Source organism: Prosthecobacter dejongeii, from assembly GCF_014203045.1.
In the GTDB taxonomy this organism is placed as follows: domain Bacteria; phylum Verrucomicrobiota; class Verrucomicrobiia; order Verrucomicrobiales; family Verrucomicrobiaceae; genus Prosthecobacter; species Prosthecobacter dejongeii.
Genome location: NZ_JACHIF010000013.1, coordinates 115,344 through 173,014, shown reverse-complemented (window position 1 = coordinate 173,014; position 57,671 = coordinate 115,344). Strand labels below are relative to the sequence as shown.

The 57,671-nt window shown below is 57.4% G+C and carries 42 protein-coding genes (2 of these 42 cut by a window edge); 27 read left to right on the top strand and 15 right to left on the bottom strand.

Annotation, left to right across the window (positions count from 1 at the left end; translation table 11 throughout):
• Together HNQ64_RS23030 and HNQ64_RS23025 are read left to right on the top strand one after the other, a co-directional pair.
• Window positions 1-3,609 carry the final stretch of an Ig-like domain-containing protein gene (locus tag HNQ64_RS23030; RefSeq protein WP_184213060.1) on the top strand. 6,000 nt of this gene lie to the left of the window's left edge, so the window shows 3,609 of its 9,609 coding nt (coding positions 6,001-9,609); the start codon falls outside the window, past its left edge; the stop codon is at window positions 3,607-3,609.
• Between the two features lie 85 nt (window positions 3,610-3,694).
• Window positions 3,695-6,964: a PVC-type heme-binding CxxCH protein gene (locus HNQ64_RS23025; RefSeq protein ID WP_184213058.1), complete on the top strand. Its 3,270-nt coding sequence runs from the start codon at window positions 3,695-3,697 to the stop codon at window positions 6,962-6,964.
• A gap of 12 nt (window positions 6,965-6,976) precedes the next feature.
• On the opposite strand, the gene HNQ64_RS23020 is transcribed toward HNQ64_RS23025, so the two are convergent.
• A complete protein-coding gene (locus HNQ64_RS23020; RefSeq protein WP_184213056.1) occupies window positions 6,977-10,057 on the bottom strand; it encodes a DUF1553 domain-containing protein in 3,081 nt (1,026 codons plus the stop codon).
• 384 nt (window positions 10,058-10,441) lie between these two features.
• On the opposite strand from HNQ64_RS23020, the gene HNQ64_RS23015 reads away from it, so the two are divergent.
• From HNQ64_RS23015 to HNQ64_RS22985, 7 genes are all read left to right on the top strand, one after another.
• A complete protein-coding gene (locus HNQ64_RS23015; RefSeq protein WP_184213053.1) occupies window positions 10,442-11,899 on the top strand; it encodes a class I SAM-dependent DNA methyltransferase in 1,458 nt (485 codons plus the stop codon).
• The gene (locus HNQ64_RS23010) at window positions 11,896-13,071 is read left to right on the top strand and encodes a restriction endonuclease subunit S (RefSeq protein WP_184213051.1); all 1,176 of its coding nucleotides are present in this window, start codon (window positions 11,896-11,898) and stop codon (window positions 13,069-13,071) included. The genes HNQ64_RS23015 and HNQ64_RS23010 overlap by 4 nt, the downstream gene beginning before the upstream one ends.
• Before the next feature lie 91 nt (window positions 13,072-13,162).
• Window positions 13,163-13,918 (top strand): four helix bundle suffix domain-containing protein, encoded by a 756-nt coding sequence (locus HNQ64_RS23005; protein ID WP_184213049.1) that lies wholly within the window; start codon window positions 13,163-13,165, stop codon window positions 13,916-13,918.
• Between the two features lie 70 nt (window positions 13,919-13,988).
• Window positions 13,989-16,379 carry an EcoAI/FtnUII family type I restriction enzme subunit R gene (gene hsdR / locus HNQ64_RS23000; RefSeq protein WP_184213047.1) on the top strand — a complete coding sequence of 797 codons (2,391 nt, stop codon included), beginning with the start codon at window positions 13,989-13,991 and terminating at the stop codon, window positions 16,377-16,379.
• 218 nt (window positions 16,380-16,597) lie between these two features.
• Window positions 16,598-18,685 carry a sensor histidine kinase gene (locus tag HNQ64_RS22995; RefSeq protein ID WP_184213044.1) on the top strand — a complete coding sequence of 696 codons (2,088 nt, stop codon included), beginning with the start codon at window positions 16,598-16,600 and terminating at the stop codon, window positions 18,683-18,685.
• Between the two features lie 2 nt (window positions 18,686-18,687).
• Window positions 18,688-19,314, top strand: a complete 627-nt coding sequence (locus tag HNQ64_RS22990) for a response regulator (protein ID WP_246431172.1) — start codon at window positions 18,688-18,690, stop codon at window positions 19,312-19,314.
• Window positions 19,315-19,438: 124 nt separating this feature from the next.
• Window positions 19,439-22,237: a PVC-type heme-binding CxxCH protein gene (locus tag HNQ64_RS22985; RefSeq protein WP_184213040.1), complete on the top strand. Its 2,799-nt coding sequence runs from the start codon at window positions 19,439-19,441 to the stop codon at window positions 22,235-22,237.
• A 440-nt stretch (window positions 22,238-22,677) separates the two neighbouring features.
• On the opposite strand, the gene HNQ64_RS22980 is transcribed toward HNQ64_RS22985, so the two are convergent.
• On the bottom strand, window positions 22,678-23,475 hold the full coding sequence (locus HNQ64_RS22980; RefSeq protein ID WP_184213038.1) for a hypothetical protein: 798 nt from the start codon (window positions 23,473-23,475) through the stop codon (window positions 22,678-22,680).
• Between the two features lie 107 nt (window positions 23,476-23,582).
• Window positions 23,583-23,918 (bottom strand): HesB/IscA family protein, encoded by a 336-nt coding sequence (locus HNQ64_RS22975; protein WP_184213037.1) that lies wholly within the window; start codon window positions 23,916-23,918, stop codon window positions 23,583-23,585.
• A gap of 107 nt (window positions 23,919-24,025) precedes the next feature.
• Between HNQ64_RS22975 and mutL the strand changes: the two genes are divergently transcribed.
• On the top strand, window positions 24,026-25,912 hold the full coding sequence (mutL, locus tag HNQ64_RS22970; RefSeq protein WP_184213035.1) for a DNA mismatch repair endonuclease MutL: 1,887 nt from the start codon (window positions 24,026-24,028) through the stop codon (window positions 25,910-25,912).
• 21 nt (window positions 25,913-25,933) lie between these two features.
• On the opposite strand, the gene HNQ64_RS22965 is transcribed toward mutL, so the two are convergent.
• Window positions 25,934-27,169 (bottom strand): class I SAM-dependent rRNA methyltransferase, encoded by a 1,236-nt coding sequence (locus HNQ64_RS22965; protein ID WP_184213033.1) that lies wholly within the window; start codon window positions 27,167-27,169, stop codon window positions 25,934-25,936.
• 89 nt (window positions 27,170-27,258) lie between these two features.
• On the opposite strand from HNQ64_RS22965, the gene HNQ64_RS22960 reads away from it, so the two are divergent.
• Complete coding sequence (locus HNQ64_RS22960) at window positions 27,259-28,236, top strand: enolase C-terminal domain-like protein (RefSeq protein WP_184213031.1); 978 nt, start codon at window positions 27,259-27,261, stop codon at window positions 28,234-28,236.
• An 11-nt stretch (window positions 28,237-28,247) separates the two neighbouring features.
• The gene (locus HNQ64_RS22955; protein WP_184213029.1) at window positions 28,248-29,459 is read left to right on the top strand and encodes a M20/M25/M40 family metallo-hydrolase; all 1,212 of its coding nucleotides are present in this window, start codon (window positions 28,248-28,250) and stop codon (window positions 29,457-29,459) included.
• Window positions 29,460-29,898: 439 nt separating this feature from the next.
• Here HNQ64_RS22955 and efp read toward each other — a convergent pair whose 3' ends face one another.
• Window positions 29,899-30,465, bottom strand: coding sequence for an elongation factor P (gene efp / locus HNQ64_RS22950; RefSeq protein WP_184213027.1), 567 nt, complete (start codon window positions 30,463-30,465; stop codon window positions 29,899-29,901).
• A 388-nt stretch (window positions 30,466-30,853) separates the two neighbouring features.
• On the opposite strand from efp, the gene HNQ64_RS22945 reads away from it, so the two are divergent.
• On the top strand, window positions 30,854-31,366 hold the full coding sequence (locus HNQ64_RS22945; protein ID WP_184213025.1) for a hypothetical protein: 513 nt from the start codon (window positions 30,854-30,856) through the stop codon (window positions 31,364-31,366).
• Window positions 31,367-31,388: 22 nt separating this feature from the next.
• On the opposite strand, the gene HNQ64_RS22940 is transcribed toward HNQ64_RS22945, so the two are convergent.
• The 4 genes from HNQ64_RS22940 to HNQ64_RS22925 are packed head-to-tail and all read right to left on the bottom strand — an operon-like array spanning window position 31,389 to window position 35,462.
• Window positions 31,389-32,567, bottom strand: coding sequence for an outer membrane protein assembly factor BamB family protein (locus HNQ64_RS22940; protein WP_184213023.1), 1,179 nt, complete (start codon window positions 32,565-32,567; stop codon window positions 31,389-31,391).
• A gap of 21 nt (window positions 32,568-32,588) precedes the next feature.
• Window positions 32,589-33,209: a 3-keto-disaccharide hydrolase gene (locus HNQ64_RS22935; RefSeq protein ID WP_184213021.1), complete on the bottom strand. Its 621-nt coding sequence runs from the start codon at window positions 33,207-33,209 to the stop codon at window positions 32,589-32,591.
• A 51-nt stretch (window positions 33,210-33,260) separates the two neighbouring features.
• A complete protein-coding gene (locus tag HNQ64_RS22930) occupies window positions 33,261-34,367 on the bottom strand; it encodes a hypothetical protein (protein WP_246431171.1) in 1,107 nt (368 codons plus the stop codon).
• A gap of 36 nt (window positions 34,368-34,403) precedes the next feature.
• Window positions 34,404-35,462 (bottom strand): hypothetical protein, encoded by a 1,059-nt coding sequence (locus HNQ64_RS22925; protein ID WP_184213019.1) that lies wholly within the window; start codon window positions 35,460-35,462, stop codon window positions 34,404-34,406.
• A gap of 167 nt (window positions 35,463-35,629) precedes the next feature.
• Between HNQ64_RS22925 and HNQ64_RS22920 the strand changes: the two genes are divergently transcribed.
• From HNQ64_RS22920 to HNQ64_RS22875, 10 genes are all read left to right on the top strand, one after another.
• On the top strand, window positions 35,630-36,625 hold the full coding sequence (locus tag HNQ64_RS22920; protein ID WP_184213017.1) for an alpha-ketoacid dehydrogenase subunit beta: 996 nt from the start codon (window positions 35,630-35,632) through the stop codon (window positions 36,623-36,625).
• Between the two features lie 102 nt (window positions 36,626-36,727).
• Complete coding sequence (locus HNQ64_RS22915) at window positions 36,728-38,023, top strand: pyruvate dehydrogenase complex dihydrolipoamide acetyltransferase (RefSeq protein ID WP_184213015.1); 1,296 nt, start codon at window positions 36,728-36,730, stop codon at window positions 38,021-38,023.
• A gap of 348 nt (window positions 38,024-38,371) precedes the next feature.
• Entirely contained in the window at window positions 38,372-39,010 is a 639-nt protein-coding gene (locus tag HNQ64_RS22910; protein WP_184213013.1) for an AAA family ATPase, read from the top strand.
• Between the two features lie 3 nt (window positions 39,011-39,013).
• On the top strand, window positions 39,014-40,588 hold the full coding sequence (locus tag HNQ64_RS22905; RefSeq protein ID WP_184213011.1) for an MBOAT family O-acyltransferase: 1,575 nt from the start codon (window positions 39,014-39,016) through the stop codon (window positions 40,586-40,588).
• A 2-nt stretch (window positions 40,589-40,590) separates the two neighbouring features.
• Window positions 40,591-41,577, top strand: a complete 987-nt coding sequence (locus HNQ64_RS22900) for an SGNH/GDSL hydrolase family protein (RefSeq protein ID WP_184213009.1) — start codon at window positions 40,591-40,593, stop codon at window positions 41,575-41,577.
• A 393-nt stretch (window positions 41,578-41,970) separates the two neighbouring features.
• On the top strand, window positions 41,971-44,799 hold the full coding sequence (locus tag HNQ64_RS22895) for a class I SAM-dependent DNA methyltransferase (protein ID WP_184213006.1): 2,829 nt from the start codon (window positions 41,971-41,973) through the stop codon (window positions 44,797-44,799).
• A gap of 17 nt (window positions 44,800-44,816) precedes the next feature.
• Entirely contained in the window at window positions 44,817-45,185 is a 369-nt protein-coding gene (locus HNQ64_RS22890; RefSeq protein ID WP_184213004.1) for a hypothetical protein, read from the top strand.
• Window positions 45,186-45,269: 84 nt separating this feature from the next.
• Window positions 45,270-46,445, top strand: a complete 1,176-nt coding sequence (locus HNQ64_RS22885; RefSeq protein ID WP_184213002.1) for a PDDEXK nuclease domain-containing protein — start codon at window positions 45,270-45,272, stop codon at window positions 46,443-46,445.
• Window positions 46,446-46,774: 329 nt separating this feature from the next.
• A complete protein-coding gene (locus HNQ64_RS22880) occupies window positions 46,775-48,856 on the top strand; it encodes a DEAD/DEAH box helicase (protein ID WP_184213000.1) in 2,082 nt (693 codons plus the stop codon).
• Window positions 48,849-50,072 carry a GIY-YIG nuclease family protein gene (locus HNQ64_RS22875; RefSeq protein ID WP_221305541.1) on the top strand — a complete coding sequence of 408 codons (1,224 nt, stop codon included), beginning with the start codon at window positions 48,849-48,851 and terminating at the stop codon, window positions 50,070-50,072. The genes HNQ64_RS22880 and HNQ64_RS22875 overlap by 8 nt, the downstream gene beginning before the upstream one ends.
• A 122-nt stretch (window positions 50,073-50,194) precedes the next feature.
• Here the strand turns inward: HNQ64_RS22875 and HNQ64_RS22870 are convergent, their stop codons facing one another.
• The gene (locus tag HNQ64_RS22870; protein WP_184212996.1) at window positions 50,195-51,256 is read right to left on the bottom strand and encodes a phenylacetate--CoA ligase family protein; all 1,062 of its coding nucleotides are present in this window, start codon (window positions 51,254-51,256) and stop codon (window positions 50,195-50,197) included.
• 162 nt (window positions 51,257-51,418) lie between these two features.
• Between HNQ64_RS22870 and HNQ64_RS22865 the strand changes: the two genes are divergently transcribed.
• The gene (locus HNQ64_RS22865; RefSeq protein ID WP_184212994.1) at window positions 51,419-51,841 is read left to right on the top strand and encodes a hypothetical protein; all 423 of its coding nucleotides are present in this window, start codon (window positions 51,419-51,421) and stop codon (window positions 51,839-51,841) included.
• A 113-nt stretch (window positions 51,842-51,954) separates the two neighbouring features.
• On the opposite strand, the gene HNQ64_RS22860 is transcribed toward HNQ64_RS22865, so the two are convergent.
• Window positions 51,955-52,497 (bottom strand): glutathione peroxidase, encoded by a 543-nt coding sequence (locus HNQ64_RS22860; RefSeq protein ID WP_184212992.1) that lies wholly within the window; start codon window positions 52,495-52,497, stop codon window positions 51,955-51,957.
• A 141-nt stretch (window positions 52,498-52,638) separates the two neighbouring features.
• On the opposite strand from HNQ64_RS22860, the gene HNQ64_RS22855 reads away from it, so the two are divergent.
• From HNQ64_RS22855 to smpB, 3 genes are all read left to right on the top strand, one after another.
• Window positions 52,639-53,604, top strand: a complete 966-nt coding sequence (locus HNQ64_RS22855) for a sugar phosphate isomerase/epimerase family protein (protein ID WP_184212990.1) — start codon at window positions 52,639-52,641, stop codon at window positions 53,602-53,604.
• 104 nt (window positions 53,605-53,708) lie between these two features.
• Window positions 53,709-53,915 carry a DNA-directed RNA polymerase subunit omega gene (locus tag HNQ64_RS22850; protein ID WP_184212988.1) on the top strand — a complete coding sequence of 69 codons (207 nt, stop codon included), beginning with the start codon at window positions 53,709-53,711 and terminating at the stop codon, window positions 53,913-53,915.
• Window positions 53,916-53,957: 42 nt separating this feature from the next.
• Window positions 53,958-54,419: an SsrA-binding protein SmpB gene (smpB, locus tag HNQ64_RS22845; protein ID WP_184212986.1), complete on the top strand. Its 462-nt coding sequence runs from the start codon at window positions 53,958-53,960 to the stop codon at window positions 54,417-54,419.
• 168 nt (window positions 54,420-54,587) lie between these two features.
• Here the strand turns inward: smpB and HNQ64_RS22840 are convergent, their stop codons facing one another.
• The 4 genes from HNQ64_RS22840 to HNQ64_RS22825 all read right to left on the bottom strand — a co-directional run.
• Complete coding sequence (locus HNQ64_RS22840; protein ID WP_184212976.1) at window positions 54,588-55,007, bottom strand: secondary thiamine-phosphate synthase enzyme YjbQ; 420 nt, start codon at window positions 55,005-55,007, stop codon at window positions 54,588-54,590.
• An 80-nt stretch (window positions 55,008-55,087) separates the two neighbouring features.
• A complete protein-coding gene (locus HNQ64_RS22835) occupies window positions 55,088-55,693 on the bottom strand; it encodes a hypothetical protein (protein WP_184212974.1) in 606 nt (201 codons plus the stop codon).
• A gap of 12 nt (window positions 55,694-55,705) precedes the next feature.
• Window positions 55,706-57,334, bottom strand: coding sequence for a BON domain-containing protein (locus tag HNQ64_RS22830; RefSeq protein WP_184212972.1), 1,629 nt, complete (start codon window positions 57,332-57,334; stop codon window positions 55,706-55,708).
• A gap of 67 nt (window positions 57,335-57,401) precedes the next feature.
• Window positions 57,402-57,671, bottom strand: partial view of a pyridoxamine 5'-phosphate oxidase family protein gene (locus tag HNQ64_RS22825; RefSeq protein ID WP_184212970.1) — the 3' portion only. The gene runs 267 nt beyond the window's last position; 270 of the gene's 537 nt are visible here — the last part of the coding sequence; the start codon falls outside the window, past its right edge — the gene reads right to left on this strand; it ends in the stop codon at window positions 57,402-57,404.

Genomic DNA, 57,671 nt, shown 5'->3' with positions numbered 1-57,671 from the left:
CAGTTGATCATCCAATCCAATTCAGAAGGAGGCACGGCTGTTTCTATTCCCCTTACTGCCTCAGGAATTGCGGCCCCGTTGATTCGAGTGAGTCCGCTGAATCTCACTCTTTCGACCCGACCTGGGGTGCCTGTCAGTGCGCCTATCACTTTGGAAAACACAGGCATCGCACCGTTAACGTGGTCTATCTCGAGCAGCCTAACCACAGGGGTGTTGGATGTGAGGTCTGGCACCATCGCTCCAGGGGGAAGTCAGGTCGTTACCTTAACCACTGCCAGTACGGCCATAACGGTTCCCGGTAGTTCGATCCAAGGAATCACGGTCTCTTCCAATGATCCCACCCGGCCTCAAGTGGGACTGCTTTACACACGCATCATTTCGGCAGAACCGGTTTTACAAGTCACGCCAGCCGCCTTGAGTTTCGGAACTCTTTTTTTACCGGGAACGGCCCAACGGCAAATCACGCTCAAAAACGTGGGAAATTCGCAGTTAGTGATATCGGCAGCTTCTTTACCCTCTTCGAATGTTAGCCTTTTAGACACCACATTCCCCATCATTTTGGCAAGAGATGCCGTTCGCAATATTACCGTTCGTTATGCTCCGACAACAGCAGAACAGTTGACCGGAAATCTCACTTTCACGACCAATAACCCGATCACTCCGAGCGTGGTTGTTCCCGTAGCTGGCCAAGCGGGCGTGCCTCCCACACTGTCAGTTTCTTCCACGAGTTTGAATGTGACCTTAGAAGAAGGACAGTCTTTCAACACGGTATTTACGATTCGCAATGACGGCGGCATTCCGTTGACCTGGGCGGCCTCCGTTACCCCTGGCGATTCTGCTCCCTGGTTATCTCTAGGGCAGGTGAGTGGAACAGCGACGGCTGGTGGAGTTTCTTACTTCCCCGTCACGTTGCTGGCAAATGGGCCTGTGCCGAACACCCAGAGCGCTACGGTTACCCTAACCAGCAATGCTCCACTGAATGGCACCGTTCATATTCCGGTGACTCTCCAGACCGTGCCGGGAGAGTTGAGCGTTTCGACAAATTTTCTGGAAAGCGTTACTCTAACGGGTGTCTCTGCACCTTCGTCTTCTTTTGGTCTTCAATGCCGTGATGGGGCTTTTACCGCCTGGACACTTTCTTCAAATGTTCCTTGGATCGTCCCTTCTCGGTTAAGTGGTCGGGGGGATGCAGAGATCACACTGAATTATGCCGCTTCTCTAGCCGAGGGCTTGCATCAGGGGTTGATTACCGTCACCACTGAAAATGCTACGCGAGTGCTGCAGGTTACGCGCCGTGTGTTGAATAAGCAATTTAGCATCTTGCAGACAGATCGCCGGCATGATCGGGTGCTCGGATTGGTGCGCGGGAACGAGGGGCTACCTTCAATTCTCGCGGCGATCAATCCTACCACGTTAGCAATCGACCAAATTTTAGCACTGCCCACCGACGTATGCAGCGTGGACCTAACGACGGATGAGCGCACGCTTTATGCGGTGAGTTTTGCTGGGAAGTCCGTTAGTCGCGTGAACTTGGACGATTTCAAGCTCGTGGCCACGCAAGCCTTGCCTAACCACGTGAACGTAGGAAATGTGTACCATGTGCAGGCTGGACGTGAAGGCATTGTGTATTACACAGATGCGACGGAGAACCCCGGGCTGCACGTCTTTGACTTTGCCGCCGGTGCGGTGCGGGCTACCTTCCGTTTACCTGGATTGGTAGGCATTGGCAGTTTTGTCGTAGCGCCGGATGAGCGCACGCTTTATGCCCGCTCGCAGATGGGCTGGGGGAGTTCGGGCTCTGCCTTTTTAGCGCGGGTGGACTGTACCACGGATGCCTTGGTGCAGTTATCGGCCACCAGTGCTGTTTTGGCTCAGGACGGGCATCATTCGCCGATCCTGCTGGGGGCTAATTTGGATTCGGTAATCACGCAGGGACACTTTTTTACGACCTCGGATTTAGCCGGGGGCCCGCAGGGTAAGTTGACAGGTGACTCGATTTTCAATGCCTCGGCTTATCAAGACATCTGGGTCACTGCCACCCAAATCATCCGTGCTGATGATGGTGAGGTGCATCAGAATTTACCTGCGGCGACTCAGGTCACAGCGTTTTCGCCCAATCAATCGAGATTGATTTATGCGCATCTTTTGACCGGAGAAATAGTCGCGTTAGATACCTCTTACTTGCCGCGTATCGCGGTTTCTCCAGGGGTGGCGAGTGAGGAAGCGCAAAATGTAACTTTCAAGGAACTGTCTTGGTCTGGAGATCCTTCCGTTTCATTCTATGATGTTTATTTGGGAACGGATTCCAGCGCTGTAGCGGCAGCTACCATTCAGACTCCCGGGCTGTTTTATGCTTCGTCTGCCTCCACGACTTTCTCTTTGGGCAGCGGGCAGTTGGTGCAGGGGCAGCGCTACTACTGGCGCATTGATCTCCGTTCCGCTGAGGATCATGTGGTCAGAGGACCTGTGTGGAGCTTTCGGATGGCTCAGGCAGGTGTCACCCCGGGGCAGATCTCCAGTGCCGCTATGCCTGGAGAAACCGCACTTAGTCAGCATTCACTCTCCATCCAAACCGCAGGCGCTACTACCCCTTGGTCATTATCCAGCAGTGTTGCTTGGGTAACCGTCGGACAAACTTCTGGCACCGGACCAGCCACCGTTTTGCTTTCATTGAACCCAAGTTCTTTGTCTGCGGGTGTTTCGGTGGCGGAACTCACGCTGACCTCGGGACACGATGTCATTAAAATTCCAGTCCAGTTCGAAATTCTCGGGGCTCTAAACGTCCTTAAGATGCAGGCAGACCCTAGCTTGCCTGTCGTCTATGCTCTGCATCGTGAAGCGACCGCACCTTACTCTTCCTGGCTCTTGTGGGTAGATCCGGCCACCGCCGCCATCCAGCATGGAGTGAAGGTGGGGAATGCGGCGGTGGATTTCACGGTCCATGTAGCCGATGATCGTCTCTACACACTCGTGGATGACGGACGCCGCGTGCAGATCGCTCATCGGCAGGGCGCGCGGGCTTTGCAGGCGGCCTACACCGTTTCTCCTCCGCAGGTAGCGGTTCACGCAAGCACGTTTGGGCGCCTGGCGACCTTGAGTGCGGCAAACAGCCTTCAATTGAGACAATCCACCAGCGGGGCCACGGTGGGCACTGCTACTCAGGTTTTGGGGAGAAACAGCCTTACTGCCGTTACGGCAGATGGCTCTAGCCTGTATGCAGCCGTGCAACAAAGCGGCACTACACACGGTCTGGTGCGTTATGCCATCACGGGGGTGGGCGTTAGCTTCGTCACGGCTAGTTATTTCGCAGGGACTGTCGAAGAGCCTTTGTTGATTCCCGCCACTGGTCCTTCGCTCATTTATGGAGGCCAAACTTACCTGCTCACGAACTTGAATGCCGTAAGCAACCTAAATCAGAAAATCTTAGCCATATCACGGGATGGATCTCGTTTGCTTTCAGACCGCGCCATTTACGCAAGTGGTAGCCCCCTTGTCCCTCTGGCTTCGTTGCCCTTTACGACTTCGTGGATGGGCATCGCTGCCGATGGCTTGCACGTATTGCTCTATTCACCTGTCACCCGCACTTTCCAGTCGGTTCAGATGCCTTAAACCTGGGAGAGAATTCTCCCATGGTGTTTGCCTCATGGACTTTTTTTGGATATGAAAGGTGACAGTCTTTTTCCCTCACCTGCCCATGCGAGTCCTGTCTTTGCTAGTTCTAGTTTCTTTCTCTGCATCTGCAGCAGAGGTCACCCTGCATCGCTGGTCCGGTGACCTGAACGTGCCAGATCCTGTCGCTTGCACGGTGGATGAAAAAGGCCGTGTCTATGTGTCATCCACTACCCGTCGCAAGGTGGGGGATCTGGACATTCGCGAGCACACGCAATGGATCCCGGATGACGTCAGCTTCACCAGCGTGGAAGAGAAGCGAGAGTTTTATCATCGCGAGCTCGCTCCCGGGAAAATGCGCCGTCCACGTGGCAGCCTGAAGGATCATAATAAGGATGGCTCCATTGACTGGAAAGACCTCACCGTCCACAGCGAGCGCATCTATCAGCTTCGCGATACAGATGGTGATGGAACCGCAGACAAGATGACCGTATTTGCCGAAGGTTTTAATACCGAAGTCACAGGCATCGCCGCCGGCGTGCTTTATCACGATGGCTGGGTGTATGCCACCATCGCCCCGGACCTGTGGCGGCTAAAGGACACGGATGACGATGGTGTGGCAGATGTCCGCGAAGTCATCGCTCATGGTTTTGGCATGCACATCGCTTATGCTGGGCATGACATGCACGGGCCGCGTCTCGGCCCTGACGGTCGCATTTACTGGAGCATTGGGGACAAAGGTGTGAACGTCACCGATAAGGCGGGTAAAAAATGGTACTATCCCCATGAAGGTGCCGTGATGCGGGTGGAGCCTGATGGCACTGGATTTGAAGTTTTCGCCCACGGCCTGCGCAACGTGCAAGAAGTCGCCTTTGATGACTTCGGCAACATGTTCGGTGCAGACAACGACGCCGACATGCCGGGGGAAAGTGAGCGCTTTGTTTACATCACCGAACGCAGCGACACCGGCTGGCGCTGCAACCATCAATACATGAAGGCGGATAGCCGCTGGATGCGTGAAAACATGTGGAAGGCCGGGGCCGAGCAACCGCTGTACATCACGCCCCCTTTGGCCAATTATTCCAACGGACCTGCGGGTTTCCTGCATGAGCCCGGCACCGCCCTTGGCCAGCGCCTGCGCGGCCATTTCATTGTGAATCAGTTCCCCTCCGGCAAGATGGAAGCCTTCACGGTGAAGCCTGTGGGTGCCACCTTTGAGATGAGCCGCGCGCGCCTGATCAACAGTGGCATCATGGGCATCGGCATGAGCTGGGGCCCCGATGGCCGTTTCTACATGGCAGACTGGGTGGGCGGTTATCCCCTGGATGAAAAGGGGGCCGTCTGGGCTGTGGATGAAGAGAAGGGGAGCGATGCAGCTGCCCGCAAGGAAACTCGCGAGCTCCTCACAGCGGGTTTTGCAGAAAAGAGTCTGAATGATTTGCAAATCTTGTTAGGTCATGCCGACCAGCGCGTGCGTGTGGCGGTTCAGCTTGAATTGGCGAAGCGAAACGAGTGGAAGACGCTGGCCAAAGTAGCTGGAGATACCAAGGCCCCGTTGCTGGCCCGCATCCATGCCATCTGGGGTTACGGCATCGGTTTCCGCCGGGGGCAGGTGGATGACTCCCCTCTGCACGCCATGCTGGTGACGGAGACCGACCCAGAAGTCCAGGCCCAGACCGCCAAGGTTCTCAGCGATGGCAAGCCGGGCGAGCCCAGCGAAGAGTTGCTCATTGACCTCCTCGCCTCGGAATCTCCCCGCGTCCGTTTTCATGCGGCCATCGCTTTGGGCAAGCTGGAGGTGCAGGATGAAAGCGCCGTCCAGACCCTGCGACACATGGCGGAAAAAGATGGGGCTGATGCCTGGCTGCGTCACGCCGTGGTCACGGGTCTCGCAGGCTGTGTGAAGTCGGAAACCCTTGCCTCCTGGGCTTCCGCAGATTCCAAGAACCTTCGCATCGCCGCCACTCTGGCCCTTAGCCGTCAGCACTCGCCTCTGGTCGCGGGCTTCCTGGAAGATGCGGATGTGGCCATCGTCAATGAAGCCGCCCGTGCTATTCATGACGACCTCGGTGTGCTAGAGGCTCTGTCTCAGCTCGCCGCCCTGCTGGATGAAACCCATGAACTGGCCGAGCCCACCCTGCGCCGCGCCATCAATGCCAATCTCCGTCTCGGCAAGGCCGAAAACGCTGCCCGTCTAACTAAGTATGCTTTGGCCGATAAGCCTCTTTCCCTGGAGGCCTTCCAATCCCTCCTGTATTTCACTGAGCCTCCTCGCCTGGATCGTGTGGATGGCGTCCATCGCCTCTATCCTGCTCGCGATGCCGAAGCCGTGGCGGATGTTCTCCAGCCCCATGTGCAGGCCATGCTCACCCTCGCCAATCCCGCGCTGAAAGCCGCTGGGATTGAGCTCATGGTGAAGCTCCAGCTCGGCGTCGCCGCCCCCGCCTTGCAGCAGATCATTGGCGATACTACGGCCAAGCCGGAACTCCGTGTCGGTGCCCTGAAACTCATGGCCGCGCAGCATTCCGCTGCCCCGGCCTTTGCGGAGACCCTCAAACAAGCCGCCGACAAAACCGCTCCGGTCGAGCTTCGCATGGAGTCCCTCGTCCAGACCTTTGAGCATCAAAAGGACCGCGCCCTAGCCGAGGCCTCTCGCGTGCTGGAACAGGGAGTTGTGGCCGAAAAGCAGGCCGTCATGAAGCTGCTCGCCAGCACCCAGACCAAGCCCGCCTCCGATCTCCTGGATGGCTGGATGCAACGCCTCGCCGCAGGCAAGGTCGAGGACGGGCTGAAGCTCGATGTCCTCGATGCCGCCCAGGCCCATCCGGAACTGGCCGAGCGCGTCACCACCTACCAGCAGGCCCGCACCAGCGCACCACGTGACGACCTCGTCGAAGGTGGCAGCAGCGCCAATGGCAAAGACCTTGTCACCAACCATCTCGGGGCCAACTGCCTCGCCTGCCACACCGTCGAGGAAAAAGAAGGCAGCCAGGTCGGCCCCATCCTCAAGACCATCGGCAGCCAGCGCAGCAAGGCCGAACTGCTCGAGTCCCTCGTCAACCCCATCGCCAAGATCGCCCCTGGTTACGGCCTCGTCTCCGTCACCCTCAAGGACGGCAGCAACCTCGCCGGTGCCCTCGCCAAAGAGGACAAGACCAGCATCACCATCCGCCTCGCCGACGGCACAGAGAAAAAACTCCCCCGTCCGCAGATCGCCATGCAGACCCCACCCGTCTCCATGATGCCCCCCATGCTCGGCATCCTCACCCCCCGCGAAGTCCGCGACGTCGTCGCCTACCTTAGCGGCCTGAAGTCGAAGAAAGCCGCCGCTACAGCGAAGAAGGACGAACACTAGTTTGCACCCACTTCACTTCGTCACCATCTCGTCCAGGTTCAGCAGGAGGTTGGTTACCATCGTCCAGGCGGCGAGTTCGGAGACGTTGAGGCTGGGGTCGGGTTTGGTTTCACCGTAGGTGACGGCCTGTTGGGCTTCCTCGGGGCGGGCTTTGTAGGCGGTGAGATGTTGGTCGAGGGCGTGGCGGATGATCTCGGCTTCTTGGGCGGTGGGGTAACGGCCAGTGCTGCTGCGGAAGGCGGTGGTGAGGCGGGTATCCGTGCTAGCTCCTTTTTGAAGCAACAGTTGTTGGGCAAAGTTGCGCGCAGCCTCGAAGTACTGCACGTCGTTCATGAGGTTCAGCGCCTGCAGCGGGGTGTTGCTGCGCTCACGACGGAGGCAGTAAGACTCGCGGTTAGGCGCATCGAAGTTGGTCATAGCCGGGGGCGGTGCGGTGCGCTTCCAAAAGGTGTAGAGGCTGCGGCGGTAGAGGGATTCACCCTGGTCCTGGACGTAGTTACGGGTGTTGCTGCCGCCGAAGCCGACGGGCTCCCAGATGTTTTCCGGCTGATAGGGGCGCACGCCTTTGCCGCCGATCTTCGGACTCAGCAGGCCGCTGACAAATAGGGCGCTGTCGCGCACGACCTCGGCATCGGCACGGAAGCGAGGACCGCGCGCCAGGAGACGGTTCTCAGGATCTTTAGCCAGGCTCTCCGGCGTGAAGGCCGCGCTCTGGCGGTAGGTGTGGGAGGTGACGATCTGCGTGACAAAGGCCTTCATGTCCCAGCCGTTTTCACGGAAGGTGACGGACAGCCAGTCGAGCAGTTCGGGATGGCTCGGTGGCTCGCCTTGGGACCCAAAATCGTTGGTGGTCTTGACGAGCCCCGTGCCAAAGAACTGCTGCCAGAGACGATTCACGGTGACACGGGCGGTCAGCGGATGATCGGGCGAAACGAGCCAGTTGGCCAGATCCATGCGCGTAGGCTGCCCTGCATTCGGCAAGGGCGGAAACACAGCAGGGGTGCCGCGGCCCACCTTTTCACCTGGCTGGTCATACTGGCCTCGGTTCATGATGAAGCTCTCCCGTGGCTGCGGGAGATCCGCCATGATGAAGGTGGCGGGGATGAGGTCCTCCAGCGCTTTGCGTTTGGACTCCAGCGCGAGCTTCTGGCCGCGCACGCCATTGACGATCTCGCGGGCACCCTGGTATTCGTTTTCAAACCACCAGTCCTTGACCTGCTTGGTCTCCGCCTCAGTCCATTCGGCGGCTTTTTTGCCCCGGGCGAGGGTTTGCAAATCCTGGGGCAGGGCCGCAACACGGGTGCCCTGGTTTTTGGTAACCCAGACTTTCCAGGACCACTGGGGGTCCTTGGCAGGGTCCACCCGGGAGCTCATGCTAAGACGGTCCCAGGAGACCGTACCGCCGAACTGGGTGAAGGCGTAGCCGGTGACTTTCATGCCGGGCTTGAGACCGATCTTATCGATGGGAATGTCCAGCTTCACCCACTCACCCGTTTTCGGCATCGCGCCCATTTTCACACGCTCCGGGGTGCGCACCTGGCCAAAGGGAATGGCCCCTTCCTCCCCCCAAAAGGCGCGGTGATTCCACCCACCGACATGGAACTGGATCATGATGGAGGTCGGGGGATTGGCAGGATCTAAAAAGCATTGGGCGGTGATGCGACCATTTGCTGGCACCTCAAAGCTGGCCCCCCCACTGAAGAAGTCTTGAGCCACCGCAGTGGCCGTACGGCGCAGTGCTGTCTCGCCACTGAAGACAGGCCCGTCTTTCTTGCTCACAAACGTAGTCGCCCCTTCGCTGGACTGGACCTTGACCCCAGCGGGGAAGGCATCTTCAAACCACACAACTTCACTGGTCTGCACGGGCGGTGGCGGAGTCAAAGTGCCCGGGTCCACATAATCGATCTTGGCGATGGCCGCCTTGATGTCGCCCTGCTTGGCGGCGATCTGCTGTTCCAGGCTGGCCAGTTCCTTTTTCTGATCAGGCGTGGAGAGCCTCAGGATGGGTGGGGTGAGGAGGATATTGCCATCCATCGCAGGATCTGCCGCGCTGTTAAAGAAGGCGTAAAGGGAGTAAAACTCCTTTTGGCTGATGGGATCGAATTTGTGATCATGGCACACGGCGCATCCAGCGGTCAGTCCCATCCAAACGGCCACGGTGGTATCGGTGCGGTCCACTGCATAACGAAACACAAACTCTTCCGCGATGGATCCGCCCTCGCTGGTGGTGACGTTGCAGCGGTTGAACCCAGAGGCGATTTGCTGATCCACCGTGGCATTGGGCAGCAGATCCCCGGCGAGCTGCCAGCGGGTAAATTCGTCAAAGGGCAGGTTGTCATTGAAGGCCCGCACCACCCAGTCCCGGTAGGGCCACATGCTCCGTTCATTGTCCAGGTGCAGGCCATGGGTATCGGCATAGCGCGCCGCATCCAGCCAGTAGCGGCCCATGTGCTCGCCATAACGTTCGGACTTCAGCAAACGCGAGACGACTTTCTCATACGCATCCGGGCTGCTATCAGCCAGGTAGGCATCCACCTCAGCAATCGTCGGTGGCAGTCCTGTCAGGTCCAGGGTCACACGGCGTATGAGGGTTTCTTTATTGGCCTCAGGCGCGGGGCTGAGCGCTTCCTGGCGAAGGCGATCTTGGATAAAGGCATCAATCGGATTCCGCACCAACCCGCCAGAGATCTTCGGCACAGTGGCCTTGATGGGTTTTTCAAAGGCCCAGTGTTTCTTATACTTCGCGCCTTCCTTGATCCAGCGCTGGAGCATCTCCGCCTGTTGGGGCGTGATCTTTTTATGCGACTCTGGCGGCGGCATCACCTCATCCTCATCCGTGCTGAGAATGCGCTCGATGATGCTGCTGGCGGCGGGATCGCCTGGCTTGATGGCCTGCACACCGTCAATCAGAGCATAGGCTCCCTCAGGGGTGTCCAGGCGCAGATCCGCCTTGCGCTTCTTGGCATCGAACCCATGGCAGGCAAAGCAGTTGTCGCTGAGGATAGGGCGGATGTCCCGGTTAAAATCCAGCGGGGCCGCGGCACCGGCAGGCAGGACCGCAAGTGCTGAGAAAGTGGCAAGAAGGAAACGCATTCTGTGCTCTGTTACGAAGACGACCCCCACCGCTTATCAAAATGCCCGACGATAGGCAGATTTGTGCCTAGCCACAGCGCTTTAGCGCAAACAGCAAGGCAGATCAGTAGGGTAGTGCGGCTAGTCGGTAGGGCGGCTGGTCCCTCAGCCGCCGCCGCTAGGCCAAAACACCTCGCAGGATCATACTGCCCCGAATTTCCTTCCCTCTTCCGTGCATCTTGCTTGCCTCACTGAGGTGCCGACGCTCTGATAGGGAAAAGACACCAGGAATCTCTCTCTCGAATGTCCCACCTCGCCAAAACCAGCTCTCCCGCGTCCATAGACTCCTCCATCACCTTCGATCCAATGGCCAATCCAGGTCTCGAGATGCTACGCTAACGCCCCATGTTCGAACAAGCTTTCAAAAACATCGACGACGTCCTCTGGAAGGATGCTGGCTGCACCAGCGAGCTCGATTACACCGAACAAACCTCCTGGCTCCTCTTTCTCAAATACCTCGACGCCCTCGAACATGACAAGGCCACCGAGGCCGCCTTTGAGGGCAAAAGCTACGCCCACATCCTGGATCTGCCCTACCGTTGGGAATCGTGGGCTGCGCCGAAGGATGCCAGCGGCAAGCTGGACCACAACACCGCCCTGACCGGCGACGACCTCATCCAGTTCGTCAATGGCAAGCTCTTCCCCTACCTGCACGGTTTCAAAGCCAAGGCCACTGGTCCCAACACCATCGAATACAAGATCGGCGAGATCTTCGGAGAGATCAAAAACCGTATCCAGAGCGGCTACAACCTGCGCGAGGCCATTGACCACATTGATGAACTCCGCTTCGCCTCCCAGACCGAGAAGCACGAGCTCTCCCACCTCTATGAGGCCAAGATCAAAAACATGGGCAACGCCGGTCGCAATGGCGGTGAATACTACACCCCGCGCCCGCTCATCCGCGCCATTGTCGCCGTCACCGCGCCCCGCCTCGGCGAGACCCTATGCGATCCCGCCGTCGGCTCCGCAGGCTTCCTCTGCGAAGCCTTCGACTACCTCCGCGCCCGGAATCCCCAGCGCACCACCGCCCAGGACAAACGCCTCCAGGAATCCACCTTTTACGGAAAGGAGAAAAAGTCCCTGGCCTACGTCATCGCGATCATGAACATGATCCTGCATGGCATCGAGGCACCCAACATCATCCACACCAACACGCTGGCCGAGAACCTCGCCGATGTGCAGGAAAAGGACCGCTTCGACATCATCCTGGCCAATCCGCCCTTCGGTGGCAAGGAGCGCAAAGAGGTGCAGCAAAACTTCCCCATCCGCACCGGCGAGACCGCCTTCCTCTTCCTCCAGCATTTCATCAAACTCCTCAAGGCCGGCGGCCGCGCGGGCGTGGTGATCAAAAACACCTTCCTGTCGAATACCGACAACGCCTCCGTCAGCCTGCGCCAAAAACTCCTAGAAGAGTGCAATCTCCACACCGTGCTCGACTGCCCCAGCGGCACCTTCATCGGCGCGGGGGTGAAGACCGTCGTGCTCTTCTTTGAGAAAGGAACCAAAACGCGCAAAGTCTGGTTCTACCAGCTCGACCCCGGTCGCAACATGGGCAAGACCAACCCGCTCAACGACGCCGACCTGGCCGAGTTCATCGAACTCCAAAAGACCAAGGCCGACTCCCCGAAGAGTTGGAGCGTGGACGTGGCGGCCATTGATCCGAAGACCTTTGACCTCTCCGTGAAGAACCCCAACGACGGCGAGGAGATGACCCACCGCAGCCCGCAGGAAATCATGGACGAAATCGCCTCACTGGACGCCGAGAGCGCCGAAGTGCTGGGCAAAATCAGGGGGCTGCTATGAAGAAGGTGTGGCAGACGAAGAAGCTCCGCGAGGTGTGTGAGTTGGTGAACGGCCGCGCATACAGCAAGCTTGAGCTACTGGCTGCGGGTAAATATCGCGTCCTTCGCGTGGGCAACTTCTTCACCAACGACCATTGGTATTACTCCGACATGGAACTGGAGGAGAAAAAATACTGTGACACTGGCGACCTGCTCTACGCATGGTCTGCATCCTTTGGGCCGCGCATGTGGACCGGCGGCAAAGTCATTTACCACTACCATATCTGGAAAGTCGTTCACGACCGCGCGCAGATTGACCAAAAATTCCTGTTCTATTTCTTCCAGTGGGACACGGAGAAAATCAAAGAAGACCAAGGGACAGGCACGACCATGATGCACGTCTCGATGGGTTCGATGAATGAACGAGACATCCATCTCCCTCCGCTGGCCGAACAGCAGCGGATCGTCGGCCTGCTGGACGATGCGTTTGAGGGCATCGCCACCGCCAAAGCCAACGCCGAAAAGAACCTCCAAAACGCCCGCGCCCTCTTCGAAAGCCACCTCCAATCCGTCTTCACCCAGCGCGGTCCGGGGTGGGTGGAGACGACGCTTGAGAAAGCCACTTCGGGTGTCTTCACCGGCCCATTTGGCTCACTTCTTCACAAGCATGATTACGTTGAGAACGGCATTCCTTTGGTGAACCCGGCCCACATCACTGACACGGGCATTGAGCCTGATATGAGAAAAACGGTCTCGGAAGACACTGCTAAGCGGCTGGCGAACTACATCATGCGTGAAGGAGATGTCGTGATCGGTCGCCGGGGAGAAATGGGACGATGCGCATTGGTGACGGAAGTCGAAGACGGCTGGCTGTGCGGAACTGGCAGCTTTTACATCAAACCTTCCGACCGCTGTGACATGGGCTATCTGGTCCGTTACCTGCGTTCAGAAGGATGTCGAAGGCAGCTAGAGACCCTGGCGGGAGGCGCGGTGATGCCGAACCTGAGCAACACGGCGCTGAGTGGGCTTTCCATGTTCTTGCCGCCGCTACGAAAACAGAAGGAGATCGTGGATGGCATTGATGTCCTCCACGAAGAAACCCAACGCCTCGCCCGCCTCTACGAGCGGAAGCTCGCCGCGCTGGAGGCGTTGAAGAAGTCGCTGCTGCACCAAGCCTTTGCCGGGGAGTTGTGAGATGACCAGATTGACACTGTTGATCTTGGTGACCACATTGACGCCTCCAACCGTGTCAATCCGGTCAAGCTCGTCCCCCCTCACCACTCCCATGCCTGAGCTGTTCGACAAACACGGTGGTTTCCGCAAACTGCACACCTTCACGCTCGCTACCATCGTGCAGCTCGAAACCCTGCGCTTCTGCCGCCGCTTCTTGACCTTCGATCACCGCGAAACAGGCACCAAATTCTACGACCCCAAAGGCCGTCAATACGACCAGATGACCCAGGCAGCTCGCAGCGGTCGGCAAAACATCATCGAAGGCTCGGAGCGCTCTTCCACCTCCAAGGACACCGAAATGAAGCTCACCGACGTGGCGCGCGCCAGCCTGAGTGAGCTGCGCGGCGATTACGAAATCTTCATCCTGGACCGGCAGCAGCTCCCGTGGTCGGTGCATTCTCCCGAAGCCAAGGCTGTGAATGCTATCTCACTGGATGCAGCACCCTTCACCGACGACATGGTGCATGAGTCAGCGAAGCATGCGCTGGAGCAGCGGAAGAAGTATGCCCGCTGGCTGGATGCGGATGACGCCGTGGTGGTGGCGAACGCCATGCTGATCATCATCGGCCGCGCCCTGAACATGCTGAAGAGCCAGATCCAAGCGCAGGGCAAAGCCTTTGAAGAGACCGGCGGCTTCAGCGAACGACTCATGGCCAAGCGCCTCGAAGCGCGGGAAGGCCAAAAAGCCACCGAACCGTCTCCCGAGTGCCCGCAGTGCAGCAAGCCCATGCGCCGTCGCAAGTCAGTGAAGGGCGACTTCTGGGGCTGCACCACCTACCCAGACTGCAAGGGGACACGGCCGGTATGAGCGGAGAGACATTACTAACGCCTTTGACGTCACTAACAACAAGGTCAATGCAATCAATACTGTCCCACCCATGAACGAAGCCGAGACACGCGCCGAGCACATTGATCCCGCTTTGAAGGCGGCAGGCTGGGGCGTCGTCGAGGGCAGCAAGGTTCTGCGTGAGCATCGTATCACCGCCGGTCGCATCGAGGGCCACGGTCGGCGCGGCAAGGCGGACATCGCGGATTATGTGCTGGTGTGTCGCAACACCAAGCTCGCCGTCATCGAGGCCAAGGCGTGGGGGGAGGAACTCACCGCCGGTGTCGGCCAGGCCAAGGACTATGCCGCCAAGCTGGCGCTCAGGTTCACTTACTCCAGCAACGGAAAGGGCATTTACGCCATCGACATGGAGACGGCCCAGGAGGGCGAGATCGCCGCCTTTCCGACTCCCGATGAACTCTGGGGTATGACCTTCGCCCAGGTCAATGTCTGGCGAGATCGCTTCGCCGCCGTGCCTTTCGAGGACAAGGGCGGCTCGCATCCTCCCCGGTATTATCAGGACATCTCTGTCGAGCGTGTCATGCAGGCCATCGCGGAGGACCGGCAGCGCATCCTGCTCACGCTGGCCACCGGCACGGGCAAGACCTTCATTGCCTTTCAGATCGCGTGGAAGCTGTTTCACGCCCGTTGGAACCTGAGTCGTGAAGCCACGCGTAGGCCACGCATCCTGTTCCTCGCGGATCGGAACATCCTGGCGAATCAAGCTTACAATGCCTTCTCTGCCTTCCCGGAGGACGCGCTGGTGCGCATCGAGCCTGCCGACATCCGGAAGAAGGGCAAAGTGCCGAAGAACGGCAGCCTCTTCTTCACCATCTTCCAGACCTTCATGAGCGGCCCGCCGAAGGATGGCGAGCCGTCGCCCTACTTCGGAGAGTATCCGCCGGATTTCTTCGACTTTATTGTCATTGATGAGTGCCACCGTGGCGGTGCCAATGATGAGGGCAACTGGCGCGGCATCCTCGACTACTTCGCACCAGCGGTGCAGCTCGGCCTGACCGCCACGCCCAAGCGCAAAGACAACGTGGACACCTACCGCTATTTCGGTGAGCCGGTGTATGTCTATTCGCTGAAGGAGGGGATCAACGATGGCTTCCTGACGCCCTTCCGCGTGAAGCAGATTCAGACGACGATTGACTACTACGTGTGGACCTCCGATGACGCGGTGGTGGAGGGCGAGATCGAGGCAGGCAAACTCTACGAAGAAGCCGACTTCAACCGCAGCATCGAGATCCGCGAACGCGAGAAGAAGCGCGTGGAAATTTTCCTGTCCCAGATCCACCCGAACGAAAAGACGCTGGTCTTCTGCGCGAATCAAAACCACGCCCTCATGGTTCGCGACCTGATCAACCAACTCAAGGCGAGCAAAGATCCGAATTACTGTGTGCGCGTCACCGCGGACGATGGAGAGCGTGGGGAGCAGTGGCTGCGCGACTTTCAGGACAACGAGAAGAGCATCCCGACCATCCTCACCACTTCGCAAAAACTATCCACCGGTGTTGATGCCCGCAACGTGCGGAACATCGTTCTCATGCGTCCGGTAAACTCGATGATCGAGTTCAAGCAGATCATCGGCCGAGGCACGCGGCTTTTCGATGGGAAGGATTACTTCACGATTTACGACTTCGTGAAAGCGCATCTGAACTTTCATGACCCGGAATGGGATGGACCGCCGCAGGAGGAAGACCCCTGCCCGAAATGCGGCCAGCGCCCCTGTGCCTGCGAAGTGAAGCCACCGAAGCCGTGCGAAGTGTGCGCCAAATCGCCGTGCGAATGTCCCAAAGAGCCGTGCCCTGCGTGTGGCCAGATCCGCTGTGTGTGCGAGAAGAAGAGAAAGGTGAAGGTGAAACTCGGCGACGGTAAGGAACGCACCATCCAGCACATGATGATGACCACCTTTTGGCATCCCGATGGCACACCGATGAGTGCGCAGCAGTTCATGGAATTGCTGTTTGGCAAGCTGCCCGAGTTCTTCCAAAGCGAAGCCGAACTGCGTCTCCTTTGGAGTGCGCCCGATACCCGCGCCAAGCTCCTGCAAGGTCTGGCGGAACAGGATTTCGGCCACGACAAACTGGTGGCGATGCAGCAGCTCATCGACGCGGAGAAGAGCGACCTTTTCGACGTGCTGGCTTACGTGGCCTACCTGCTGCCGCCGGTCACAAGGGCCGAGCGGGCCGATCAGGCGCGGGTGTCTATCCACACCCACTTTACCTCAAAGCAGCAGGCCTTCCTGGATTTTGTGCTGCAGCACTACGTTACTGAAGGCGTGACGGAGCTGGATCAGAGCAAGTTAAAGCCCTTGCTCCGGCTCAAGTATCACGACTCCATCGCCGACGCCGTGGCCGACCTGGGTGGTAAGCCGGAGGAGATTGGTCAGGTCTTCGCCAGCTTCCAAAAGTATCTTTATGCAGAGAAGGCAGCGTAGCCGTCTCTGTGCGGTAACCTTTTCCATGGGTTATAGGGGGAATATCCCGTGGCCGGCGAGTGGTCCGCAGCTCAGGGTGATTCAAATGGTATTGCAGGAGGACGGAGGATCAATTCTTTGAGGCGGATTGCGAGCCGACAACGATTCAGCAATCGGGATGACTTTGTCTGCTGAATACTGAATACTGATCACTGACGACTGATTCCCATCTGCCCCCTATGAACCTACGTCTCCTCGGCCTCCTTTCCCTCCTGGCGTTCAGTGCGCAGGGGCAGGAGGTGCTGACGCGGGCGGCGCAGGTGCGGGCGCTGCCGCCGGATCGGGCGCTAGAAAGTGTGCCGGTGGATCTGCAGGCGGTGGTGGGTTTCATCGAGGCACCGGGAGGCGGTACCGTTTTCATCCAGGATGAAACGGGGGGCACTTTTTTCCGGGCACCGGATCGCACCCAGCCGATGAAGCCGGGGGATCGGGTGCATGTGAAGGGCACCAGCATGCCGGGGCTCTACCTGACAGGCATCATTGCGCAATCGTATAAGGTGCTGGGCTCGGGCAATCCTCCGTTGCCTGCTCCCGCCGGGTATGAGGATCTGGCCACGGGACGCTATCATTACCAGATGGTGCAGGTGGAGGGGATCGGGCGGCGATTGTCCATGCCGGAGGAAAACCATTCGGTGTTGCACTTGGCGTTAGGTAGCCGGGTGGTCGAGGTGCGAGTGGATGCGCCTTTGCCGGATGGCATGGAGGATTGGGTGGATGCACGTTTGCAAATCACCGCGCTGGCGGCGGGCGGAATCAATGACCGTCGGCAACTGGTGTTTCCCTACCTGCGGGTGAGTGACTGGAGCGAGGTCAAAATTCTGAAACCCGCGCCTGCGGTGGCAGACCTGGAGGCCCTGCCTGCGGCCCGGCTGCTGCGTTTTGATCCCGGTCGCATTCCGGAATTTGGCCATCGCGTGCGCACCATGGGCAAGGTGCTGGCCGCTTTCCCGGATGGGCAGGTTTTTATCCGAGACCTGAAGGCCGAGGTCCAGGTGCCCTCCTCACCACCCATTAAGCCTCTTGTTCTGCCGACTGATAATGCACGCCCGGCAGCCATGGCGGTGCGGCTGGCCAGCCCGCAACTTCTAAAGCCGGGGCAGTTGCTGGATGTGGCGGGTTTTCCTAACATGGATGGCTTCAGCGCCAGCCTGGTGGACGCGGTGCTGGTGAAGGAAGCCACGCCCGTGGTGCATGGGATGGAGCCTGTGCAAGTGACGCTGAAAGAAATCGCCAGTGGCAGCTTTGACGCAGATTTGGTTAGGTTGGAGGTGGAGCTGGTGGATGCCTATCGTACGGGGGCAGGCTGGGAGCTGAGGCTGCTCTCAGGTGCTCTGCCCATCCGCGCTCTGCTGCCGACGGCCGAGGACATCCCAGACCTGCGGCCGGGCTCCCTGCTGCAACTCACGGGCATCTGCCGCATCGAGTCCTCCACGGATCAGGGGTTCCGCTCCCGGCCTGAACGGGCCATGCTGATGCTGCGTGGGGCGGGAGATCTCGTTGTGCTGAGTGCGCCGTCCTGGTGGACCGTGCAGCGGCTGGTCGGTTTAGTAGGCTTGTTGCTGGCCCTCGTGGCGGGTGGTCTGCTGTGGATCACGCTGCTGCGGAGGCAGGTGGCGAAGCAGGGGGCGGCCCTGCGCCGTCGCATCGCCCATGAGGCGGCACTGGAGGAGCGCCAACGCATTGCACGCGAGTTCCATGACACACTGGAGCAAGAACTTGCCGGGCTGTCTCTGCGGCTGGATGCAGCCGTGACTCGACCTTTGGAGGAGAAGGCCAAGCGGCTCATGGAAACCTCCCGTCATCTCGTCTCTCGAATTCAAACCGAGGCCCGCAATCTGGTGGCGGATCTGCGCGCCGACCCTGAGAGTGTGACGGATCTTTCTGCGGCCTTGCAAGAGCTAGCGGATCGTACCCTGAGCGATCTGCTGCAAGTGACCGTGCTGGTGGAGCCACCCTTGCCAGCCCTGCCCGTGCATGTAGCGCATCATTTGCGCATGATCGCGCAAGAGGCCGTGACCAATGTGCTCAAGCATGCTCACGCCACCTCCATCGTGCTGGGGTTGCGAATGCACGAGGGGCAGCTTTGCCTGACGGTGGCGGACGATGGCCAGGGCCTGGATCAAACCTCCACTCAGGGCCAAACCGGGCACTTTGGCTGCATGGGCATCCGCGAACGCTGCCTGCGCATCGGGGCTCAAGTCGAGTGGCTCGACAATCGACCTCGCGGCACCCAGGTGCGTGTGACCTTGCCCCTTACTTCTGAATGACCATGGCTGAATCTCCCATCACCCTTTTGCTCGTGGATGACCACTTTGTCGTGCGCAGTGGCCTCGCCGCTTCACTGGAGCTGGAAGACGATCTTCGAGTGGCTGGCGAAGTGGATCGAGGGGAACTGGCTCTGGCCGCTTTTGGTCAGATCCATCCCCAGGTCGTTCTCATGGACTTGCAATTACCGGGGATCTCCGGCATCGAGACCACGGCGCAGCTAATGACTCTGCACCCAGACGCCCGAGTGCTCATGTTCTCTACCTTTGCCCGAGATGAAGAGGTGCAGGCTGCACTACGAGCCGGCGCTTTAGGATACCTCCAAAAATCATCCTCACGCGAAGATTTGCTCAAAGCCATTCGCACCGTCGCCCAAGGCGAGAAATGGCTGCCTGCTGACTTAGAGGCCCGCTTGCGCGAACGAACTGCCGAGCCAGAGATCACCCCCCGTGAGCGAGAAATCCTGACGCTTGTCACCCAGGGAAATGCGAACAAGGAAATTGCTGCGACTTTGGGCATCGGGGAAGACACGGTGAAACAGCATGTCAGCCGCATTCTGGTGAAGCTAAAGGTCAATGATCGCGCTCAAGCCACGGCTGAGGCCATCCGACGCGGCCTCGTGAGGGTGTGAGTAGCCTTTTTTAAAAGGGTTTATCTTTTGTGGCAACAATGTCTGATCTCGCATAAAAGTTGTCAGAGGAAGAAAGGGGCAGACCATCGTTAGATAGAGTGAAATTCAATCACTCCTTCCAACCATGAAGTTTGTTTCCCTCCTAGCCTTGTTTTTGCCTTTGGCCGCTTTGGCTCAGAGCCCAGTCGCGGGGCCTGTGCGTGTATTATATCTTGATACTTCCAGTGCTGAACGTTCCAAGCTCGGCGCTCTGCATGAGGCCATGAAAGAACTGGGGCGCGACGCCATCTGGTTCGACTACGCGACCGAGGCCTCCACAGCGCCTAACTATGATTACGTCTTGAAGACGGAAGATGCGGGCAAGCCGGAAGCCATCCGCGCTCAGGTGCTCGCCGCGTTGTCGAAAGAAAGACGACAGAGCTACGAAGCTTTTTTGGCCCAGCGTGAGCCTGAAAAACGCGAGGCTCACCCCATGGTGGCCAACTATGAAAAGCGCCCGCAGCCGCTCACCTTCCAGCATCCTTTCGATGTCAAAGGCAGCATGGAACGAACCCAGGTGCCTGCGGATATGGAACTGAAACTCTTCGCGGCGGAACCAGACATCCGCAAGCCCATCGCCTTTGCCTGGGATGATCGCGGGCGCTGTTGGGTCTGTGAAACGAGCGACTATCCGCACGGTCTCGTGGAAGATGGGAAAGGGAATGACTCTATCAAGATCTGCGAGGACACTGATGGCGATGGCCGGGCTGACAAGTACACCGTGTTTGCGGATAAGCTCAATATCCCCACCGCTTTGGTATTCGCAAACGGCGGAATCATCGTCAGCCAGCCCCCACGTTTCATGTTCCTCAAAGACACCGATGGCGATGATAAAGCAGACATCCGTCAGGATATCATCACCGGTTATGGCATTCGTGATACCCATGCTCAGGCTAGCAATCTCCACTACGGCCTGGACAACTGGATCTATGGCTGTGTGGGCTATAGTGGCTTTGAAGGCACCGTAGGAGGCAAAGACCTAAAGTTCATGATGGGGACTTATCGCTTCAAGCCCGATGGCAGCGCCTTGGAGTTTTTGCACCAGTTCACCAACAATGCCTGGGGACACAGTGCCAATGCTGCGGGGGATCAATTCGGTGGCACGGCCAATGGCGCACCCATCTTTTACGGCGGCTTGCCACAGTCCATCATGCCCAATGGCTTGCGAGCGATGACGGCGAAGAAGATCAATGAAGTGGACACCGTTCACACGATCACGCCTAACTATCGTCAGGTGGACGTCTTTAATGGTTATACGGCTGCCGCCGGTAGCGCCTTTATCGAAAGCAACTCTCTACCCACACGTTTGCAAGGTATGGCCATGGTTTGTGAACCCACGATGAAAGTCATCACGCTCATGGACGTGCAGCCGCAGGGGGCTGGCTACACAGCCAAGGACAGCTACAATCTTGTGGCCAGCACAGACGAATGGATGTCTCCTGTCTTTGCTGAAGTCGGTCCCGATGGCGCGGTGTGGTTTGCGGATTTCCAAAATTTCATCATTCAGCACAACCCCACGCCGAGTGTGGAACGCGGCGGATTCAAAGGAGAAACGGGTGTCGGTGGGGCGCATAAAAACGATCTGCGTGATCATGAACGCGGGCGCATTTATCGAGTGGTGGCCAAAGGTGCACCCGCGAAGATTTCTAGACCTTCATTGCAGGGCGATACTCAGTGGTCACGTCTCACCGCTCAGCGTCTGGATCTGGAAAAAAGCACCGCTCCAGAAAACGCGACTGCGCTTATGAATCAAGGCGGCGTTGCAGCAGTGCATACCTTGTGGACGCTCCACGGTCTAGGCAAGCTGGATGAAGCCACGCTCAAAGCCGCTCTCCTATCGAAAGAGCCGATCTTACGTCGCAATGCCATCCGTGCCCTGGGAGCGGATGAGAAAGCTGCGGCACTGCTCTTTGGCTCGGGTACCATCACAGATTCAGATCTCCACACCCGTCTAGCTGCCTTTGTGAAATTGGCCGAGTTACCGACGACGGAGGAAATCAAAACCCTTGTGGCCCGCCTCAGTATGGATCCCACCGTGCAGCAGGATGAGTGGCTGGTAGAGGCTGCTCGTGTCTTGTCAAAGAAGCACGGTGCCAGCGCCTTTAAAGAAGGGCCAAATCTGCTGACCAATGCTGGCCTGGAAGAGATCGGCACAGATGGGCTTCCAGTCGGTTGGAAGCGGCGTGACTACGGCACCAAGGCGGGCACTCTTCAGGCCGAATGGAAATCTGTGGGTGGTGAAGGGAAAAATCATGCAGGTGATAAAGCCGTACGCTGCATCACCCGGGATGATGGAGATACCAGTCTCTATCAAGACGTGCCGCTAAAGCGTAATATCACCTATCGTCTCAGCGGTTGGGTGAAGACTCATGCGATGAAAGGTAAAGTCAGCTTCAATGACCACATCGGTCGCCATGAAACGGCCAAAAATTCGGCACGTGTCAGTGACTGGAATGAAGTGGACGTTGTTTTCACCAATAAAGACAAGGACAAAGCCAGTATCAATATCCTCCATGTGGGGAAGGGGGATGGCTACTTTGATGAGGTGAAGCTCTGCGAGTTGACACCCGTGAATGATGAAAAGCAAACCTTGTTAGGCGATGCTAAGCGTGGAGAAGAAATCTTCTGGAAGCATCCCGTCGCTGCGTGCATGACCTGCCACATGCTAGGGGGGAAGGGCAGCGCGGTGGGGCCTGCGCTGGATGGCATCGCTAGTCGCAAGGATGAAGCTTACATTGTTGAATCCCTGGTGAATCCCAATGCTCGTTTAGCTGAAGGCTACACGGCCACCCCCATCAGCCCCATGCCGCCCATGAATCTCATTTTGAAACCTCAGGAGTTCGAAGACGTGAAGGCCTTCATCCTGAGTTTGCGTGCGGAATAACTAAAAATGTGTATAAGAAAGGCCAGCTTCCAGGCTGGCCTTTTTTTGTTCCTTGATGCAAAGCCTCACGCAGATCATGGCGGATTGAGAAGAGCTTCAAAGTCCCTCATACAAGTTATTTAAAATCTACCGCATTCGCGTCATTCATTCCACCTCTCCAGCAGAGATGCTACCGAGCATATCTTCTCGCAATAAGACCTGTTTATGAAAAGCGGCGACGGGGCAGGACGATTGTTGGTCACCGCAAGCTAGTGCGCTGTTATCATGAAGACAGAAGCCTGCGCTCTTGCTTTGCCTCTCATCCCACGGCGCCCGCCTTTTCAATCGGACAATCTTCCTGGAGCAGGTCTAAATTGATTTCAGGGAATGCAGGCGTAAAAAAACCGCACCTTTTGAAGGTGCGGTTTTAAATGATTGGCAATAACCTAACGAAAAGTCATTCAAGGTTTTGCTGCGGCTACTTCAGCGGGCTCAAGCTGGGAGAGCGCCATTTCAGAGCCTGGATCACGGGTGATCGGCCAATAAGCTTCCATATTAAGGCGCTCAGGTGGCGTCAGGGCCAGCACTTCGTTGCCTGCCTTAGCCGTAGTCTGATAAGCCAGTGGAACGACCGTGATGCAGATGCGGTCTTCATCCATACGCTGCACATGCAGGGCAGAGGCGTAGCTCCGCTTCTGTAGGGTGATGGTATCTCCCGCAGTAAATGGAGCGCTGTCTTTCTGAAGTCCGGGCATCACCAATTCAAGATCCACATCTTCCAGTTCACTTGAGCGAGCTCGCACAATCCACCCCTGCGTAAAGACATCTGATTCTGCCAGAGGCCGGGCACTCAGCACACGGAAGCTGCCCATGAGATACATCGGCTGCTCATGCTGATAGTTGCGCAAATAGGAGCGCTTAAACAGATCATTCCTGACACTAAGCTGTTCTTGATTGTAAGGGAAAAACTCTCCCAGAACATCGCGTGGGTTCAGGGACTTCCCGGGTGGCGCTGTGTAAATCGTATATGGGCGCAGCGGAGTCAGCTTTTTAAATTTCGCCAACACCTTGTAATTGAACGGCTTTTCCGGATGGGAAAAGATCATGATGCTGAAAAACCAGCAAAAAGTGGCCGCCCCCATCAGCAAGGTGATGAGGATAGCCCACCAAAAGATACCGCCGCCTTCCTTTTTTTGTGAAAGGCTGCCTCCGCCATAAGAGCGGTATTCGCTTCCGTCGCTCAGAAATCGAACTTGCATATCAAAATTGAGAAAATTGTTAAAAACTGTAAAATCAGTCTCCTGAAATTTTACTGGTTCAAATCAAAAAGAAAAGTTTTTTTTGTGAATAACCGAAAATTTGTTCCTCAGGCAGATTCCTTTGGTTCAAACGATGTTCCACAGCCACAGCTGCGGCTTGCATTGGGGTTGATAACACGGAAGCCGGCATCGTTCAAAGCATCAATATAGTCAATTGTGCTACCATCGAGAAATGCCAAACTGTCATTATCCACGATCAGCGTGACGCCACTTTCGGTGAAGAGGTGATCGGTCGCCTCAGGCTGGGCGATACGCATTGCGTATTGCAAGCCTGCGCAACCGCCTTTTTCGATACCGATGCGGAGACCGCTGCCAGCTGCGGCGTCTTGGGCCTTGAGCATGTGGGAGAGTTCCGTGATGGCACTCGGGGTGAGCTGAATCATAAAAAAGAGATAGAAAGAAAAAATTCCGCAAACCTAGATTAGCATTCTGGTGCGTTGATGTGACATGGTGGGTTTACGTGCATTCGTCCTGCACTATTTGCAGAGTTATGTCAAAAATTCGTATTCTTTCCGATTCACTCGCCAGCCAAGTGGCGGCGGGAGAAGTCGTGGAGCGACCTGCCGCAGTCATTCGTGAGCTGGTTGAAAACAGCCTGGACGCCGGTGCTCGGCATATCACGGTGGAGGTGCAGCGTGGCGGCACAGCCCTCATCCGCATCACCGATGACGGCTGTGGGATGGATCGTGAAGATGCGATGCTTTGCATGGAGCGGCACGCGACGAGCAAGATCCGGACCAAAGAAGACCTCGCAGCCATTCGCACCTTCGGTTTTCGGGGGGAGGCCCTGCCCAGCATCGCCAGCGTCTCGCGCTTTCGTTTGGCCACCCGTGAACGGGAAGCCCTCAGCGGCACAGAGATTGAGATCATGGGGGGCAAGCTCAGCGCTGTTAAAGACCATGGTGGTAATCACGGCACGGTGATCGAGGTGCGCTCCTTGTTTTTCAATGTGCCCGCTCGGCGCAAATTCCTGCGCACGGAGGCCACCGAATATTCCCACATCGAGCAGCAGTTTCGCCTCCATGCGATCGCTAATCCCCAGACTGCTTTCACACTCATTCGGGATGGGGCTGTCACTTTTCATCTGCCAGGGACGGCAGATATGATGGACCGCATACGCGGCCTAGCAGGTGAGGAATTGGTGACTCGTCTCATCAAGCTGCCTGAAGTCGAGCACCTCGGCGTCGGCGTTTCTGGTTACATCGGCGGGCCAGGACTCAGTCGCTCCAATCGGCAGCAGCAGATCACTTTTCTAAATGGTCGGCCCATCGAGAGTCCCGCCATCAATTATGGTCTCAAGGAAGGCTTTCACAATGCCCTGATGAAAGGGCAGTACCCTGTGACCTTCCTCTTTCTGGAGATGGAAGCCCAGTCCTTTGATATCAATGTGCACCCAGCCAAAAAAGAGGTGCGTTTCCACGATGGTTTTGCGGTGCGCGAGGCCGTCGCCCGCGCGGTGAAGCGGGCCTTGGAGACGGGCAGTAAGCTGCCCACGGGCCATGTGCCATCCCTACCGCGTCTGCCTGTGGCAGAAACTGCGAATGTCCAGTCAGAGTTGGTCATCCCTGCACCTTCGGGTGCCCGTGCGGCGGTGTCCCCACGTGCCGCTTCGTTCCTCACGCCATCGCCTGTTATCTCTGCTCCTCGTTCGTCGGTGGCCACTTCGCCATCGCCCCCTGAGGTCACGCAGCCTGCTTCTGCGGAGTCAGCTTCCTCGGTTGAAAAAATTCCTTCTGTTGCACCCGTCCGGCAGCCTGAATATGAAGAGGAGGAAGATCCGGCCAAAAAACAAATGCCGCACTTCCGCATCATCGGCGTGCTGCATAAGCTCTACGTGCTGATGGAAAGCACCGAGGGGCTCGTGCTCATGGATCAACACGCGGCGCATGAGCGGGTGAACTTTGAAAAAATGCGCAAGGCCATGGAGCAGGGCGGGGTGCCATCCCAGCGGCTACTCATGCCGCTCACTTTGCAAACCAGTCCACGCGATGCCGACGTGTTGATGCGCAATCTTGAGGCCTTATCTCGCTTGGGTATTGAGGCAGAACCCTTCGGTCCGAACACTTTTAAGATCGAGGCTTTGCCTACCTTTCTGAAAACCGACGATCCTCTCGCTTGGCTGGATCAGGTGATCGAAGAACTGCAAAGCCTCAGCTCCAAGAGTTCCTCTCTGCGCCTCGGTGAAGACATGATCGCCACCACCGTGTGCCGCCATTCAGTCAAGGCAAATGACCGCTTGGCTTTGCCAGAAATCCAGGCCCTGCTGGATGATTTGTTCGCCTGCGAAATGCCGTATTGCTGTCCGCATGGCCGCCCCACGCTCATTCAGATGTCTCTCAATGAGCTGGAGCGGAAGTTTGGTCGTCAAGCTCCTTGAGTCGGATCGCCGTGGGGTCGCTTAAACAACGATCGACCAGATGACTTTCAGGTAACGGCTTTCGGGGCAGTTGGACATCACAGGGTGATCTAGCCCAGGTCCCGTGCGGTCCAGGATCTGCAGCTTGCGTCCATGACGGTGGGCCACCCCCATCACCAGTTCTTCAAATTCTTCCGTGCTGATCAGCCCAGAGCAGGAGCAGGTGACAAACAGTCCGCCACGTTTCACAAGCTGGATCGCGAGGCCGTTGAGATCGCGATATTTAAAGATGCCTTCTTCCTGCGTGTCTCGGTGATGGATCAGTTTTGGGGGGTCCAAAACCACAGTGTCCCAAAGCTCACCGTTTTTGATCATTTGGCGCGACCAGCCAAAGGCATCTCCCTGCGTCCAGTTCAGCTTGGTCTGGTTCAGGTTCGCATTCTGTTTCGCCTGGGCGATGGCCTTTTCATCCAGGTCCACACCGGTCACATCTTCACACTTGCCGATGAGCTTGGCCGCTAGGGCAAAACCACCCGTGTAGGTGCACAGATCCAGCACACGTCCTTTGGCCAGTTGGCCGAATTTCAGACGGTTATCGCGTTGGTCACAGAAGAAGCCGGTCTTGTGGCCATCTTCAAAATTCACCGCAAAGCGCACGTCGTTTTCACGGATGCGCACCGTCTTTGGCGCAGGATCATCCACCTCCGGTACATCGCTGATGCGCATGCTTTCGATGAGGGAGATATCTGGATCCGTCTGGATGACATGCTGGCTAGTGCCTAACTCCTGGTGCAATAGCGGCAGCCAGCGGCGGATACGCCTCCACACACCTAGGGTCGTCACCAGGATGGAAAGCGTGTCATCATAGCGATCCACAATCAGCCCACTGATGCCATCTGCATCGGAGTGGATCACGCGATACGCATCCGTGGTCGCATCCAGCTTCAGCGTCTCCTTGCGCAGCCGCACTGCTTGCACCAGTCGGGCATCCAGATCCGCTTCACCAAAGGGTGTGAGTCCATGGTGGATCACCCGCAGAGGGACACGTGCTTTAGGATTCAGAAAGCCAGCTCCAAAAGGTTGCCCCTCTTTGTCATACACATTCACCAGATCGCCGGCTCCAGCATCGCTGGAGATAGCTCCTACCATGTTTGGGAAAATGGCCGGGTGGTAGGAAAAGTACTTCATCTGCGCCCATGGACGTACCCAGGTTTCACTGCCAGGGGGCGGTGGCTTCGGAGCATTCGATGGATAACGGGAAGGGTAGGGACGAGGCATGGGCGATTCTGCTGGAATCCTCACCATTGGCACAGGATTTGCAGATTTCACTTCTCAATCCGCAGAATCCTCCGCCAAAGTGCAAAATCATGCCCGAAGCCAGCCTGAAGACCCTGCATCTCACGGAGCCCTTCCGCATTGCTCATGGAGTCTCCTCCACCCGTCAGGTAGTGCGCATTACCGATGGCCAGGCCACAGGCGAGGCACCTTTCGTCCCCTATTATGGCGAAAATCCGCAGGAAACATTAGCATGGCTTCAGGGCGTGCATCTGGGGGAAGGCACACGTGCTGGGCGATTGGCTTTAGATCTTTTCCATGCCGATCAAAGTCCCACACCCCTCTGGCATCGCGCGGAAAGAACCCTCGGCCCAGGTCGCCCTTGGCAGGCCATCCACGCCTGCCGCTCCCTCGGCATTCCGACCGATCTGGCCGTCTTTGCAGAAAAAGTGCGTCACACCGCGCAGCAGTTCCGCGTGCTGAAGTTAAAGCTCGGCAGCGGTGATTTAGCTCATGATGAAGCCATCGTCGCCACCGCCCGCAGTGCGGCACCCCAGGCCACCATGTTTGCCGATGTGAATGGCGGCTGGTCCGTGGAAGAAACGGTGCAGATGCTGCCCCGCCTCGCTCGGTATGACCTGGCCTTGCTGGAGCAGCCCATCCATCATCGAGGCGGGATAGACTCATGGACGGAACTGCGAGCCAAGTTGCCGCCTAAATCCTTGCCCCTCTATGCCGATGAAAGCGCGCAAAACGCGGCCGATGTTCATCGTCTGGCCACTCTGGTGCAAGGCGTGAATGTAAAGCTCCTCAAGTGCGGCTCCTTTGCTGGAGGCATCGAGATGATCGCTGCCGCTCGCCAGCATGGTCTGGGTATCATCCTCGGCTGCATGATCGAAAGCAGCCTCGGCACCACTGCCGCGGCGCACTTGGCTCCCTGGGCTGATTTTGTGGATCTCGATGGCCATCTTTATCTGGCTGATGACGATTATCTCGGCATCACTTTTGACGCTGAGGGCCGCCTTCTCATGCCACAGGAAAAGGGCATCGGTGCCCGCCCCCGAACGTAATACCCATCATCATGATCGAAGACCTCACGGCTCGTGCCCAGCATCATCTGCCAGAGGCCTTACACTGGCTGCGGCGCATGGTGGAAATCAATAGTTTCACAACAAACGTTCCGGGCATCCAGGCCGTCGGCCAGCTCACCGCCGCCTGCTTTAACACGCTTGGGTTCGTTGCGGAATTTATTCCTGCATCCCACCCAGCTCATGGTCCTCATTTATTATTGCATCGTCCGGGCTTGGCCGCCAGCTCTCCCCCCATCGTTTTGGTCACCCATCTAGACACCGTTTTCCCACCGGAGGAGGAAGTTCAAAACAACTTCCGCTGGCAGGAAGAAGGCGTCCGCATTTACGGCCCTGGCACTGTGGATAACAAGGGCGGCACCGCCCTCATCTGGCTGCTGCTGCGCACGATGAAGGACGTGCTGCCGGATCTCTTCGAGAACACGCACTGGCTCATCGCCGCGAATTCGGCGGAAGAGGTTATCGGTTCTGACTTCGCCCAGCAAACCCAAGAACGCTGCCCTCAAGGTGCCCGAGCTGTCCTGGTTTTTGAAGGCGGGCCAAGAGACGAAACCGGCTACCACATCGTCACCGCGCGTAAAGGGCGGCTGGAATACCGCATCACCTGCCAGGGCCGTGCCGCCCATGCCGGCAGCAATCACGCCCTGGGCATCAATGCCGTGGTCGAGCTCGCCTCCCTCTTACCCTTTGTTCATGCATTGAATAGCCCTGCGGATGGCCTAACCGTGAATGTGGCGAACATTCAAGGAGGTACCGTGCTCAACCGCGTGCCTCATGAGGCCGCGGCCGAGCTAGAAATGCGCGCGTTTGATCCCCAGGTTCTGGCACGCGCTGCCATCGCACTGGAGGCTATGGCCGGACCCACTGCCGCCGGGGCCCAGATCGTGGTAGAGCGTCTAGGTAGCACCACCGCTTGGCCTGGAGGCATGGAGACCAATCGTCTATTTGAGGCCTGGGCCCAGGCTGGAGCCGCCCTGAATCTTCCCGTTCACCCCATGGCCCGCGGCGGCCTCAGCGATGCAAACTACCTCTGCTCTTTGGCCCCCACACTCGATGCCATGGGGCCCAGTGGCGGCAATGCTCACTGCTCCGAACGCACCCCAGATGGCAGCAAACTCCCTGAGTATGTCGAGCCAGACACCTTTGTGCCCAAGGCAGTCATGAACATCCTCGCCCTAGCCTCGTTGGCATCGCCCTCCCCGTAGCCGCGTCCACCAGGACGTGGGGATTGGAAAAGTTCGAAAGCTCAAGAACCTTAGCCCAGACCACTCACTGGCGTGAGCAGCTACAGCATGTAGCCGCGTCCGCCAGGACGTGGGGATTGGAAAACCTCGAAAGCTCAACAACCCTCGTCCAGACCACTCACTGGCGTGAGCAGCTACGGCGTGTAGCCGCGTCCGCCAGGACGTGGATATTGGAAAAGCATCGAAAGCTCAAGAACCTTCAACCGGACCCCCCACTGGCGTGAGCAGCCACAGCGTGTAGCCGCGTCCGCCAGGACTTGGGGATTGGGAAGCCTCGAAAGCTCAAGAACCCACGCCCTTCCCCCCACTGGCGCGATCAGCTAAACCTTCCCTCCACAAAAAAGCCCCGGCATTCACCGGGGCTTCAAATTTTGAGAACTAAATCTGGTTAGGCTTCGATTTAGTTCGAGCGGCCAAGGTAGCTGTTGTCTTCCGTCTTCACGCTGATCTTGTCGCCAGGACCAATGAACAGAGGCACCTGTACCACCAGACCGGTTTCCAGCTTCGCAGCCTTGTACACGTTGTTGGCGGAGTCGCCCTTCACTCCCTCAGGAGATTCGGTCACGGTCATCACCACAGAAGGCGGCAGTTCGATGCCGATCACCACGTCGTCCGCGAACTGGACCGTGTATTTCTGGCCTTCGATGAGGTAATCCTTGGCGTTTTTGACCTGGGATTCCATTAGCACCACGTCTTCAAACGTCTCAGGGTGCATGAAGTGGTAGTCTTCACCGTCCTTGTAGCTGTACTCATGCGGCTCACGGTTCAGGTTCACGGCCTCGAGAGACTCGTTGGAGGTCATGCGCAGGTTGTACACCTTGCCGGTGCTGAGGGTGCGGACGGACATCTGCACGTAGGACGCCATGCGCGGCGGCGTCTTGAGTTCGAAATCGGACACGATGCAGACTTCGTTGTTGTAACGAACCGCGTGCCCCTTGCGGAGGTTGATGACTGGGGTTGATGCCATAGAGAGCGAGGGTTTTAGGCCCATTTCTGGGAAAAGCAAGAAGGGAATCACGTGGTGAGAGGGGGCGATCCTGCTGATGGGCTGAATTTCTTCCGCAGATAATAACCCACGACATCAGCCACTTTAAAAGGCTTAGTTTCCTGCCTGGCTACCCTGACTCGTTTAGAATAACAGCCATCTGAAGCAATGAGGATTTCACCTCTCCACCTTCTTATTTTCGGATCCAATCCTTAGTGAAATCCATCTTCGTTCATGGTGATTTGAAGCGTGATTTTTTCCGCACTCTTGTTTGGAGCATGCTGACGAGCGTATATGTCTGGAGTTCTAGTCAAGACCTCCTGCTCTGATATTGACATGATTCGGCTGAGATTGAATTCATGTCCCTAATATGAGCGTTAAATACCAATGCACCCATTGCGATTTCACCCAACGGGTTCGTCAGGAGGCGAGGGTTTATGAAAAAGAGGAACCTAAATGCTTACGTCCTATTTGTTGGCTGGCCTGGTGCCATACTTGCAAGAAAGTCGTGGATGCAGAACGAGTTCCGACGTTGAGAGAACTGGAAGATCACTTGGAAAGTGTCCGGCTCGAACCTTATGCGGAAAGAAAACTTTTTGCCTACTGGCCACCTGACGAGGAAATCATTGTTACTCAGCGTTACATTGAATGGCGAAAAAACAGAGTGGCCCCTTCAAGATGTTTTGAATGCGGTGGACACGATGTTCTTTTTTCGACGGCCTCTTATGGAGACCTGCCGTGCCCTCAATGTTCAGGTGGGATGGAAGCACACATCACCTTGATCGGGGGGAGCTTTACCCGCTTTGCTGCTGCTGTATATTCGCTGGAAGGGGAGCTGATCACCCCAGGAAATGCTCCCGAAGAATGGCTGATGGAATTCTAAACTCCACTTTAGAAACGGGAGATTATTTCAATTTCCAAAGTTTCTTATCACTGCGCACATACACTGCGCCGTCACTGATTGCAGGGGTGCTTAAAATGGTGTCCTTAAGCTCAACGGTATGGACGATTTCGCCTTCTTTGGCGGTGGTATCGACGACCTGAAAATCACCGCGCTCGCTGGCGATGTAGATATACTTGCCCGCTGCGACGGGTGAGCCAGAGAAGGGGCCTTTGAGGCGCAGTTTCCAGGCTTCATCACCGTCGGTCGTACTGGCTTTGATGAGCACACCCGTGCCGTTGAGAACGTAGATGGAATCTTCAATGACCAGGGGACTGCCTGTACCAGGTTTGAGACCTGCGGCGCGCCAGAGTTGGGAGGCTGCACCTTTTTCGGGTACCACCGCAGTGACTCCATTGGAAGGGATGTAAATAGCGGTCTTGGTGACGGCGGAACTCGGGATGGTGGAGGCCCCATCGGTGTAATCCCACACCACATCGCCTGAGTGCGGTTCGATGCCTGTGAGCCCCTTGCTTGACTGAAGTGCAACGACGTTTTGATAGATGACGGCGCTGGTCCAGTTGGCAGCTTTTGGACGTTCTTTTTTCCAGCGGTTTTTGCCCGTAGCCACATCAATGCCCACAGCGATGGACTCGCTGTCGTTTTCGCTTTGTACGACCAGCGTGTCACCCACCACAACGGGAGAGGAGGACATGCCAAGACTGTTGCTGGCGTTGGCATAATCATAGGTCAAGCCACGCAGCCACAGGAGATTCCCAGTGAGGTCAAAGGCGAAGAGATCGTTCGTCGAATAGAGAGCAAAGACACGTTCGCCATCGCTACACATGGTCGCGGCGGCCACGCTGGTCTTGTTGTGCGTCATGGTGCGGCCCGTGGACTTCATCACGCGCTCCCACAGCTTTTTGCCATCGGCGGTGCTGAAGCAAAAGACGTGCAGATTGGCCTGATCCGGCCCGCTCGCGCAGGTGAGGAAAAGTTTGTCGCCAATGATGATCGGGCTGCTCAACCCACGGCCTGGCAGGTCCACACTCCAGTTCACCGAGACCTTCGGTCCAGGGGCGGCTTCAGTGGAAACGGCGGAGGCATTCGGCCCGCGGAACTGCGGCCAATCGGCCGCCATGGCAAACGAAAGAGTCCCAAGGGTCGAAAGCAGCAGGGCAGGGAAGAGGAGTCGGCGAGACATGGCAGGCTATGGGGCAAAAAGTTAAGGCAGTTCCTTGAGCTGGATGTGGCGGTATTCCATCTGACCGCGATCTCCTTCCACGCCGATGGGGCCGGTGGCGGGGAGGGCGAGGGCAGCTTCCAGGACTTCGCCATTGCAGGTGCAGTGGGCGACTCCGTCCTTCACGGTGACTTCGATCTGGTTCCAGTCCTGCGCTTTGTAGTTTTTCAGGGTCTTGTAAGCATCGGGCCCTGCCACCAGATAGTCACGGCACTGGAGCTGTGGTTTGCGGATGAAGATGCCGCTGTCCGCATTCACCGAGGCGCGGAACTGCATCTTCAAAATGAAGTTTTTGGGAAACTCTTGAACGGTATAAAACTGCCCTGTGAGTTTGTCCATCTCCGTGGGAAAACTCACGGTCAGAATGCCATCCTTGGCAAAGTAACGCCCCGCATCCTTAGCCTCCGTCTGCCCATCGAACTTGGCCAGAATCGCCCCAGGATTCGGATTGTCCTTCTTGGTCTTTTCGCGGAAGCACCAGCCACTGAGGTCCTTGCCATTGAAGAGACTAATAAAGCCCGGCTCCGGCGTGAACTCCTCCCCCTGGGCAGTGGAAAGGAGGCTGATGGCAAGGAATGGCAAAACAAGGCGGCGGAAAATCATGATGGGCAAATAAAGGGAATTGAGATACAATCAAAAAGGGTGCGAGTGATATCACTTGGCCGAAGCAATCGCCGTTCCGGTGGCATCGCACACGCGGAGCTGGAATTGCCATTCCACCGTCCACTGTTCGGTCTGCTCATTCTGGCAGCACTTCACAAGGATGGCGTTTTTGCCTTTTTTAAGCCTGACGGGAAGTTTGTACTGATCCAGCTTGGCTCCGCGATGGTATTCATCCCGAGCAAACAGAAGCTCGCCATTCACCCAGACTTTCCAGCCGTTTTTGCAGCCCAGGCGGATCTGAGCGTCGCGTTCTTCGGCCGATTCAAACTCGGTGTAGGCATAACCCGTCACTTCCTTCAGCAGGGTGAAGGGCTTGTTAAAATCAATCATCCCATACTCGTCCTTGCTGGTGAAGTCGGTCCACTTCGCCTCGCCATTTTTGCCAGGATAGGTTGCATCCAGCTTGATTTCCTTCTCCGGCGGGAACTCGGTATCAAAACCCTTCCGCTCCACATTGGTGAAGGGCGCAATGAGCTTCCAGTTCATCACAAAACCGAAGTGCTTGGGCAGATCCACGGGTTTCTCCAGGTCCTTCAGTTTCTTGGCCAGGATCTTGATTTGGTCCTCATCTCGGGCGCTGTTCATCGCCTGCTGGTAGGAGGCGATGGCCGCTTCCTTCTTCTCTTGCGCCAGGGCCTCGTCCCCCGCGTCCAGCAGTCGTGCTACCGGATGCCGGCGCAGCTCACTGCTAGGATCCTCCAGCAGACTCGGCGTGATCTTTTCTGCCAGCTCGGGCTCCGCACGCTGGATCAGGTCAAACGCCACCACTCGCGCCGTCGGGCTGTTTTTCGTATTGTGCAAAAAGGCCTCGATGCCCTTCACCGGCAGCTTTTTCGCCGCGATGGCCTGATCCGCGATCACCCCGACTGCGGCCCTCAGCCAATTTTCTGCCAGAGGATTAGCTCCATTCATGCCGGACAGTACCTCCGGCAGTGTCGCCGGGTCGGCCTCTGTCAGTTGTTTCCACGCCGCTGAGGCCTTTTCATTGCCCTCGCCTTCCTTGGCGACGGCACGGATTTGCTCCAGCGGAACCTTTAAACTGGCTGCATGCACAGGCAGCAGGCCAAGCCCCAGGCTGATGAGAAGAAAAGATTTCATAAAAGAAGGGAATCGCCCGCAGGCACTAGCACAATACTACCTCAACAGGCTGCGTTCTTTCAGCCAGCCGTAGCCCTCGCCTTTTTCTGCTCGGTCCACAAACTGCTCCATGTCAGGCCGTGCGATCTGTGGGTACTGCGTCACCAGCTTGCGGTAAACTTTGGCAAACTGTCGCGCCCCCTCTGTTAGACACGCCTCTGCATCCCCATCGGCAAAGGCCGCTTTCGCCCCTCCCAGCATAAAGGCCCGCAGCAGTGTCGCCTCCGTCCCTGGGGCCACCGTCTTGCAGTGCTCTAGCCAGCCAGCCACCGGGTCTTCCGGGATATTGATCGGGAAATACGGCGTCTGTTTCAGATATGCCAGCACCGCGCCCGCCGCCTGTTCCCCATTTTCAGAGAAAGGATCCGCCATGTAGCCATCCACCAGCTCGCGGATGTGACTGCGCAGCGCCGGGTCCTTGATCACTTGGAAAACCAGCCCCACCAGCCGTTTCATCGCCTCCTCGCCCGCATCGCCCGTGTTCGCAGGCCGCATGTGCCGCAGCGTAATGATGTAACCATCCAGGACGGTGATGCCCAGCCACTGCCGCACTACCGCCTCCTCCGTGCCCTTTTCAGACGTGCCGATCCGTGTCGCCGTGATGATGCGTGTCGCGATAGGGATCGACTGCTTCTGCCACAGCTCCAACTCTCCGCCGATCGGTTCGCCAATCGTCAGGTTCTTATACCGCCCCTGTTTCACCATGTTTTCCATGTCCTTAGATACCACATCCATCTCGGCCAAAATCCGCCGGTGCTGGTCCTTGATCGTCAGCAGCGGAGCCTCCGCCTTGAACAGGAATATATCCAGCCGCCCTTGCTCCTCCAGGCTCTCATAGCGCAGCAGCACCCCGCCAGACTGGTAGTCAAAGTTCCCCGCAAACCGGTAATTCCCTAAAAACGCCGGGAAAGCCAGCTTCGTCGGGTCATGCTTCCACGGCTTCCCATCCGCCGCCGGCGGCTTCCATTGGCCATTCGGCTCCGCTGCACACACCGCCCCACAGGTTGCCACACAGGCCAGAAGAAAAGGGAAAAGGAATTTTTGACGCAAAATCATGCGCCGGATGTTGCGTTGCCCGCTCGATTGATGCAATGCCAAAGCTCCACAGGTTTTCCACACCCTAGCCGCGTCATATCGCCACCGTTTGGGCATTTTCCTGCTCTTGACTCTGGCCCTCTGCCGCCGAACTACTTGGCTTCACTTTTTTCTCCCCTCAAGACCCAATGCCCCGCCGAATCACTTACCGCGACGCCATCCGTGAAGCCCTGGACGAAGAGATCGCCCGCGATCCCATGGTCGTCGTCATGGGGGAAGAAGTTGCCCAATACAATGGCGCTTACAAAGTCACCCAGGGCCTCTGGGACAAATGGGGTGATAAACGCCTCGTAGATACCCCCATCAGCGAAGCTGGCTTCATCGGCATGGGTATTGGTGCCTCCATGCTCGGCGTCCGCCCCGTCATGGAGCTCATGTTCTGGAGCTTTTACACCGTCGCTTGGGACCAGATCGTCAACAACGCTGCCATGGTCCGTTACATGTCCGGTGGCCAGATCCATTGCCCCATCGTTATCCGTGGCCCCGCCAATGGCGGCACCAGCGTGGGTGCTACCCACAGCCACACCCCGGAAAACATCATGGCCAATTTCCCCGGCATGAAGTGCGTCGTCCCCAGCAACGCCTACGATGCCAAAGGCCTCCTCAAAGCTGCCATCCGCGACAATGACCCCGTCATGTTCATGGAAAGCACCAAGCTTTATGGTGAAGAATGGGACGTCCCTGCCAATGATGAACTCCCCGGTGGCGAGCTTTTCATCCCCCTCGGTACCGCCGACATCAAGCGTGAAGGCACCGATATCTCTCTCATCGCCCACGGCCGCGCCGTCATCACCTGCCTTGAGGCTGCTCGCATCCTGGAAGAGGAACACGGCATCAGTGCCGAGGTCGTGGACGTGCGCACCATTCGCCCCCTTGATGAGGAAACCATCCTCAACTCCGTCTCCAAGACCCACCGCGCCATCTACGTCGAGGAAGGCAAACCCTTCTGCGGCGTCGGTGCCCAGATCGCCTACACTATCCAGGCCCAGATCTTTGACGAGCTCGACGCCCCTGTCTTGCGTGTCAACAGCCTCGATTCCCCCGCCATCTACAGCCCCCCTCTCGAGGCTCTGCAACTGCCCACCCCAGACGTCGTCGTCGCCAAGGCCCTGTCCATCTGCTGATCTGCCGCCCTCGCGTCTCCACGTTCCCCCTTTGACCCCTTGACCCGCTGACCACCCCGGTCATCCCTCCTCAAGCCCCACCTTCTCCGCCTCCTTCCTGCCATGCCCAAAATCATCGAAATGCCCAAACTCAGTGACACCATGACCGAGGGGACCCTCGCCAAATGGAGCATCAAGGAAGGCGACAAAGTCACCACCGGTCAGGCCATCGCCGACGTGGAGACGGACAAGGCCACCATGGAAATGCCCTGCTTCTTCGAAGGCACCATCCATAAGATCATCGTCCAGGCTGGCGAAAAAGCCCCGCTCAATGCCCCCCTCGCCATCGTCCTAGAGGAAGGCGAAGCTGCCCCGGCCAATCTTGACGAAATCATCGCCACCGCCAAAGCTGCTGCCGCGCCCGTGCCGAAGGCTGAAAAACCCGCCGCAGGCAGCAGCGCCAAAAAAGTTGTCTCCGCCCCCGGCCCACGCCTCCCCACCGCCCCCCAGCCCGCCCGCCGTGCTGCCGCTGCAAATGCCCGCGTGAAGGCCTCCCCCCTCGCTCGCAAAGTCGCTGAGGAAAAAGGCGTGGACCTCTCCGCGCTCGAAGGTACCGGCCCTGGCGGCCGCATTATCCGGGCCGATGTTGAGAATGCCCCCGTCGGTGGCACCTCCGGCTCCGCCCGCATCGCCGCCACCCCCGCCATCCGCCCCACTTACACCGATGAAGATCAGCGCGTGCCCACCAGCAGCATGCGCAACATCATTGCCGAGCGCCTCCTCGCTTCCAAGACCCAGATCCCCCACTTCTACCTCCAGATGGAAGTGGATGCGGGGCCGCTCATGGAGTTCCGTGCGCACCTGAACGCCACCAATGAAAAAACCGGCGGCAACAAGTACACCGTCAACGACTTCATCCTCAAGTCCGTCATCCGTGCCGCCCAGGCTCAGCCCGCCATCAATGCCGCCTGGGATGGTGATGCCATCGTCAAGTTCAAGTCTGTCGGCCTCAGCGTCGCCATCGCCATCGAGGACGGCCTCGTCACCCCCGTCATCAAAGCCGCCGAGAAAAAGACCCTCCTGGAAATCAGCCAGAGCGTCAAAGACCTCGCCGGCAAGGCCAAGAATAAAAAGCTCAGCCCGGATGACTTCGCTGGCGGCACCATCACGGTCTCAAACCTCGGTGCCTACGGCATTGATCAGTTCTCCGCCATCATCAATCCGCCCCAGGCTGCTATCGTCGCCATCGGTAGCATCCGCAGCGCCCCCGTTGTCAATGACAAAGGCCAGATCGTCGTCGGTCAGCGCATGTGGGTCGGCCTCAGCGGTGACCACCGCGTCGTGGATGGCGCCGTTGCCGCCACCTTCCTGGCCGAGATGCGCAAATTCATCGAAAGCCCCGCGCTGATGCTCGTCTAAAAGTGAGGCGGGCACTCCTGCCTGCCCTGCTTGGTAGGGACGCGCTGCGCCGCGTCCGACTTATACCGCTCAGACTCATCCCAAAAACCCCGGTCCCCCCAGACCGGGGTTTTTTTATTGGTTGGGACGCGCTGCACCTCGTCCCACTTTCCCTTTTGCTTAGAGCATGAAGTTCCCAAGTGCCCCCCCAACCCGGCAGCATCCCCGCCCATCCTCTCGGGCTCCGGGCCGATAAACCTTAAGCAGCCACCTCATCCCCGCACCCGAGCTTACCATGCAAATGTCCCGTTACTGAGACTTGCTCTCTTTTTTTCTGAAACTAAATTGTAACAGAAATATTCGTTTATCATGCCCACCCACTCGATCCTTTCCCGCCTCGTCTGGCAGCAGATGCTGCGGAAGACGATCCAGTCGCTCTTTCAGCACCCAGAAAAGGCTCAGGTGCTGATGTGTGTGACGGGGAAGTCAGGATCGGGCAAGTCCACGCTGGGGCGGCAGATCCGCAAAAAGGGGCTGCCTGGCATCTCGCCACGGCACATTGCCGTCATTGACGATGGCGTGCTGGCCGTGCCGATGTTGTTTTTTTTCACCCGGCGCATCAAAAGCAAGACACGCGAGCGGGATGACCTAGCCCCTTTTCTCCCCTACCTGCGGAAGAAAAAACTCGTCGTCTATGTAAACTCCAAACCGGAGCTTCGCCTCGCCCGGTGCGATGTGGTGCTGCGCCTGCAACTGCCAGAAGAGGAGCGCCAGCGGCGGCTCATCCAGCGGGATCACGATGGGGACGAGCGCTTTCGCCGCACGCTGAATGCCAGCGCGGAAGTGGGCATTCCAGCGGATCATGTCTTTGACTTGTGCCTGGTGGCGGCACATGATCGCGATCCGCAGCCTGCGGCCGCCCAGCCTGCCTTTACTGCCCTGTCCTGGGTCGTGAATGCAGGGCCTCTCCTCGCCAACTGGGGCACGTGGGCAGCGGACTGCTGCTGACACATGACCTTCACGTCCTGGCAATACGCCCTTTTTCTTCCCCTCGTCGTCCTGCTCTACTGGCCGCTGCCGCGCCTGGGGCGCATGGCGTTGCTCCTAGCAGCCAGTTACTTCTTTTATGGCCTGTGGGACCTGCGCTTTCTCGCGCTGCTCATGGCCTCCACAGGCATTGATTTCTTTTGTGCACGCTCCCTGGTGGGCCAGCGTGAGGCCGTGGGAAAAGTGCTCGCCACCACGCTGGCGCCGCTGCTGTGGCTGGGCGGCTGCGCCCTTTTTGGCCAGGGCCAGGTGGTCATCAGCCCCACCAGTCTGTGGGTAGCAGCGGTGTTTCCGCTGCTGTTTGTGCCAGTGCACGAAGGGCTGTGGAAACTGCCGGTGGAGGCGCGGCGGCGGGCTTTCCTCTGGCTCAGCATCCTGACGAACCTGGCGGTTCTCGGCTTCTTTAAATACTTCGGTTTCTTTGCTGAGAGCTTGGTTAGCCTGCTGCGTGTAGCCGGGATGGACCCTGGGTGGACACTGCCGCACATCATCCTGCCGGTGGCCATTTCCTTCTACACCTTCCAGTCCGTCGCCTACGCGGTGGATGTTTACAAAGGCAAGGTGCAGCCCGCCACGGACCTGCTCACCTTCTCCGCCTACCTCGCCTTTTTCCCCCAGCTCGTCGCCGGGCCCATTGAGCGCCCTGCCGCCTTCATGCCGCAGTTCACCCACGCCGCCCGCTGGGACTGGCAGCACCTGCACGTGGGCTTGCGCCTGCTGCTCATCGGCGCATTTAAAAAAGTCTTCGTCGCAGATAACTGCGCCCTCGTGGCCAACTATGTTTTTAATCCCGGGGCCACGCCCAATGCCCCCTGGGCCCTCCTCGGTATCCTCGCCTTCGCCTTCCAGATCTATGGCGATTTCTCCGGTTATACCGATCTCGCGCGCGGCTCCGCCCGCCTCCTGGGGATCGAGCTCAGCATGAACTTCCGCTTCCCCTATCTCGCCACCGGCCCGTCAGACTTTTGGCAAAGGTGGCACATCACGCTGTCCAGTTGGTTCCGTGACTACGTGTACATCCCTCTCGGTGGCAACCGCGCCGGCCTCCATCGCACTATCGCCAATCTCTGGATCACCATGCTCCTCGCCGGCCTCTGGCACGGGGCTAGCTGGACCTTCGTCCTCTGGGGCGCATACCACGCCGCCATGCAGACCGCCTACCGCCTCGTCCCACCCCTGGGTCGGTTGGAAAAGACCACCTCCGGCCCCCGCCACACCCTCGCCGTGGCTCTCATGTTCACCCTCACCCTCTTCGGCTGGGCCCTCTTCCGCGCGCAGACGCTGGATCAGCTCGGCGTGTGGCTGCACGCGCTCACCGTGTGGACCCCGGCTGCCGAGGCCTGGGGCAAACCCGCCCTGTGGCTCCTCCTGCACATCGCCCCCCTCATCCTCCTGCAACTGGCCACGCTAAAGGCGCGTGATGAAGCCCAGCTAGACCACCTCCCGTGGCTCCTGCGCGGCATCGTCTTTTTCCTCCTCTTCGTCGCCTTCGTCAGCTCGGTGGCCACAGAGCAGGAGTTCATCTACTTCCAGTTTTAGCCATGATGCGCGCCTTTACCCGCAGCTTCCTCGTCTTCGCCACCATCCTCATCGGGGCCGAGCTCGTCACGCGATTCTGCTTGGTGAAAACCATGGAGGGCCGCTTCGACTACGGTTACCACCCCACCGCCGGTTTTTATGAAACCCAGGACGGCCAGGTGGAGCTCCAGCGCAGTGGTGGCCGGCGCTTTTTCCCGCAGACCTTTGCCAAACAACGGCCTAACGGCAAGTATCGCGTCATGGTCATTGGCGATTCCGTCGCCCGTGGCAAGAGCGTCGCCCAGTCCTACACCGGCCAGTTGGAAAAAGAGCTGCGCGCCCAGGGCGTGCAGGCCGAGTGCTTTAACCTCGCCCTCCCAGGCTTCGGCTCCCGGCGCAAGGACCTCGTCCTCCAGCAGGTCATGAACTACCAGCCAGACCTCGTCATCCTGCACGTCGGCGCCACCAATGAATACGAGGACGAGCGCGAGTGGCGACGCCGCACCGACTTCAACAGCCCCCACCCAAAAAACTGGCTCATGCGCAGCCTCGTCCTGCGCCAGTTTTACGAGATGAAGACCGAAAAGCTCTACTGGCAGTGGCTGCCCCTCGCCGTGCGCAATCAAAACGGCGGCAGCGGTGATGCCGATGCCGAGCTACGCGCCTCTGCCGATGAAGCCACCCAAAAAGCCTGGCAGACCCAGGTAGAAAACGTCACCGCCCAGGGCGTACAGCGCCTCCAGGCCGCCGGCATCCGCACCGTCCTCGTCACCCAGGCCACACGCCGAAAAACCCCCCAGGGCACCTACACCCTGGACGATAACGCCGTCGATGCCTGGACCACCCGCCTCCTCGGCCCCACCGTGGCAAAGCTGCCCATGAAGACCGTCTTCACCCCCCAGCAAGCCACTACCCTCTACACCGACTCCAGCCACGTCCGCCCCGAAGGCCACACCCTCATCGCCCAGGCCCTCGCCCACCTCCTAAAAACCCAAGGCTGGCTCAAGTAGCGCGGGTCTAGAGCGATGCTGCGGTTCCCAGCACTGTAGTCCCGGCTTCAGCCGGTCAGGAAATCGCCCCTGGAAGCAACATGCCCTGTCCCGCCACTGCGGGATGCGCCGCGTCCGACTTCTAGCCGAGAGGAGCGTGGACACTCTTGTCCGCCTCCTGGGTCGCGACACACCGCACCGCCTCCCTGCACTGTAGTCCCGGCTTCAGCCGGTCAGGAAAGCGTCCCTGGTAAGGACATGCCCTGTCCCGCGAGTGCGGGATGCACCGCGTCCGACTTTCCTTGGTTAGATCTACCCCGCTTATCCAAAGCCTGCACAGCTTTCTCAATCCTGTCTTGAACCTTGTCAGAGACCTCTTTAAACAAGCGCCTACCACACGCCTGTGATTACCCCATGAACGCCGTCGAAATTGAAGAAGCCATTTCAAAACTGGCGGGTGAGCCTTTTGAGGCCCAGAGCTTTCCATATGCGTTTTTGGAAGCTTTTGGTAACAAGGCCACCACCATCCAGCGGCTAAAGAGCGGCAGTACCAATCAGTCGGATCTTCCCGGCGGCGTGCTTCAGCGCAGCAACATCCACCTCCAGGTCTGTGCGGAGGGCACCGTGCCAGAGGCTCTGGCGGCTTTGCGGGAAAGCCCGGCCACGGCCAAGCACAAGGCGAAGTTCATCCTGGCCACAGATGGGAAAACCTTCGAGGCAGAAAACCTGGGAGATGGCGGCACGGTGGTGTGTGATTACCCAGATTTTCACCATCACTTCGGGTTCTTCCTGCCTTTGGCAGGCATCACCACAGTCAGGCAGATCAGTGAAAACGCCTTCGACATCAAGGCCACTGGGCGCCTGAACCGCCTCTACATGGAGCTGCTCAAGGACAACCCCGACTGGACCACCGAAGCCCGGCGCGGCGACCTGAACCACTTCATGGCCCGGCTCATCTTCTGCTTCTTTGCGGAGGATACCGACATCTTCCACAATGTAGGCCTCTTCACCGCCACCATCGAGCAGATGAGCGCCCGGGATTCATCGAATACCCATGAAGTGATTTCGGAAATGTTCCGGGCCATGAACACCCCGGTGCGCCATGAGGGGAAGCTGGACAATCGCCACCGCGAGGCCGCAGGCATCAAGAGCTGGGCAAACGGGTTCCCGTACGTGAATGGCGGGCTGTTTTCGGAAAGTGTCGAAGTGCCGCGTTTCAGCAAGATCGCCCGTTCCTATCTTCTTCATGTGGGCGGGCTGGACTGGACCAAGATCAATCCGGACATCTTTGGCTCCATGATCCAGGCCGTGGCGGATGATGAAGAACGCGGTGCCCTGGGCATGCACTATACCAGTGTGCCCAACATCCTCAAGGTGCTGAACCCATTGTTTCTGGATGACCTGCGGGCGAAGCTGGAGGAGGCCGGGGAAAATGCCCGCAAGCTGCTGAATCTGCGCAACCGCATGGCGCGCATTAGGGTCTTCGATCCAGCCTGTGGTTCGGGCAATTTTCTTGTCATCGCCTACAAAGAGATGCGGGAGATCGAAGCAGAGATTAACCGCCGCCGTGGTGAGCCGGAGATTCGTTCCGTCATCCCCCTAACCAACTTTAGAGGCATTGAACTACGACATTTCTCCTGCGAGATCGCCCGGCTGGCCCTCATCATTGCCGAGTACCAGTGCAACGTCCTTTACCGGGGCCAGCAACTTGCCCTCGCAGAGTTCTTGCCCCTGGAAGCGGCCAACTGGATTACGTGTGGCAATGCTTTGCGCATTGACTGGCTGAGTGTCTGTCCTCCTACGGGTAAAGGCGTGAAGACGAAGGCCGAGGATTTGTTCGAGACGCCGCTGAATCAGGCGGAAATTGATTTCGAGAATGAGGGTGGGGAGACTTATATTTGCGGGAATCCGCCTTACAAAGGAAGCCAAACTCAAACAGCGAGTCAAAAATCAGAACTGGCACAAGTCTTCGATGCGCACGGGGTTTCGGCGAAACAGATTGATTATGTAGGCGGGTGGTTTCTGAAAGCCGCTGAGTATGGAAAAACTGTAAGCTGCGGAAGTGCCTTCGTGAGCACTAATTCGATATGCCAAGGACGCATTGTTCCAATTTTATGGCCTCTTATTTATAGACTTGGTTCCAAAATCAACTTTGCGCGCACCTCTTTTAAATGGGCAAACTTAGCCGCACATAACGCTGGGGTAACCGTTGTAGTAGTCGGAATTTCCAACTTGGAAATAAATAAGAAGCTTCTGTTTTCTGAAGACGCTGCTGGCCGTGACTCGGTTCGAGTAGTCAATGTCATCAACGCTTACCTGGCTCCTTCGAATGACGTTTTTATCGAAGGACGCAGACAGGCTTTAAGCGACATCTCGCACATGAGCTTTGGGAATATGCCTGTCGATGGTGGCGGTCTTCTTTTGTCAGCGAGCGAACACTCTCAATTAGGATTGGATAAAGCTGATGACAGGCTTTTCGTTAAGCGCGCATTTGGCTCAGCGGAATTTATCCGTGGAATTGTGAGATATTGCCTTTGGATTGAAGACGCCAATCTGTCAGCCGCAAAACAAAACCACCTAATCGTCGAGCGAATTGAAAAAGTGAAGTCCATGCGACTTGAGAGTAAAGACAAAGGCACGAAGTCATTAGCTGAAAAACCCCATCAATTTCGCGAGATGTATTCTTGTGATAACCATTTATTAATTGTCCCTTCAGTCTCTTCGGAAGCTCGAGAATACTTTCCAGTCGGTGTTTTGAATTCGCGCTCAACGGTCACTAACCTCGCTTTCGCTCTCTACGACGCCCCGCTCTGGAACATGGCACTCATTGCTTCCCGTCTCCACCTCGTTTGGATCGGCACGGTCTGCGGCAAGCTCAAAACCGATTATCGCTATTCCAACACCCTCGGTTGGAACACCTTTCCGGTCCCCACATTAACCGAGCAAAACAAAGCCGACCTGACGCGTTGCGCGGAGGACATTCTTCTGGCCCGGGAGGCGCATTTCCCGGCGACGATTGCGGATCTTTATGATCCGGAGACAATGCCGGACAATCTGCGGGCGGCGCATGAGCGCAATGATGAGACGCTGGAGCGCATTTACATTGGACGCCGGTTTAAGAATGACACGGAAAGGCTGGAGAAGCTGTTTGAGCTTTATACCCAGATGACTAGCACCCCGTCTGTTAGTCGTACCCCGCCGCGCTCAGCGTCAGTTGTTGCGCAAAGTAAGTCTTCCAAGTAAACAGACCTCCCAATGCCATGACGCTAGACGAAGCCTATAACAACTATGGAGAGCCGCTTTACGTCGGTTCCAAACATTTGGTTTGGAAAGATAACGCTCGGAACAGGGCTGTCAAAGCAACCCGCCCCGGCTATCTTACGGACGGAAGTGTTGTTATCATTTCCCAGCCATGGCATGAGCCGGCTGATCCTTCTTCACCTCACCCCTCCCTCGAAGAGACGACAGAGTTCATGCAAAAGTTTGGCTTCAGACAGGTGACGCTCAACGATTGGAAACGGGTGGATGGAGTCATGGCCCGGGAAGTCAAGCCCGGCGATTTCATCAAAACCAAGGATGGCGTGGTGCCCATTGATGTCCACCTGGAGGATCCGAACAGGCATGCGTAGTGTTGATTCTAGCGAGAGCAATCGTTGCACCCGGTTCGGGCAGGGTAACCACTTCAGGAATAAAGCCAAGCGTGTGGAAAAGGCATGAGCGATCTCCCTATTGGCCTCACGGACCTGCCAGACGGTTACGCCGACTGGCTGGGTGAGCTGAAAACCCGCATTCACACCGCCCGGCAACGGGCGACATTGGCGGTGAACAGCGAATTGGTGCTGCTTTACTGGCAGATTGGCCGGGACATCCTGGCCCGGCAGGCCGCGCAGGGCTGGGGTGCGAAAGTCATTGACCGGCTCTCCCAGGATTTGCGCGCCGCGTTCCCGGAAATGAAGGGATTTTCTACCCGAAACCTGAAATACATGCGAGCGTTCGCAGAGGCGTGGCCGGAATTTGAAATGGTCCAAGCGCCTCTTGGACAATTGGCAGCAGGGGAATTTTGTGCAGCAAGCGCTGCACAAATCGAACCGAATGAAATTGTGCACCAAGCTGGTGCACAATTTGATAGGAACGGAATCGTGCAAGCTCCCCTTGCACAATTGCCATGGCGGCATCACGGCGTCCTTCTCGACAAGCTCAAGAGCCGCGATGAACGGCTTTGGTATTTGAGAAAGGCCATCGAGAACAACTGGTCGCGCAACATCCTGGTGATGCAGATCGAATCCGGCCTGCTGGAGCGCAGCGGCGCGGCGGTGACGAATTTTGCGCTGACCCTGCCCAAGCCGCAATCCGACCTGGCACGGGAATGCCTCAAGGATCCTTATCGCTTCGATTTCCTCAGCCTGACCGAGGAGTCGCAGGAACGGGAGATCGAAAATGCGCTGGTCAAACACGTCACCGACTTCCTGCTGGAACTGGGGGCGGGTTTCGCCTTCGTCGGCCGGCAGGTGCTGCTGGATGTGGGGGGGGAGGAGTTCTTCATGGACCTGCTCTTCTACCACCTGAAGCTGCGCTGCTATATGGTGATCGAGCTGAAGGCGGGAAAGTTCAAGCCAGAGCATCTAGGCCAATTGAGTTTTTACCTGACGGCGGTGGATGCCCAGGTGAAACACCCCCAGGACGCCCCAACCATCGGCCTGCTGCTGTGCAAAAGCAAAAACAAGGTGGTGGCCGAATACGCGCTGCGCGACAAGGCGCAACCGCTGGGCGTGGCTGAATACCAACTGGTGGAATCCCTGCCGCCTGAACTCCAAACCAGTCTGCCGAGCATTGAGCAGATCGAAAGTGAACTGGCGGGTGATGATTTTACGGAGGAGGAAAAGGGATGAGCGACGTGATGTTGAAAACTGCAGTTGTCCGGAATTTCCGGACAACTGATACCGTGCCGAGGCCTTGGCAGCAGACGGGGAGCACATGCGCCCCGCGTGTTGCGTGGCGCGCCCTCGCACCAAGGTTCTCCACGTACTGTGAATGCAGAAATTCTCGCTGGCAAAGCATCTGGGGGCTTCGGTGGAAGGCGGGGCGCCTTCTACAGCACGCGGGGGCGCGTGCGCTCCCCGTTCCTTTTCCCAAGGTGTGAGGCGATCCTGGCCTCATGTTGAGGGCGGGACGCCCTCACTTCTTGTATAAAACCTGATTTTTGTTCTCACATCGTCGTATGAGCAGTCCCAACCAGATTCCCTCTGTCTCCGTCTCCTATGCCAGGGATGGCAGTTCCACCCAGGCCAATGCGCTGGGCATGCGGCCCATGCAGGAACTGGCTTATCAAAAACGGGGGGAGCAGTATTTACTGATCAAATCTCCCCCAGCCTCCGGCAAGAGCCGGGCGCTGATGTTCATCGCGCTGGACAAGCTGGTGAACCAAAAGCTGAAGCAGGCGATTGTGGTGGTTCCTGAGCGTTCCATCGGAGCCAGCTTCCAAAACGAACCGCTGAGCAAGTTTGGCTTTTTTGCCGATTGGAACGTGGAGGGGAAGTGGAATCTGTGTGACGCGGCAGGTTCTGAAAATGGAAGCAAGGTGGAGTCGGTGAGTAAGTTTCTCGAGAGCGACGACAAGGTGCTGGTCTGCACACATGCGACTTTCCGTTCTGCGATGGAAAAATTTGGTGCTGACGTCTTTGATGAACGCCTGATCGCCGTGGACGAATTTCACCATATTTCGGCCAATCCAGACAATCGGTTAGGCGAACATGTGCGCCAGCTCATGGCGCGGGACAAGACGCACCTCGTGGCCATGACCGGCTCCTACTTCCGGGGGGATGCGGAGGCGGTGCTCCACCCGGATGATGAATCGAAGTTTGATACGGTCACTTACACTTATTATCAGCAGCTCAATGGCTACCAATACCTGAAGCAGCTCGATATTGGTTATTTCTTCTACAGTGGCAGTTACGTGGACGACATCACCAAGGTGCTGGACTCCGATCTCAAGACCATCCTGCACATCCCACATGTGGCCTCCCGTGAGAGCACGCGGCGAGGAAAAGACACGGAGGTGAGCGAGATTCTGGGAACGCTGGGAATCTGGAAAGGGAAGGATCCGGTGACGGGATTTGATCTGGTGGAACGAGCGGATGGTCGCATCCTTAAAGTAGCCGATCTGGTAGATGATGGACCTGACCGGCATGCCAAGGTACTGGCGGCACTCAAAGACCCGACCCAAAAGAACAACCGGGAGCATGTGGACATTATCATCGCGCTGGGGATGGCCAAGGAAGGCTTTGACTGGATCTGGTGTGAGCATGCGCTGACGGTGGGCTACCGCTCCAGCCTGACGGAGATCATTCAGATCATCGGCCGGGCCACCCGTGACGCTCCTGGCAAGACGCGGGCGCGTTTTACCAATCTCATCGCCGAACCGGATGCGAGCGAGCAAGCGGTGACGGAGGCGGTGAATGACACGCTGAAGGCCATCGCCGCGAGCCTGCTCATGGAGCAGGTGCTAGCCCCGCGCTTTGAGTTCAAACCCAAGAACCCAAACAATGGCCCGACGCCTGGGTATGATTACGGTCCTGGAGGCTATGACCCGGAAAAGACCAATATGGGTTACAATCCGACGACGGGGCAAATTCAACTGGAGATCAAAGGCCTGGCAGAGCCGAAGAGCAAGGAGGCGGAACGCATTTGCCGGGAGGACCTGAATGAACTGGTGACTGCCTTTGTGCAGGACAAGCCGTCGCTGGAGAAAGGCTTGTTTGCGGGTGAGGAACTGGTGCCCGAAGAACTGACCCAGGTGCGCATGGGCAAGATCATCCAAGAGAAGTTTCCGAATCTGGACACCGAGGATCGGGAGGCAGTGCGCCAGCATGCCATCGCTGCGCTGAACTTTGTGCAACAGGCGAAAAAGGTCCTGAACGAGGGGGAAGGGGCCATCAGTGGAGCCACAGGCGGGGATGAAACCAAAAATACTTCGCTCATTGATGGAGTGAGGAAATTTGCGATGGATGTGCGTGAGCTGGACATTGACCTGATTGACCGGATCAATCCCTTTGGTGAGGCTTATGCCATCCTGGCCAAATCCATGAGCGAGGAGCGGCTGAAGCTGGTGGCGGAAGTCATAGCGGCTAAACGCACCACCCTGACACCTGACGATGCCAAAGACCTTGCAGTGCGGGCTTTCCGGTTCAAGAAGGAAAGGGGACGTCTGCCATCAGCTACATCTCAAGATCCCTGGGAAAAACGAATGGCCGAAGGTGCGGCGGCCTTCGTTCGTTTTAAAGATGAAGGGCGTTATGACTGACATTGATCTGGATGAACTGAGGTCTGAACTGGACGACTTTGCGCTGCCTGAAAAGGCGAGCGGCAGTTCGGCACGGGAACAGCGCATCATTGCGGGGTTCGAAGAGATTGAGCGATTCGTCGAGCAACACGGCAGGCGGCCTGAGCATGGAGCGGACCGTGACATCTTTGAGCGGCTGTATGCCGTGCGGCTGGAGCGGCTGCGTGCCTCCCCTGAATGCCGGGAAGTGCTGAAAGGCCGAGACTCCCATGGCCTGTTAAGAACGACTCATACAACGGCAACCGGCTTGGTTCAGGAAGACGTGGCTGAATATCATGCGGGGGCAGCCGTGGAGGCTGTGCCCTCCGATGATGAATTGCTGAATGTGCTGCGTGGAGAAGATGGCCCCGGACACGACTTGACTCAGCTTAAGCATGTGCGGTCTCGCGAGGAGATCCGCGCTGCCGAGGAAGTGGCGCAGAGAAATCCATGCAATGATTTTGATGTGTTTCGGCCCATCTTTGAAGCCGTGCAGCACGAGTTGGAGACCGGAAAACGGCAGACGCTGAAATACAAGGATAATGCCGATGTGAAAAACGGCGACCTCTTCATCTTGGACGGCCAGAAGGTGATCGTGGCGGAAATGGGGGAACCCTTTGTCAGCGACTATGGGCGTCCAGATCGCAGACTCAGAGTGATCTATGATAACGGCACCGAAAGTGACCTTCTGGTGCGCTCCCTCCAACGGGCCTTGAACAAGGACAAGGCCAGCCGCCGAATTACAGAGCCGAATCTAGGGCCGCTTTTTTCAGATGTAGAGGCGGAGGGTGACCTGTCTTCCGGCTTGATCTATGTGCTTAGGAGTTTTTCGTCACATCCGTTTATCGCTGAGAACAGGTCCGTGATTCACAAGATTGGAGTCACGGGTGGCGATGTGGGAAAACGGATCGCCAACGCCAAGAAGGATCCGACTTACCTGCTGGCCGACGTGGAAGTGATGGGCTTCTACAAGCTAGTGAATATCAACCGGACTCTGCTTGAGGCTATGATCCACAAATTCTTTGCGAGTGCCCGATTGGATTTGGAACTGAAAGACCGGTTTGGCGGCCAGGTGGAGCCGAGGGAGTGGTTTTTGGTTCCTTTGCCTGTCATTGAGGAGGCGATTCAAAAACTTCGCGAAGGTAAAATTGGAAATTACCGATATGACCCGGCGACTGCACAAATTGTGAAGGCTTGAGGGCTTCGATTGAAAGAAAAAAGGCGCAAGACCGAAGTCTTGCGCCTTGGACAGGAAGGTAGGGCGGACGGTCCTCCGTCCGCCGTTCGCGGAAGGCGCGTTGGGGACAACGCGCGCTACCTTTAATACACGCCTTCGACAATGGTCTTCTCCATCGCGCCGAAGGGGCGGACGTCGGCGACGCCGTCCCAGGCATACTGGTTGCGTGGGCGGCGGCGCATGGCTTCGTCGCGCTCCAGGAAGCGGGGCATGAAGAATTCCTTCGTAAGCGTCGTCAATTCCACGCGGCCCCAGGTGTCGTAGTCCACGACTTGGGAGGTGTTTTTCGGGTCTACCACACGCAGCACCGCACGCGGCTGGGGGGCGTAGTAGGTGACGGAGAACTGGTCTTCCGGAGTCAGCGGCACGCTGGCAGCCAGGCCCATGAGGGTGTTGCCATACGTCGGGTAGAAGCCGATGCGGCCTTCCAGCACTTCTTCCACCATGAAACGCACATACTGCGGGGTCATCGTCGTACCTCCCACAAACGCGCCACGGATGCCTGCATCATAGAGGTCCACCTTTTCAGCCAGGGCTTCCAGCAGCTTCGGTGTGGTGAACAGACCGGTCACTTTGCGGTTCTTCAGGATCAGCGTCGCCTGGTCCACCACGTGGTCCATGTACTGACGCGCCACATCGAACTGCTTGTTCGAAATGAGCTTCTTCACAAAGCGCGGGTCCAGGTCAATGAAGTAGCAGGAGCTGCCCCGGAAATTCGCCAGATGCTCGATGGCCAAACGCAGGCGGCGCGGACCCGTAGGGCCCACCATCAGCCACGCACCGCCCGGCGGGAAGTGCTCGTCCTTGATCTTGCCGCTGAATTCTTCGTAGTCCGTCTTGTAATCGTTCCAGCCGATGCGCTGCTTCGGCATCCCGGTGGTGCCGCCGGTTTCAAAGATGTTGAAAGGCTTGCCCTTAAACGCAGCAGGCACCCACACCTCAGGCTGCAAGTCGCGCAGGTTTTCGTCCTGGAAGTGATCGAACTTCGCGATCAGGTCGGCAAAGCTGTTAACCTCACCGCGAGGGTCAAAATTCTTCTTCGCGAAGTCCAGCCAGAACGGGCAGCCTGTCTCCGGGCTGAAATGCCACTGAATGGTTTCACGCACTTGCTGGTCGAGTTGGGCTTGGGCTTCTTCGGGGGTCATGATGGTTGAGAGAAAAGAGGGCGGGTGTGAATGCAGTCAAACGAAAGTCGCAAGACGTCCCTTTCTACGTCTGTGCAGCCAGATAGAATGCAAACGATGAACAGGAAGTCCAAAAACACCTGCTCAGACGAAGATTCACTGGTCTTTCCGACCCTCCATCCCATGAAAACGTCTCTCCTCGGCCTCGCTCTCGCGCCCGCCCTCCTTCTCACCTCCTGCTACGTCACCCCCGCCGGCGGCCCCTACGACGCCCCCGGCCCACGCCCAGGCCCCGGTTTCCGTGGACATCACCGCCCCGGCTCGAGTTATGGCCGCGACCGTGACCACCATGACCACGATCACCGCGACAATGATCGCGACGGCCGATATGATCGGGATCGGGATGGCCGTTACGACCGCGATGGTCGTGGCCGCCCAGGTTACGGCTACCAAGACCCCCGCAGTCCGCGCAGCCCCGGCGGCACCGTCGTCCTCCCCGGCGAAGCCCGCCGTGTCATCCACGGCGGCAGCACCTACTACACCCACCGCAACGTCTGGTATCGCCCATCCGGCTCCGGTTACATCATCGTCACCCGGCCTTATTAGTGTAAGCTGGCGTGACTGAGTCAGATCTCTCAAAGATCCACACCCCTTTATCCCACAAAAAAGGCGCGCGGCATTAGCCACGCGCCCTTTTCTTTTTCAGAATTCGTCGCGAATTACTTCTTCGCCAGTGCTTCCTTGATCGCCGTCGTCACCGCGACGTCGTCCGGCTTCACCTTGGGCTCAAAACGAGCGATGATTTTGCCATCGCGACCCACCAGGAACTTGCCGAAGTTCCACTTCACATCGCCAGGGAAGGGGGACTCTGGACCGCTCAATTGCTGATACAGAGGGTGCTTGTTTTCACCCTTCACCACCACTTTGTCATAAAGTGGAAAACTCACCTTATACTTGGAGGAGCAAAACTCTTTGATCTCTTCATTGGTCCCTGGCTCCTGACCGCCGAAGTCATTGCTCGGGAAGCCCAGGATCGCCAGACCCTCCTTTTCGAACTCCTTGTGCAGCGCCTGCAGTTCCGTGTACTGCTTTGTGTTGCCGCACTTGGAGGCGACGTTCACGATCAGCATCACCTTGCCCTCGTAGGGCTTCAGGGTCGTTTCCTTGCCGTCAATGTCCTTCACAGGAACATCGTAAAGAGAGCCCGCCGTAGCGGAAGAGGCGATGGCGACCAGCGCCAGAAGGGTAGAAAGTACTTTCATGGGGCAACAGGAACGCATGTCAGCCCCCCAGGGTTTCAGCCGAATGCACATTCCCCCTCGAAACCCGCCCAAATCCTCCTCAAGGAAAGAGATTGCCAGAATCCCCGGTTTCGTCTGAACTGCCCATCTATTTCTAAAACCATGACCCCCACCTACCCCTCCCGCCGCCAGTTTCTCCAAACCCTCACCGCCGCCGTGGCCGCCTCCGCCACCGGTCTGCGCGCAGCCGACAAAGAACCCCTCTTCAAAATCTCCCTGGCCGAGTGGTCCCTGAACAAAGGCATGTTCAGAAAGGAAGGCGCCGAACCCATCGAGCACCTCGACTTCTGCAAAATCGCCCGCAGCCTCGGCATTGATGGCGTCGAATACGTCAACCAGATGTTCGCCGACAAAGCCCTCGACAAGGCCTACCTCGACGACATGAAAAAGCGCCAAGCTGATGAAGGTGTTAAGGGGCTGCTAATCATGGTTGATCGCGAAGGCAATCTCGGCGACTCCGACGCCGAAAAACAAGCAAAAACCGTAGAAAATCACCTCAAATGGCTCGACGCCGCCCAGCACCTCGGCTGCCACAGCATCCGCGTCAACGCCGCCAGCGATCCAAAACTTAGCTACGATGAACAAATGAAACACGCCGCCCACGGCCTCCACGCCCTCTGCGTCGAAGCCGACAAGCGTGGCCTGTTTGTCGTCGTCGAAAACCACGGCGGCCTCTCCAGCCACGGCCTGTGGCTGACCGGCGTCATGAAGATGGCCGACCATGCCCGCGTCGGCATCCTCCCAGATTTCGGCAATTTCTACACCGACCGCAACAAAGGCGAGCTCTACAATCCCTACAAAGGGCTCCGTGAATTCATGCCCTGGGTGAAACAAGGTATGAGCGCCAAAGCTTATGACTGGGACACCGGTGCCGGGAAATTTTACACCGAAGACCGCCGCGAAGGCCGCGAAATGAGCCTGGACTACCAGCGTCTCATCGAAATCGTGGTTAAGGCTGGCTACCGCGGCTACATCGGAATCGAGTATGAAGGCAGCAAACACACGGAGATCGAAGGCATCAAGCGGACCAAGCAGGCGCTGGAAGAAGTGCGTGCGCTGCTAAGCTGAACCATCAGGAGGATGAAATTCCCTCTTGCCAGACTGTAAACACCCCCTACTGTCAGCTTCCCCCTCCTCCGTTCTTTGGAAAGGGGGAAGCCCTGCATACTCTGATGAAAGCCGAACTCGTCGAACAAGCTGCCCTTATCGTCAAAGATCCGCCGATCCTGATCAACATGGTCTCGAAGCGAGTGAAACAGCTTACCTCTGGCCGTGCGCCTCTGGTGGAGCGCCGCGCTGGTATGCGGGAAGCTGACATCGCGCTCATGGAAATCATCCAGGGCAAGATCAAGGCTGAATACCACGTGAAGGACGCCTAACGTTTTTTCCGTCAGTCAGGAAGCCCCTGGCCGCCACGGCTCATGACCGACGAAATCGCTACCAATCGCAAGGCCCTCCGGGATTTTCATATTCTGGAGAGATACGAGGCGGGTGTGGAATTGCGCGGCACGGAAGTGAAGTCCATCCGGCTGGGTAAGTTGAACATCAGTGACGCCTTTGCACGAGTGGAGCGTGGTCAGGTGTGGCTTTACAACATGGATGTGCAGATCTATGAAAAAGCCAGTTTCAGCCAGCATGAACCCCGGAGAACACGGCGGTTGCTTCTGCACAAGCGCGAGATTTTAAAGTTGTTTGCTCACACACAACAAAAGGGTTTAGCTCTGCCAGTACTGCGCGCCTATTGGAAAGAATCGCGAGTGAAAATCGAGATTGGTGTTGGTAAAGGTAAGACTAAAGGTGATCAGCGCGAAGACCTGAAGGAAAAGGCTGTGAAACGTGAGACCCAGAAAGTGGTGTCCAGCTTTAACCGCAAGCACGGTTGAGTTTGCCGACGAGGTATGGGGGCTTATTCCTAAAGCCCTGTGAGTTCGAAAATGAGTTCACCACGTTGATCTTCGAAAGTCTTCACTGCACTCCAACTTCCTGCCTGGGAAATCTCGTTTAGCCGCTGGTAAGGATGTCTTCCTGCGGAAGATATACCTTCGATATTTTCACTCGCCCACGACACTGATGACGATGCTGCGGGTGTGTGGTGCGCGACGATGTTCAAAGAGGAAGATGCCTTGCCAAGTGCCCAGGGCAAGGCGGCCATTCATGACGGGAATGACTTCGCTAGTACGGGTGAGGACCATGCGTAAGTGGCTCGGCATGTCATCGGGGCCTTCATGGGTATGGACAAAATAAGGCGTGTTTTCCGGTACGAGGTGGTCGAAGAAACTATGTAGATCCGTCCGTGCAGAAGGATCTGCATTTTCATAAATCACGAGCGAACAACTAGTATGTTGGACAAAAATGGTCGCGGTGCCGGTATGTACTTGGCTCTGGGCGATGATGCGTTGGCAGGCTTCAGTGATTTCATAGGTGCCTTTGCCACGAGTGTTGAGGCGAAAAGTTTCAGCGTGAGCGGGCATGCAGGAATAGGAGCCAGATGTGGGCCCGATAGTCTGATTAATGGTTAGGTGAGCTAAGACTTAGATATTGCTAGACACCATTAGCTTGCTGATTCTTCCGATTTTTTGGTTCGTGGCTTTTTTGTTTTGGGAGATGTTTTTGTTGCCGCTGTTTTGGTAGCCCGGGTTTTTTTGGCAACGGGTGTTGGTTGCGGAGCTATTTTGGCAGCCTGTTCTGTTCGCCAAATTTCTTGAGCGGCATGGAGGGTAGCTCTTTCCTGATCCAGTTCCTGCCGGGCTTGGATGAGCGCCTGCCGTTCTTGCTCAAGGAGGAGAGTCGTTTCGGTTTTTAGCGTGGGAGGCTGAACTGGAGATAAAGAAACAATGTTTTGCTGAGCCTGCTTGAGTGCATCGGCAAGGCGCAGGACTTCCTTCTGTAAAAGCGTTTGCTGGTCTTGAGATTCCTTCAATTCAGCCTGAGTTTGGGCGAGTGTTTGACGGACTTTTTCTTCTAAGTTTTTAGTCTCGTCTCTCTCTCGGCGGGCGGTTTCTGCAGCAACGTTCTCGTTACCTGTAAGCTGGGATAAATTTTGGGTTTTGAGGCGATTGTCCTGTGTGCTCCATCGCCAGCCTAAGATGAAGAAAACAACGGCTGCGGCTGTGATTAGCGGCAAGGTTTGGAGTAGGAGCCAGAGGTAGCCTTCCATGAGCAGTAGATATCAGCGAGATGGGTTCTGTTGAGCGGAGGCGGAGGGGGGCTTGCGCCAATGATGACGGAGGTGATCGTAAGCCTCGGCTGCAAAGGTATCCTCGGCCATGGTGGCAGGAAAGCCAGACGGCGTGAGACCACTTTTGGTTAGGGCGCCGGGTGTGAGGATGTCTGGACTTGCCGGGCGTTGTTTCCATACCTGACCGGGAAGTGCAAAGGCGAGTATGGGGGCTTCTGTTTCGGAGGGAAGCGCTGGCAGGCTGCGAACGGTCTGTTCTACATCCGCTGTCGGCTCGCAGGTGCCACGGGCGAGTAATGCCTCGGTGAAAATCACGGCATTGCTACCGTATGTTTGACGGGCAGCTTCTATAAGACGTGTGCGCAGACCTTCCTCGGCCAATTGTCCGGCTAGGATGACTTTGCCGGGTAAAAGGGTGAGGGTCAGAAAACTGGGCTGAGCGGGGATGGGCAGGGTGGGGATGCCCTGGGCATTGCCTTGCAGCCACTGGGTGACCATGCGGCTGTCCTCTTGGAGAAGACTGGGGGGGAGATCTGCTGGCAGGAGATCGCGCCAAGGCTGGGCTTCGCCGCCCACTTGCCAATCCACGAACTGCCATGCACTGCCGGAGAGACCTAGGGCTAGAGATTTGCCAGTGGCACCTTCGCCAATCTGTGGAAGAAGCGCTGTGGTAATGGGACCAAAGTCGGCGACAGCACGGCGTTGATCATTTACCCGCAGGTCATCCAGCACGCGCCAATCAGGGAAAGCGGTGATGACCGTATTCAGCAGTTCGCGTTTGATCTTGAGAGTGGCGATTTCTCCTCGCAAAAGCAGGCGTTGGTCACGTGCGGCCAAGAGTATGTGTGGAGGAGATAACTGACGCTGCTTTTCGGCTTCGGCCAGGCGAAGCCTCTCTGTTTCTTGATACTGGCGGGTTCTCGTGATGGCTGGCTGAATGATCGACTGCCATTCTTCCTGGCTGATCGGGTAGGTAGAAAACTGCTGGCGAAGAAGTTCATCTGGCGCGTCTAGAGTCAGCCTCTCCCACGAACTACCGAGACGCGTCAGATGAATCTGAGCGGCATCTCCACTGCCTTGGAGGCGGGGCGGAGGGAGGCGGTTGAGCGTGGTCTGAACAGAGGGGGCTTCATCGAAGCGGGCAGGGTCTGTTTTGATCTGGCTGGTGAGACGTCCACGTTCTTTGGCCCAGCTTTCTTCGAGCAGACGTGAAACATCCCGAGCTTCGTATTCAGTGGCGAGTGTGCCCTGTACAATGGCCCGGGCACCCTGGGCGGCAATCATGAGCCAACCGGAGGGGTAAGGGACAACTTCGATATGGCTGTGGACTGACGCTACAGGATTCAATCCACGGCCTAACCAAGAAAGTGTTCTCAGGCGGTGAGTGATGACTTTTTCAATTTCCGCCTTTTCGGATTCGTGGCGCACCTTTCCGGTGAGAGTAGCCTGCTGCCCACTGAATTCGACCTGGACTGCGGAATAGCCTGTAGGCACGTCCTTAAACAAGCTCGCAGAGGCGGACTCTAAATCTCGCTGCAATGCAGGCAGCCAAACTGCGCCGGCGATGAGCCAGAACAGCAAGAGCCAGAGACTGGCGATGAGCCAACGGGTGCGCGACATGCGAGACCACTGGTAGCAAGGGGGCGCGGTGGTGGCAATAACGCAGTTTAAGAGCAATGAGGACCTCTTAGAGCCGCAAGCTGCCTTCGATCGAATCGTCCATGGTTTTGCCAAGGAGAGCACCGACCATCATTTTTAACCCTGCAATGGCGTTTCCATGCTTGGTGTCCCAATAGTAGCCGTCCGTGGGTGCCACTTTGATGACGGTGATTCGAGGATCATCCACACCGCCAGTGAACCAAGTTTTAATGATAGGGTTCCACAGCTCCTGGATTTTGGATCTATCACGGGAGACAGCGGCTGTGCCATTGAGTTGGAGAAAACCGGAGTGAGCAGA

Coding starts and splice junctions, on each gene's coding strand:
- HNQ64_RS23025 (WP_184213058.1), top strand. CDS start 3,695: ATGCGAGTCCTGTCTTTGCTAGTTCTAGTTTCTTTCTCTGCATCTGCA.
- HNQ64_RS23020 (WP_184213056.1), bottom strand. CDS start 10,057: ATGCGTTTCCTTCTTGCCACTTTCTCAGCACTTGCGGTCCTGCCTGCC.
- HNQ64_RS23015 (WP_184213053.1), top strand. CDS start 10,442: ATGTTCGAACAAGCTTTCAAAAACATCGACGACGTCCTCTGGAAGGAT.
- HNQ64_RS23010 (WP_184213051.1), top strand. CDS start 11,896: ATGAAGAAGGTGTGGCAGACGAAGAAGCTCCGCGAGGTGTGTGAGTTG.
- HNQ64_RS23005 (WP_184213049.1), top strand. CDS start 13,163: ATGCCTGAGCTGTTCGACAAACACGGTGGTTTCCGCAAACTGCACACC.
- hsdR (WP_184213047.1), top strand. CDS start 13,989: ATGAACGAAGCCGAGACACGCGCCGAGCACATTGATCCCGCTTTGAAG.
- HNQ64_RS22995 (WP_184213044.1), top strand. CDS start 16,598: ATGAACCTACGTCTCCTCGGCCTCCTTTCCCTCCTGGCGTTCAGTGCG.
- HNQ64_RS22990 (WP_246431172.1), top strand. CDS start 18,688: ATGGCTGAATCTCCCATCACCCTTTTGCTCGTGGATGACCACTTTGTC.
- HNQ64_RS22985 (WP_184213040.1), top strand. CDS start 19,439: ATGAAGTTTGTTTCCCTCCTAGCCTTGTTTTTGCCTTTGGCCGCTTTG.
- HNQ64_RS22980 (WP_184213038.1), bottom strand. CDS start 23,475: ATGCAAGTTCGATTTCTGAGCGACGGAAGCGAATACCGCTCTTATGGC.
- HNQ64_RS22975 (WP_184213037.1), bottom strand. CDS start 23,918: ATGATTCAGCTCACCCCGAGTGCCATCACGGAACTCTCCCACATGCTC.
- mutL (WP_184213035.1), top strand. CDS start 24,026: ATGTCAAAAATTCGTATTCTTTCCGATTCACTCGCCAGCCAAGTGGCG.
- HNQ64_RS22965 (WP_184213033.1), bottom strand. CDS start 27,169: ATGCCTCGTCCCTACCCTTCCCGTTATCCATCGAATGCTCCGAAGCCA.
- HNQ64_RS22960 (WP_184213031.1), top strand. CDS start 27,259: ATGCCCGAAGCCAGCCTGAAGACCCTGCATCTCACGGAGCCCTTCCGC.
- HNQ64_RS22955 (WP_184213029.1), top strand. CDS start 28,248: ATGATCGAAGACCTCACGGCTCGTGCCCAGCATCATCTGCCAGAGGCC.
- efp (WP_184213027.1), bottom strand. CDS start 30,465: ATGGCATCAACCCCAGTCATCAACCTCCGCAAGGGGCACGCGGTTCGT.
- HNQ64_RS22945 (WP_184213025.1), top strand. CDS start 30,854: ATGAGCGTTAAATACCAATGCACCCATTGCGATTTCACCCAACGGGTT.
- HNQ64_RS22940 (WP_184213023.1), bottom strand. CDS start 32,567: ATGTCTCGCCGACTCCTCTTCCCTGCCCTGCTGCTTTCGACCCTTGGG.
- HNQ64_RS22935 (WP_184213021.1), bottom strand. CDS start 33,209: ATGATTTTCCGCCGCCTTGTTTTGCCATTCCTTGCCATCAGCCTCCTT.
- HNQ64_RS22930 (WP_246431171.1), bottom strand. CDS start 34,367: ATGAAATCTTTTCTTCTCATCAGCCTGGGGCTTGGCCTGCTGCCTGTG.
- HNQ64_RS22925 (WP_184213019.1), bottom strand. CDS start 35,462: ATGATTTTGCGTCAAAAATTCCTTTTCCCTTTTCTTCTGGCCTGTGTG.
- HNQ64_RS22920 (WP_184213017.1), top strand. CDS start 35,630: ATGCCCCGCCGAATCACTTACCGCGACGCCATCCGTGAAGCCCTGGAC.
- HNQ64_RS22915 (WP_184213015.1), top strand. CDS start 36,728: ATGCCCAAAATCATCGAAATGCCCAAACTCAGTGACACCATGACCGAG.
- HNQ64_RS22910 (WP_184213013.1), top strand. CDS start 38,372: ATGCCCACCCACTCGATCCTTTCCCGCCTCGTCTGGCAGCAGATGCTG.
- HNQ64_RS22905 (WP_184213011.1), top strand. CDS start 39,014: ATGACCTTCACGTCCTGGCAATACGCCCTTTTTCTTCCCCTCGTCGTC.
- HNQ64_RS22900 (WP_184213009.1), top strand. CDS start 40,591: ATGATGCGCGCCTTTACCCGCAGCTTCCTCGTCTTCGCCACCATCCTC.
- HNQ64_RS22895 (WP_184213006.1), top strand. CDS start 41,971: ATGAACGCCGTCGAAATTGAAGAAGCCATTTCAAAACTGGCGGGTGAG.
- HNQ64_RS22890 (WP_184213004.1), top strand. CDS start 44,817: ATGACGCTAGACGAAGCCTATAACAACTATGGAGAGCCGCTTTACGTC.
- HNQ64_RS22885 (WP_184213002.1), top strand. CDS start 45,270: ATGAGCGATCTCCCTATTGGCCTCACGGACCTGCCAGACGGTTACGCC.
- HNQ64_RS22880 (WP_184213000.1), top strand. CDS start 46,775: ATGAGCAGTCCCAACCAGATTCCCTCTGTCTCCGTCTCCTATGCCAGG.
- HNQ64_RS22875 (WP_221305541.1), top strand. CDS start 48,849: ATGACTGACATTGATCTGGATGAACTGAGGTCTGAACTGGACGACTTT.
- HNQ64_RS22870 (WP_184212996.1), bottom strand. CDS start 51,256: ATGACCCCCGAAGAAGCCCAAGCCCAACTCGACCAGCAAGTGCGTGAA.
- HNQ64_RS22865 (WP_184212994.1), top strand. CDS start 51,419: ATGAAAACGTCTCTCCTCGGCCTCGCTCTCGCGCCCGCCCTCCTTCTC.
- HNQ64_RS22860 (WP_184212992.1), bottom strand. CDS start 52,497: ATGAAAGTACTTTCTACCCTTCTGGCGCTGGTCGCCATCGCCTCTTCC.
- HNQ64_RS22855 (WP_184212990.1), top strand. CDS start 52,639: ATGACCCCCACCTACCCCTCCCGCCGCCAGTTTCTCCAAACCCTCACC.
- HNQ64_RS22850 (WP_184212988.1), top strand. CDS start 53,709: ATGAAAGCCGAACTCGTCGAACAAGCTGCCCTTATCGTCAAAGATCCG.
- smpB (WP_184212986.1), top strand. CDS start 53,958: ATGACCGACGAAATCGCTACCAATCGCAAGGCCCTCCGGGATTTTCAT.
- HNQ64_RS22840 (WP_184212976.1), bottom strand. CDS start 55,007: ATGCCCGCTCACGCTGAAACTTTTCGCCTCAACACTCGTGGCAAAGGC.
- HNQ64_RS22835 (WP_184212974.1), bottom strand. CDS start 55,693: ATGGAAGGCTACCTCTGGCTCCTACTCCAAACCTTGCCGCTAATCACA.
- HNQ64_RS22830 (WP_184212972.1), bottom strand. CDS start 57,334: ATGTCGCGCACCCGTTGGCTCATCGCCAGTCTCTGGCTCTTGCTGTTC.